Origin of the sequence: Sphingobium sp. (assembly GCF_049304695.1) — a bacterium.
GTDB lineage: Bacteria > Pseudomonadota > Alphaproteobacteria > Sphingomonadales > Sphingomonadaceae > Sphingobium.
Window position 1 is genome coordinate 111,640 of the sequence record NZ_JBAQOK010000032.1, and the last position, 42,404, is coordinate 154,043.

Annotated in this window: 32 protein-coding genes and 3 pseudogenes (1 of these 35 running past the window's edge); 11 read left to right on the top strand and 24 right to left on the bottom strand. The window is 62.6% G+C overall.

The window, feature by feature from the left end; genetic code table 11:
- Together fumC and WA070_RS04915 are read left to right on the top strand one after the other, a co-directional pair.
- Positions 1-859, top strand: the 3' portion of a protein-coding gene (fumC, locus tag WA070_RS04910; RefSeq protein WP_422633031.1) for a class II fumarate hydratase. Its footprint begins 527 nt before the window's first position; the window shows 859 of its 1,386 coding nt (coding positions 528-1,386); the start codon falls outside the window, past its left edge; its stop codon occupies positions 857-859.
- A gap of 49 nt (positions 860-908) precedes the next feature.
- On the top strand, positions 909-1,292 hold the full coding sequence (locus tag WA070_RS04915; RefSeq protein WP_422633032.1) for a hypothetical protein: 384 nt from the start codon (positions 909-911) through the stop codon (positions 1,290-1,292).
- On the opposite strand, the pseudogene WA070_RS04920 reads toward WA070_RS04915, so the two are convergent.
- Positions 1,289-1,858 (bottom strand): annotated as a pseudogene (locus WA070_RS04920) (DUF2585 domain-containing protein). The gene WA070_RS04915 and the pseudogene WA070_RS04920 overlap by 4 nt on opposite strands.
- A 69-nt stretch (positions 1,859-1,927) precedes the next feature.
- Between WA070_RS04920 and gmk the strand changes: the two are divergent.
- A complete protein-coding gene (gmk, locus tag WA070_RS04925; protein WP_422633033.1) occupies positions 1,928-2,593 on the top strand; it encodes a guanylate kinase in 666 nt (221 codons plus the stop codon).
- A gap of 12 nt (positions 2,594-2,605) precedes the next feature.
- On the opposite strand, the gene WA070_RS04930 is transcribed toward gmk, so the two are convergent.
- The 3 genes from WA070_RS04930 to WA070_RS04940 all read right to left on the bottom strand — a co-directional run bounded on the left by WA070_RS04930 (position 2,606) and on the right by WA070_RS04940 (position 8,003).
- The gene (locus tag WA070_RS04930) at positions 2,606-3,589 is read right to left on the bottom strand and encodes a class I SAM-dependent methyltransferase (protein ID WP_422633069.1); all 984 of its coding nucleotides are present in this window, start codon (positions 3,587-3,589) and stop codon (positions 2,606-2,608) included.
- Positions 3,590-3,659: 70 nt separating this feature from the next.
- Entirely contained in the window at positions 3,660-4,526 is an 867-nt protein-coding gene (gene lgt, locus WA070_RS04935) for a prolipoprotein diacylglyceryl transferase (protein ID WP_422633034.1), read from the bottom strand.
- Between the two features lie 144 nt (positions 4,527-4,670).
- Entirely contained in the window at positions 4,671-8,003 is a 3,333-nt protein-coding gene (locus tag WA070_RS04940; RefSeq protein WP_422633035.1) for an autotransporter domain-containing protein, read from the bottom strand.
- Positions 8,004-8,284: 281 nt separating this feature from the next.
- On the opposite strand from WA070_RS04940, the gene WA070_RS04945 reads away from it, so the two are divergent.
- The 4 genes and pseudogenes from WA070_RS04945 to WA070_RS04960 all read left to right on the top strand — a co-directional run bounded on the left by WA070_RS04945 (position 8,285) and on the right by WA070_RS04960 (position 12,428).
- Entirely contained in the window at positions 8,285-9,406 is a 1,122-nt protein-coding gene (locus WA070_RS04945; RefSeq protein WP_422633070.1) for a Ppx/GppA phosphatase family protein, read from the top strand.
- Positions 9,403-10,107: an RlmE family RNA methyltransferase gene (locus WA070_RS04950; protein ID WP_422633036.1), complete on the top strand. Its 705-nt coding sequence runs from the start codon at positions 9,403-9,405 to the stop codon at positions 10,105-10,107. The genes WA070_RS04945 and WA070_RS04950 overlap by 4 nt, the downstream gene beginning before the upstream one ends.
- A gap of 45 nt (positions 10,108-10,152) precedes the next feature.
- A pseudogene (locus WA070_RS04955) lies at positions 10,153-10,791 on the top strand (magnesium chelatase domain-containing protein); the annotation flags it as partial.
- A 35-nt stretch (positions 10,792-10,826) separates the two neighbouring features.
- Positions 10,827-12,428 carry a recombinase family protein gene (locus WA070_RS04960; RefSeq protein WP_422633037.1) on the top strand — a complete coding sequence of 534 codons (1,602 nt, stop codon included), beginning with the start codon at positions 10,827-10,829 and terminating at the stop codon, positions 12,426-12,428.
- A 76-nt stretch (positions 12,429-12,504) separates the two neighbouring features.
- Here WA070_RS04960 and WA070_RS04965 read toward each other — a convergent pair whose 3' ends face one another.
- From WA070_RS04965 to WA070_RS05010, 10 genes are all read right to left on the bottom strand, one after another.
- Positions 12,505-13,050, bottom strand: coding sequence for a thermonuclease family protein (locus tag WA070_RS04965; RefSeq protein ID WP_422633038.1), 546 nt, complete (start codon positions 13,048-13,050; stop codon positions 12,505-12,507).
- Positions 13,051-13,345: 295 nt separating this feature from the next.
- The gene (locus tag WA070_RS04970; protein WP_422633039.1) at positions 13,346-14,260 is read right to left on the bottom strand and encodes a hypothetical protein; all 915 of its coding nucleotides are present in this window, start codon (positions 14,258-14,260) and stop codon (positions 13,346-13,348) included.
- Complete coding sequence (locus tag WA070_RS04975) at positions 14,257-15,540, bottom strand: hypothetical protein (RefSeq protein ID WP_422633040.1); 1,284 nt, start codon at positions 15,538-15,540, stop codon at positions 14,257-14,259. Before WA070_RS04975 ends, WA070_RS04970 begins: the two co-directional genes overlap by 4 nt.
- On the bottom strand, positions 15,541-16,275 hold the full coding sequence (locus WA070_RS04980; protein ID WP_422633041.1) for a hypothetical protein: 735 nt from the start codon (positions 16,273-16,275) through the stop codon (positions 15,541-15,543).
- A 109-nt stretch (positions 16,276-16,384) separates the two neighbouring features.
- The gene (locus WA070_RS04985) at positions 16,385-17,725 is read right to left on the bottom strand and encodes a hypothetical protein (RefSeq protein ID WP_422633042.1); all 1,341 of its coding nucleotides are present in this window, start codon (positions 17,723-17,725) and stop codon (positions 16,385-16,387) included.
- A 229-nt stretch (positions 17,726-17,954) separates the two neighbouring features.
- A complete protein-coding gene (locus WA070_RS04990) occupies positions 17,955-20,726 on the bottom strand; it encodes a UvrD-helicase domain-containing protein (RefSeq protein WP_422633043.1) in 2,772 nt (923 codons plus the stop codon).
- Positions 20,727-21,609: 883 nt separating this feature from the next.
- On the bottom strand, positions 21,610-22,125 hold the full coding sequence (locus WA070_RS04995; protein ID WP_422633044.1) for a hypothetical protein: 516 nt from the start codon (positions 22,123-22,125) through the stop codon (positions 21,610-21,612).
- An 8-nt stretch (positions 22,126-22,133) separates the two neighbouring features.
- Positions 22,134-22,511: a hypothetical protein gene (locus WA070_RS05000; RefSeq protein ID WP_422633045.1), complete on the bottom strand. Its 378-nt coding sequence runs from the start codon at positions 22,509-22,511 to the stop codon at positions 22,134-22,136.
- Positions 22,512-22,964: 453 nt separating this feature from the next.
- Positions 22,965-23,759, bottom strand: a complete 795-nt coding sequence (locus WA070_RS05005) for a hypothetical protein (RefSeq protein ID WP_422633046.1) — start codon at positions 23,757-23,759, stop codon at positions 22,965-22,967.
- A gap of 173 nt (positions 23,760-23,932) precedes the next feature.
- A complete protein-coding gene (locus tag WA070_RS05010) occupies positions 23,933-24,091 on the bottom strand; it encodes a hypothetical protein (RefSeq protein WP_422633047.1) in 159 nt (52 codons plus the stop codon).
- Positions 24,092-24,402: 311 nt separating this feature from the next.
- Between WA070_RS05010 and WA070_RS05015 the strand changes: the two genes are divergently transcribed.
- Positions 24,403-25,278 carry a hypothetical protein gene (locus WA070_RS05015; protein ID WP_422633048.1) on the top strand — a complete coding sequence of 292 codons (876 nt, stop codon included), beginning with the start codon at positions 24,403-24,405 and terminating at the stop codon, positions 25,276-25,278.
- Between the two features lie 3 nt (positions 25,279-25,281).
- On the opposite strand, the gene WA070_RS05020 is transcribed toward WA070_RS05015, so the two are convergent.
- Positions 25,282-25,893, bottom strand: coding sequence for a hypothetical protein (locus WA070_RS05020; RefSeq protein WP_422633049.1), 612 nt, complete (start codon positions 25,891-25,893; stop codon positions 25,282-25,284).
- A gap of 164 nt (positions 25,894-26,057) precedes the next feature.
- Here WA070_RS05020 and WA070_RS05025 point away from each other — a divergent pair, with 164 nt between their 5' ends.
- Positions 26,058-30,404, top strand: coding sequence for a hypothetical protein (locus tag WA070_RS05025; protein WP_422633050.1), 4,347 nt, complete (start codon positions 26,058-26,060; stop codon positions 30,402-30,404).
- Between the two features lie 1,186 nt (positions 30,405-31,590).
- Here WA070_RS05025 and WA070_RS05030 read toward each other — a convergent pair.
- From WA070_RS05030 to WA070_RS05065, 8 genes are all read right to left on the bottom strand, one after another.
- Positions 31,591-33,354, bottom strand: coding sequence for a hypothetical protein (locus WA070_RS05030; RefSeq protein ID WP_422633051.1), 1,764 nt, complete (start codon positions 33,352-33,354; stop codon positions 31,591-31,593).
- A 264-nt stretch (positions 33,355-33,618) separates the two neighbouring features.
- A complete protein-coding gene (locus WA070_RS05035; RefSeq protein ID WP_422633052.1) occupies positions 33,619-35,334 on the bottom strand; it encodes a hypothetical protein in 1,716 nt (571 codons plus the stop codon).
- Between the two features lie 3 nt (positions 35,335-35,337).
- Positions 35,338-35,697, bottom strand: a complete 360-nt coding sequence (locus WA070_RS05040; protein WP_422633053.1) for a CHC2 zinc finger domain-containing protein — start codon at positions 35,695-35,697, stop codon at positions 35,338-35,340.
- A gap of 49 nt (positions 35,698-35,746) precedes the next feature.
- Positions 35,747-36,364, bottom strand: a complete 618-nt coding sequence (locus WA070_RS05045; protein ID WP_422633054.1) for a hypothetical protein — start codon at positions 36,362-36,364, stop codon at positions 35,747-35,749.
- Between the two features lie 20 nt (positions 36,365-36,384).
- Entirely contained in the window at positions 36,385-37,170 is a 786-nt protein-coding gene (locus WA070_RS05050; RefSeq protein WP_422633055.1) for a hypothetical protein, read from the bottom strand.
- Between the two features lies 1 nt (position 37,171).
- The gene (locus WA070_RS05055) at positions 37,172-38,017 is read right to left on the bottom strand and encodes a hypothetical protein (protein WP_422633056.1); all 846 of its coding nucleotides are present in this window, start codon (positions 38,015-38,017) and stop codon (positions 37,172-37,174) included.
- A gap of 245 nt (positions 38,018-38,262) precedes the next feature.
- On the bottom strand, positions 38,263-39,168 hold the full coding sequence (locus tag WA070_RS05060) for a 3'-5' exonuclease (protein ID WP_422633071.1): 906 nt from the start codon (positions 39,166-39,168) through the stop codon (positions 38,263-38,265).
- Between the two features lie 5 nt (positions 39,169-39,173).
- Positions 39,174-39,785, bottom strand: a complete 612-nt coding sequence (locus WA070_RS05065; RefSeq protein ID WP_422633057.1) for a hypothetical protein — start codon at positions 39,783-39,785, stop codon at positions 39,174-39,176.
- A 192-nt stretch (positions 39,786-39,977) separates the two neighbouring features.
- Here WA070_RS05065 and WA070_RS05070 point away from each other — a divergent pair, with 192 nt between their 5' ends.
- A complete protein-coding gene (locus tag WA070_RS05070; RefSeq protein WP_422633072.1) occupies positions 39,978-40,265 on the top strand; it encodes an ArsR/SmtB family transcription factor in 288 nt (95 codons plus the stop codon).
- A gap of 6 nt (positions 40,266-40,271) precedes the next feature.
- Here the strand turns inward: WA070_RS05070 and WA070_RS05075 are convergent, their stop codons facing one another.
- A complete protein-coding gene (locus WA070_RS05075) occupies positions 40,272-40,796 on the bottom strand; it encodes a hypothetical protein (protein WP_422633058.1) in 525 nt (174 codons plus the stop codon).
- A gap of 26 nt (positions 40,797-40,822) precedes the next feature.
- On the opposite strand from WA070_RS05075, the pseudogene ligD reads away from it, so the two are divergent.
- Positions 40,823-41,800, top strand: a pseudogene (gene ligD / locus WA070_RS05080) (non-homologous end-joining DNA ligase); the annotation flags it as partial.
- Positions 41,801-42,404: the final 604 nt, after the last annotated feature.

Below are 42,404 nucleotides of genomic sequence, written 5' to 3' on the forward strand. Positions count from 1 at the left end.
AGCATGGACGCATATCGTCAAGATCGGCCGCACCCATTTGCAGGATGCGACGCCGCTGACGCTGGGGCAGGAATTTTCCGGCTATGCGCATCAGGTCTATCGCAGCCGCAAACGGATCGAACCAGCGGCGATGCACGGCATGATGGCGCTGGCGCAGGGTGGCACGGCGGTGGGCACTGGCCTGAATGCGCCCGCAGGTTTTGATGTCGCCGTTGCGGCGGAGATTGCGGCGATTACCGGCCTGTCTTTCCGCACCGCCGACAACAAGTTCGAGGCGCTGGCCTCCAACGATCCGCTGGTTCACCTGTCATCGACGCTGGCGACGCTGGCCGTCGCGCTGACCAAAATCGCCAACGACATCCGCCTGCTGGGCAGCGGGCCGCGTTCGGGGCTTGGCGAACTGGATCTGCCCGCCAACGAACCGGGCAGCTCGATCATGCCGGGGAAGGTCAACCCGACCCAATGCGAGATGCTGACCATGGTCGCCGCGCAGGTCATCGGCAATCATCAGGCGGTGAGCGTCGGCGGGATGCAGGGGCATCTGGAACTGAACGTGTTCAAACCGATGATCGGCGCGGCGGTTCTGCGGTCGATTCATCTGCTGGCCGTCGGCATGGACAGTTTCGCGCAGCGCTGCGTGGAGGGACTGGAGGCGAACGAAGCGCGCATCGCAGAACTGGTCGATCGGTCGCTGATGCTGGTGACGGCGCTCGCGCCCGAAATTGGCTATGACAATGCCGCCGCCATCGCCAAACATGCGCATAAAAAGGGGCTGACGCTGAAGCAGGCGGGCCTTGAACTGGGCCTGGTGGACGAAGCGACATTCGACCGGCTGGTTCGACCGGAAAATATGGTGTGATCGACTTCATCGTGGCGGAACCGCAGGTCGTTCGATACATTAACCCACTATGAAGAAGAACCCGCTCTCCCCCGACAAACCGCTCGTCACTATCCGTCCGCCGAAAAAGGCCGGACTATTGCGCAAAGCCGCACGGATCGGCGCAACTGTAGTGGCTGCCCGCGTCGCTGCTGGCACGGGGAAGAAGGGCATCGTCGGCCTGATCGCCGGGGCTGGGGCCAAGCGCGTGATCATGCGTTACCCAGCTGGCGCGCTGTTCGTGACGGGTGCCTATATGGCAGGCAAATTGTTCGAGGCGAAGCGCGAGGTCGATCGCAAGCGCACCGTCAAGCTGCTGACCGACAAGAGCCATGAGCCTGTTCCGGTCGATCGCGAAACCCCAGCCGATCTCAAAACCCCCGCTGATCTCGGAGCCAGAGTGACGAAACCTTAAAGCGGGGCCTGCCATTGCCTGATCGCGTCGATTGGCCATGTCAGCATCAGGATGTTTAGCGTCAGATTGTCGCGGATGACTGCAAGCGCTATCAACTCGAACGCGATGCCAATCCCGATCGTCAGTCGAGTAGGCATGCGGGCTGCGAACAGAAAGCCGATCGTCATCATACCGATGTCGCTCATCGAATTAAGGATAGTGTCGCCGGAATAGCCCAGAGCGATGGTGGAAGTGCGATAGCGGTCGATGATGAGAGGTGAGTTTTCGAGGAGTTCCCAAGCCGACTCGATACCCACCGCGACCGCCAGCCGAACGCCCTGCGGGCGACGACGCAACAGCCACTGCGTTCCGGCATAGAACAGAAAGCCATGGATGATGTGGCTCAGGCTATATCAGTCCGCAATATGCTGGCTGTTCCCGCTATCGAGCGCACCATGCCATAGTTCGACGCGTCCGCATGTGCAGATCGGCGGCCGGTGCATCAGGAACAACAGGATGCAGGTAGCCAATGCGATCGACGCGGCGACCAGAAACCCTCTCCGGTTCGTTCGTGCCCTGCCTATCATCTATGTCGCTTCCCCGGCGTGATCCGCCTGCCCTCTTGCAAAAATCCGCGCTTGGCGTCACTAGCGGCCATGACCGACACTATTCCGATCGAAACGCCTGACTTCAAGCGCCGTGGCGTGTTGTTCGTCCTGTCCTCCCCATCGGGCGCGGGCAAGTCCACGATCGCACGCAAATTGCTGGCCGCTGAACCCGACCTGTCCATGTCGGTATCCGCCACCACACGCCCGATGCGGCCTGGGGAGGTTGACGGCAAGGATTATCATTTCGTCGATCTGGAAGAATTCCGCCATATGACGGCGGAGCATGAATTCCTGGAATGGGCGCATGTGTTCGGTCAGCGTTATGGCACGCCGCGCGCGCCGGTCGAGGCGATGCTGAAATCGGGCAAGGACGTATTGTTCGACATCGATTGGCAGGGCGCGCAGCAGTTGCATCAGATCGCCGGGGGCGATGTCGTGCGTATCTTCATCCTGCCGCCATCCATGGACGAACTGGAACGCCGGTTGCGCGGGCGCGGCACCGACAGCACTGAAGTGATCGACGGTCGCATGGCCCGCGCCGCGGGGGAGATCGCGCACTGGGACGGCTATGATTATGTGCTGTGCAATGTCGACGCCGACGATTGCTTCCAGCGCGTGCAGACGATCCTGCATGCAGAGCGCATGAAGCGCAGCCGTCAGACCGGTCTGATTGGCTTCATCCGCAAGCTGGGTCGCTATCATCAGGAAGACTGACAGCGCGGCGGGTTACATCCCGAAGCCTGCCGGATCCGCCCAATCGGGATGGGTCCAGACCATCGCTCGAAACAGCGTGCCCATCGCATCTTCATTGCATAGGCGGGCGCGCGCCTGTTCGACCTCCGCCGCGCGCGCCGGGGCGGTTTGCATCAACTGCGTGGCGCGGGCGTCGATGCCCAGATCGCGCAGGAATGCCCCCTGGCCGACCGTGCCGAACACCCGAAGCCCCGCTTGCCGCGCCATATTGCCGATGACAGTGAAATCGACATGGGTGGTGAGGTCCACCTCTCCGGGGTCGGTGAACGGATCGGCGAACTGATGGCTTTTGACCGCCTGAAGCGTGTCGCCCAGTAGCGGCCCTTCATAGCCATAATCGATGATGATCGCCGCGCCGCCCTGCTTCATGATCCGCTGCGCCAGTGCATAGGCGATTTCCGCGCCCGCCATCGGCGTTTCGATGATCGCGCCATCCTGCGCCTGCGCGGCGATGGGCGGCAGACCCGATTCGATGCGGCGATAGCCGGGCACTGGCAGGAATTGCCCCTCTGCCTCCCGCCGCACGACTACGCGCTCTCGCCATTCGTCCGCCACGCGGATATATTGTCGGACGGGTAGGGCGTCGAAAAATTCATTGGCGACGATCAGCAGCGGACGATCAGTGGGCAGGCTGTCGATCCTGTCATGATGCGTGACATGGGGCAGCAGCGCAGACTGCCGTTCGCGCAGGACAGGGCTGGTTTCGACGAAATGCACATGCGGGGCCAGCGTCGCTCTTTCCATGGACCGCAGCGCGTCGGCGGCCAAAGTGCCGCGTCCGGGGCCAAGCTCGACATAGAGCGGCCGGGGGCGGCGACCCGAGCGCATCCATATGTCGGCCAGACACAGACCGATCAGTTCGCCGAACATCTGGCTGATTTCGGGGGCGGTGGTGAAATCGCCATCGGCACCCAGCGGGTCGCGCGTCGCATAATAATGCTGGTTGGCCTCGGCCATGTAATGCGCGATCGAAATCGGCCCGCCCGAAGCGATCTGCCGGGTCAGACGTTCACTCAGGCTGGACGTGTCAGCCGACACTCGCGCTGCCTGCGACCGGCTCCACACGCAGACGGCGTCCCTTGGCAGTGACGATCAGATACAGGCCGCCCAGGATCATCGGCAGGCACAACCACTGGCCCATGTGCAGCCCGGTGCGCTCAGCAAACTCGATTAATTGGGAATCGGCTTCGCGCACATATTCGATGCCGAAACGGAAGATGCCGTAGCCCAGCAGGAACAGCCCGACCAACATGCCCGGCTGGTATCGCGCGCGGGTGCGCCAGAAGGCGAAGGCGAGCAGGGCGAAGAGCAGCACGCCTTCCAGCGCGGCCTCGTACAACTGGCTGGGGTGGCGGGCGAAGGGGCCACCGGTCGGGAAGACGATGCCCCAGGGTACGTCGGTTTCCTTGCCCCACAACTCGCCGTTCACGAAATTGGCGAGGCGACCGAAGAACAGGCCGAAGGGTACGCAGCAAGCGACATAATCATGGATGCGCAACCAACTGAGCTTTTCCTTGCGCGCCATATACAGGATGCCAAGGGACACACCGACGGCGCCGCCATGGAAGGACATGCCGCCATTCCACAGCTTGAAGATGTCGAGCGGGTTGCGCAGGATTTCGGGCTGGTAGAAGATTACATAGGCCAGTCGCCCGCCCAGAATGATGCCGAGCGTAGCGTAAAAGATCATGTCGTCGGCGTGGCGGCGAGCCATGGGCGATCCGGGCTGCGCGATCAGCTTGAGCAGATACCAGTAGCCGATCAATATACCCGCCAGATAGGCGAGGCTGTACCATTTCAGCGTGAAGAAGCCGAGATCGAGGGCGACAGGGCTAAGCCCCAAATCTTCAAATCGGATCGCGCCGGATGCGGCGGCGGCAAGGTCCAGGATCAAATCGGCGTTCCCTTGGCATGAAGCCTGTTACTCAAGGCAGTCGCCATAGAGCAAGAAAAGGGGAAGATGAAGAGGCGCAGTGGCGGGCATGAAAAAGGGCCGCTGGTAAGAGCGGCCCTTTCCAAGATTTCGTAAGGCGAAGTGTCAGAAGGCGATCTTCACCGATGCGCGGTAGCTTTGATATTTGATGTCCTTGCGCCAGGCGGTCGTGTCAGCCGACAGGCTGATGTCCGCAATGCCGGTGCTGACGGTCAGGCCGCCGCCCACTTCCCCCCAGTTGCGATCCGACCCACCCAGCGCAAACGGCGCGAGGCTGCCCGTGCCGCCGACCAGATTGGCTTGGAAGAAAGCCGGCTGGTCGTTAAATTCATGTACGAAGTTGGCGGTGACATAGGGTTTGACGCCGCCCATATTCGCCTTTGCCGTCGCGCCCAGACGTCCCTGCGCGCTGCGGATTGCGTGGCGATGGATGACCAGCGCGGCGGGGCCACCATATTCCGCGACATTGCCCGAACTGACATAGGCGCCCCGGATGGATGCGCGCGGCACGATGCTGAACGTCTCGCTGCCCAATGTCTTGCCCAGACCCAGTTCGCCCGACAGTGCCAGTTGCTGGTCGCCGCCATAAAGGGTGGTCGGGGTAGCGCCGATGGCGAAGCCGCGCCGCGTGCGTGTGGCCAGCGTCCCCGCGCTGCCCACGGCATCAAGCCGCAAGCCGCCAAGATCGAACGCGCCATAGACCGTGCCCTGATACAGACGCCCGCGGCTCCAGTCGCCTGCGCCTGTATTGCCCTTCAACTCGCTGAACGACCCGGACAGGCCGATCACGCCGTTGTCGCCGAACGCCTTTTCGATGCCGGCGGCTATATACCAGCCATCGAACTTGTCACGACCAAGCGGCAGGGCGGTGCGCATCGGCGCGCTTTTGCCATCGACATAGCCACCCGCCAGAAAGGCGCTGACGTCTTCGGGCAGCACGCCTTCGCGTGTCGTCGTGCCGGTGTCGCCCTGATCCATGCCCAGATCGACATTGTCGAGGCTGGAGGCGGCCAGTTGCAGCGGCTGGCCTGTCATGGTCAGCGTGCCGCCCATCGATCCGCCGTTCAGCTTGGTCAGGCGATCGCGGTAGAAGCGCGCCATATTGTCGTTGAGCGCCTCGCCCATCGACGTGCGAAGCGTTTCCGTGCGTGGGGCGGCCGCTTCGAACGTCGCCTGGATCGCGGGGACCGTCATCATGTCGGTCTGGCCGTACAGCCCGGCAAAGTTGGCGTAGAGGCTGCGATTCTGGTCGAGCAACTGCGCGTAGGATGTCTGCACCTGCGACCCGAGATTGACGACGTTGGCATACAGGCCCGCGTCAATCCGCACGGTTACGGCATTGGCGCCATAGCTGAATACGGGGCGCAGAATCGGCGAAATCTGGGCCGGCGTCGCGAATGTGCCGCTCAATCCGCCTTCAGCCGTCAGGAAGGTATAGCTGTTGCCGAAACGCAGCGCCGTGCCGTTGGTCGTACCGAACAATACCCGGCCGCCCAGCGATGCCAGGCCGGTGCCCGCGCCATTGCGCTTGACCGCCAACAGGTCCGACTGGCCATTCGCGCTCAGATCGATCTGGAGCGTATTGCCCGAAGAAAGCACGGCGTTGCCTTCGATGCTTAGCGTGCCGATCGTGCCGACGCCGCCGGGCGCGACCGTGCCCAATATGCTGGTGAAGAAGGGAGTGCGTATCGTGCCTGCACCCGACAACAGGCCCGAAAGCATGAAATAGTCGCCCGGCGTCGTGATACGGCCGTTGACGTTGACTACGCCTGCCAGATGCGAAATGTCCATCAGGCTGGTCAGCGACCCCGTCGATGTCACGTCGAGCGTCGCGCCCCCTCCGCTGATGGTGAAGCGATCGACCTGCGCGCTGGTGTCCAGTGTCGTTTTGCCGGACGCGCTGAGTGTTACGTCATAATAGCGTCCGATCACGCCGCGTGCTGCGACGGGATTAATATTGTTGGGCACGAAGCTGGTCGCACCGGGCAGCCCGTTGGCAAGCGTGGCGGCTGGCAGTGCCTGGGCCGTGACGGTCGCCTGCGGATCATGCTCCGCACTGCCCAGCAAATCGACCGAGGCCGGGGTCGCGCTATGCTCGGCCATTTCGACCTTGCCCCTGCTGTCGGAAATCGTGGTCGATGCGGTAGCGGCTACCGCGTTGCCGGTCGCAGGCTGACCGTTGACGGTCAGGGCGCCGGTGCGGACATCATAGCATGTGTCGTCCGACCCATCGGTGGGTTGGTAGCATATCTGGCCGAATTTGGTTGCGCCATCTGCGCCGAATGCACCCGCGCCTGCACTGATGGGTATGCCGTTCACCAGTGCGCCATTGCTGTCGATGATGCGGTAATTGGGGTCCAGTGCAGTAACCCAATGGCTGGGGTCGCTCCATTTGCCATCGCCGGACCTGGCGGTGGCGTAGCGATAGGGGTTGTTCTGGGCAATCCAGTCCCAGAACAGATAGAGCGGCTGGTAGAAGGATGAGCCGCCATAGGAGCTTTGCGGCTGGTCCGTGAAATAACGGCTGCCGCCCGACAGGACGCCCAGTATGGTCTTTTCGGCGAAGGTGCGATCGAGGATCAGCGGCCCGCCGGAATCACCCGGCGCAGTGCCCCCTTCGCCGGGAAGGGCGTTATCCTTAAAAATGTTAAAGTCGTAAGGATTGGTCCGAGTCGGATCGTCGAAATCGGTCTGGTAGAGATTTTGCGTATAGCCCCCCGGCGCCCCGAACAGGAATGCGTCGATATCGTCAAGCGACCCCAGCATCCCCAGGAAGTTCTCTGCGGCGCGGCGACGAAAATCGATGCCGATGCTCTGGCCGGTCGTCCCGCTGCCGGTGCGGCCATAGCCAGTGACCGTGACATGATAGCCGGTACCGGTCTGCGTGCTGATCGACGTGGGGGCGGGCAGTGCTGAAAACAGCATCGTCCATGTCGGTACATCGGCGGCCGGGGTATCGAGCGTCGCCATGGCGACATCGCCATAGAGGAAGCTGAGCGCGGGCGGATCCAGCGATTCTGGATTATAGCTGATATTGTTGACGTTGAAGACGTTCATCGCGGTGTTGGTGCGAAATCCGTTGTTCAGCCAGTTGACGAGGCCCGGTCGCGCATTGCTTTCGAACGCAAAGGCGACGGGCGTGCCGCCATTGACGGTGCTGTAGGTGGACGGCGCCTTGTCGTTCACGCAATGCGCCGCAAAGATGACGGTGCGCGGATTGATGAGCGTTCCGGTGCATACGAAGCCGTCGGCGCGATACATCAGGCCGACGCCGTTGACGTTGCTGCTGTCGAGAATTTGCGTGGGCGTCTGGCCATCATTGGGCACGACGGCCTGCGCCTGCGGAGCGACACCCAGAGATAGAATGGCCGATGATGCGAGCAAGGTAGCGCGGCTGGCGTGCGCAAGCAGGCGCGCGCCATTCTTTCGAATGTGCATGATGATAACTCCCCAAGAACCCTGACCGGAAAGCTAATCGAGTAAATTTGGAAAGACAATCTATACGAACGTAAAGCTGGTTACTTGTCACATAATGGACACAGCAGGCATTGGCGCCGATCCGTTATCTGTCTGTCGCACCGCTTCGACCTTTTGCGATCCGGCTGCGCATCGGCATGGCACATAGGGCGTCCGCCTTGCGTAACGAAGCGTATCTGCCTAAGCATGGTGGCAAGTTCCGGCCCCGCATCGGGGTTGGCGATATGAAGCGAGTTTCGGCCATGGTGCAGCACAGCCGCCCATCGCCGCAGAGTTCCGGCCCGACCGGCCATTATACGGGCAAGCGCGCCCGTTGCGGTCCGGGGGAAGGGAGCAAGGCTGCGGCCATTCCGCCCCCGTTGAAACAACGGGGCTTCCTGCCTCAGGCCGCGCGTGCGCGGCGGTCCTATGCGGCAATTGATCTTGGCACCAACAATTGCCGTCTTTTGATTGCCAAGCCTTCTGCCGATGGCTTCATCGTGATCGACGCCTTTTCCCGCATCGTCCGGCTGGGCGAAGGGTTGGCGGCGACCGGCCGGATCAGCGATGCCGCCATTGATCGCGCGATCGCAGCTCTGTCCGTCTGCGCCGACAAGCTGCGGCGGCGGCATGTGACGCTGGCGCGATCGGTCGCGACCGAAGCCTGTCGTCGGGCAAGCAATGGCGAGGAGTTCATCCAGCGCGTGTATCGCGAAACCGGCATCGCGCTCGACATCATCAGTGCGGAGGAAGAGGCGCGGCTTGCCGTGCTGGGATGCCATGCGCTGCTGGAACCGGGGAATGGACCGGCGCTGATTTTCGACATCGGCGGGGGATCGACCGAACTGGTGCTGGTGGATTCCAATGGAACGACCGGCGCGCCGCGGATCGTGGATTGGGTCAGCGCGCCGTGGGGCGTCGTATCGTTGACCGAAAGCGAAGCGTTCGACCATGGCGATGCGGACGACCGGCTGGCGGCCTATGAACGGATGCGGGCGCGGGTGCGCGATGCGTTTGCGCCGCTCGCCCGCCGCTTGCCGCAGGATGCGGAAAACATCCGCTTGCTGGGAACGTCCGGCACGGTCACGACGCTGGCCAGCCTGCACCTCAATCTGCCACGCTATGATCGTCAGGCGATAGATGGCCTGATCGTGCCGTGCGATGCGATGCGGGCGATTTCGGAACGGCTTTCGACCATGGCGATCGTCGATCGGCAGAAGCTGCCCTGCATCGGCACCGAGCGGGCCGATCTGGTCGTGGCGGGCTGTGCGATATTGGAATCCATCCTCGACATCTGGCCCGCTGTGCGGCTCGGCGTGGCGGATCGGGGCATTCGTGAAGGCATATTGCGCGGGCTGATGGACCGCGACGGGAGCATGATGTGAGAGGCGCGGGCGCAGGCAAGGTGCGGGTCAAGACCGCCAAGGGGCGCACGGCGCAGTCGGTTCGTTGGCTCGAACGACATCTGAACGACCCTTATGTGCGCAAGGCGAAGGCCGAAGGATGGCGCAGCCGGGCTGCGTTCAAGCTGATCGAGTTGGATGAGAAGTTCCATTTCGTGAAGGGATCGCGCTCCGTGGTCGATCTGGGCGTGGCACCGGGCGGCTGGGCGCAGGTGGTGCGCAAGCTGGCGCCCAAGGCGGCGGTGGTGGGCATCGACCTGCTGCCGACCGATGATATCGCGGGCGTGACGCTGTTCGAAATGGACTTCATGGATGACAAGGCGCCGCAGCTTTTGCGGGATGCTTTGGGCGACGCGCCGGATCTGGTGATTTCCGACATGGCGGCCAACACGGTCGGCCATGCCCAGACCGACCATCTGCGCACCATGGGGCTGGTCGAGGCGGCGGCGTGGTTTGCGGTCGAAAATCTGCGCAAAGGTGGCACTTTCGTCGCCAAGGTGTTCGCGGGCGGGACGGACGGCGAACTGCTGGTCCTGCTCAAGAAGAATTTCACGTCGATCAAACATGCGAAGCCACCCGCCAGCCGCAAGGGCAGCGTCGAATGGTATGTTGTGGCGCAGGGTTTCAAGGGGCGGCCGGACGAACCGGCCAGAGACCGGGCGGGCGATCTTCTGGAAGAATAATCCGGTCTACCGAACGGCGGGATAACGGGAATAAGGCGGGGGCTTTTGGTCGCAACGGTATCGACGGTGGCTTATCTGGGGCTGGAGGCGCGCGGCGTCGAGGTGCAATGCCAGCTTGTTCCCGGTCTCCCCAACTTCATCGTCGTGGGCCTGCCGGACAAGGCGGTTGCGGAAAGTCGCGAGCGGGTGCGCAATGCCATCGCCGCGATCGGGCTGTCGCTGCCGCCCAAGCGCATCACGGTGAACCTGTCCCCGGCGGACCTGCCCAAGGAAGGGTCGCATTTCGATCTGCCGATCGCGCTCGCGCTGCTGGGTGCGATGGGTGTGATCGATGCCGAAACGCTGGCTGGCTATGTCGTCGTTGGCGAAATGGGGCTGGACGGGCGGACCGCGCCGTCGCCGGGCGTGCTGCTGGCGGCGATCCATGCGGGCGAGCGGGAGATGGGTCTGGTCTGTCCCGCCGCGCAAGGGGCCGAAGCGGCCTGGGCCGGGCAGGTGGAAGTCGTCGCCGCGCCCGACCTGCTGAGCCTGCTCAATCACTTCAAGGGAACGGCGGCGCTGTCGCCGCCATTGCCCGGCGCGGTCGAAGCGCCGGTGCGGGGCGCTGACCTGCGGCAGGTCAAGGGGCAGGAGAGCGCCAAGCGCGCGATCGAGATCGCGGCGGCGGGCGGGCACAACCTGCTAAGGTATTAGCAACCTACACCCGGTAGGATAACACTGTGGACGCGATCATTTACATCCGTTGGTCAAGCGCTGAACAAGGCAAGGGAAGCAGCCTTGAGCGTCAGCGTGAGGATTGTCTCGCCCATGCTGCGCGTAAGGGATGGCGCGTGGTCAATCAACTCATCGACGATGGGCTCTCTGCGTTCAAGGGCAGACATGCCACCGTCGGAAAGTTGGGCGGCTTCGTGGCAGAGGTTGAGGCGGGCGCTTACCCGGACGGGATAATCCTGTTGACGGAAAAGCTCGATCGCCTGTCCCGCGAGCAAGCAAAGAGGGTCTTCGCGTGGATGCTGCGGATGACCGAGCTCGGCGTCGTTGTGGCGACCGTCGACGGCGACCGCTGCTACGACCGTGACAACATGGACATGGCCGCGATCATCGAGGTGGTCGTGAAGGCGCAGCTCGCCAACGAGGAGTCCGAGAAGAAGGCATCGCGTCTTGCAGCGGCCTGGGCAGCGAAGCGACGCCGTCTTGAGCGCGGTGAGCAGGTCATCCTGACTAGGCGCGCGCCGGCTTGGCTGAGCGTGGAAGGAAGTCCGCCCAGGTTCGTCGTCAGAGAGGACAGGGCGGCCATCGTGCGCCGCATCTTCGAGGAGACGGTTTCAGGGGCAGGGAAGAATCTGATAGCCCGCAGACTCAACCTAGATGGTGTAGCGCCGTTCGGACGTGCGGAAGGCTGGCATCCATCCTATGTTCAGAAGATTCTGGCCAGCCCCGCGGTGCTGGGCGAGTTCCAGCCAGGGCGCAAGCCGAGAGGCGAGCCTCGTCAGAATGCAGGCGACGTGATCCCCAACTACTATCCGCAGATCGTCGATGCCGATCTGCATGCGGCCGCTCAGCGTGCCACATCCGCTCGGCACCGTCGCGTCGCAGGGCGGGGACGCCGACTGGTGAACCTCTTCTCGGGTCTCGCCGTCTGTAAATCCTGCTCGTCGAAGATGACCTTCAGGGCGAAGGGTCTCAAGCAGCGCGCGAATGGGGAATGGGTCAACGAAGACTATCTCATCTGCGACAGCTACCAGCGCGGCCGCGGATGCACCAACGGGCACCATTTCAACTACCCGCTCTGGGAGGACGGCATTCTGAATGCGATCCTGCTGGACGCGATGGAGGACCGGCATTTCTCGTCTTCGGACGCCCTTCGCCCACTTGAAATCGAGCTGGCCGAACGGCTCCGCCAACGTGCGGCTGCCAAGGATCAGTCTGAAACCGCCCTCGATCTCTACATCAGGACGGGTCGGCAAGAGGTGAACGATCGCTGGATGGCTCTGGTAGCCGAAGTGGACGGACATGACGCGGCCGTGATGGAGCTACAGCGTCGCATACTGGTCGCCCGGGGCTCCGTTTCCCCAGAAGAGCATCGGAATCGCATCTTTGATCTCAGGACCACGCTGGAGGACGGGGACGAGGACGTTCGGTTCGAAACCCGCTCACTCGTGATGGAGGCAGTCCACGAGCTGGTGACGGCGATGTCATTTTATAACAACCCGGCATGGATTGAGATCCTTACGAATGACGGCGTGACCATCCATGTATGCTGGGAGGAGTGGACTGACACCGTCAAGGGGATGACCTGGTCCAAGTGGATGCCAAAATAGGATTTAGTGGGTTTTCTGATGTCCCGCTCAAGTTTATTTGTCGCTTGCATCGAGCTCGAAAAAAAATCGCCTTCAACTAGCACCACGGCTGCCGTCGCCCCTCCCACGGGCGCGCCAAGCCCTCGGACACCAACTGCATGCCGAGAGATTTACCGTTCCTCGCCAAAATGCGGAGCTTTCTACCGTATCGATCACGGTCTCTATCAGCCATCAACTGTTCGAAGGGGCCGCTATTTATCAGTTCAGCAAGCCGGATAGTGGCCCTTTCGCCCAAGTCCGCTTCCGACGGACACCGGGGCGGATGCGTCTCGGGCGCATCGATGTCGGCGATGCGGACCTTTTCGCCGTCGATCCATGCGGTGTCGCCATCCACGACACAGTTGGTTCCGCCACCTGTATGGCAGAAAGTGAATCTCGCGCTTGTTTTCGCCGTGGATGTCGTGCCGAGGTCAAGCTGCGTATCGGTCGATGCGAAAGCTTGGCTGGAAGCGGCGAACGCCTCCGCTGTTGATGCATCGGCAGGCGAGCTGAATTTGCCTCTCCCGGCGTCGGTGGAGAGATAGGTGAAGACGAATACCCCGACGAACATCAGCGACACGCACACCAATGCCAGACGCTCCATAGGGCCTATCTGCCCCTTTCGTTTCTTGGAAGGGTCATCGCGCCTGCGCCGTTCGCGCCTATCCGTTCGGCGGCTCATTCGACTTTGCTGCCGAACATTCGCGCGAACCATGGGCGGGAGGCTGGCTCATATTTCACAAGCTGCCTTCTGTCGGGCATAGGTGGTGGCGGGGTCTGCGAAGCGAATGGCGTTTGTCTCTGTCGTTCCCGCAGCACGGCCGCAACATGGTGATCGACAGAGCGGCGCACGAGCCGGTGGAGTTCTCCGAGATTTGCATCGAGCTGATCCATGGGATTCACTTGCGGATCGTAGGCGACGCCTGCTGCGTCGACTTGCGGAGGCGAATCTCGATGCGACGACGGCGCTGGTCATCACCCTTTGCCGTTCCATTTGCTACCTTGTCGACGGGCACGATCATCTGTGCACCGGACATTGGCAGGATGGCGACGTTCCGCAGCCGGGGGTCAGCTCGCAGCAGGTGAACCACCGCGACCGCCCGGGCCATGGCAAGACCCGCGTTATCCGTTGAGCGCAGGGCGGCAATGGGTGTCCGTCCCACTGATGCAGGTATCAGCGCGGCGTCCAGATTGCTCGAACCCGACATCGGCACCTCGTCAGTGTGCCCGATCACCTCTACGACGTCGACGTCATAGTCGGACACGCTTCGGGCCAGCATCGGGATCACCTCGGACTTGAGGTTGCGTTCGAACTCCGGACGGAGCGTCGCTTTGCCGCTATCGAAGAAGTAGCCGCCGGCCTCGCTCAAGCTGAAGAATGGCGGCCACTGCCCCTTCCTCCCCTTTGACGAGGCGGCGACGACCTCCTTCACGAAGCGCTCGGGGTCCTTCACGCCGCTTGCGGCCGCTGCCTCTCTGACCTGACGTCCAACCTCGGCGTCCTCAAGCAGATGCTTGCTGTCGACAGCGCCAGCCTCGACATGCTTTCGTGCGTCGATGGCCCGCTTCAATTCCTTGAAGTAATCGCTAGAATCCTTCGCATCGGGATATGCGCGTTGCAGCTCCTCGATGAGCTGGGAGGCGCCACCACTATCGAGAGCCTGAATTCGTGCATCTCTGTTCTGCAACGCCGCGGCAAGCGCCATGAGCAAGACAAAAAGGAGAAGGATCATGATCTCGGCCATCGTGAGGCCGAGGACGAGGCCCCGTCGATAGGATTTGTCCTGACGGAGGTCGAGCTGCTGGTCGCTCACGTATTGGCCGCCTGCACCCGATCGACAAGGGTGCCGGTCATATCGACGAGCGCGCCATGGACCTTGGTAACATTGTCACGGGACCGGTGCAGTTCGCGCTCGAGCGCGGCATTGTGCTGCTCAAGCGTTTCCAGACTGGCTTCTGCCCTACGCGAGAGGTCATCGGTGAAGGTCTGTTGTGTCCTGGATATCGCTTGGAACTGCTCTTCCATAGCTGATGCAGCCCGGGCGAAGGAGTCCGCGGTCTTCGTCGCCATGTCGCCAGGAACTGACTTTACCTCAGCCAGTCGGGCCGTAAGTGATTCTTCGAACCTAGTAGTGGAAGCATCGAACTCAGCGATATGCTTCGCCACCTCCTCGACGACCTCCTGCAACGTCCGGCCGGTTTCGCCAAGCGCCCCTTGCGTTTCCGCAAGCTGCTCAGCCCGGCCGGCAAGTTCGCCGAGATTCTGCTGCGTTTTCTCCGCTGCGGTTTCCAACGACTTCAAAGATTGGGCGATGGCGGAGGTGGAATCCTGGATGTCTTCCATGGCATCGACATGCTCCTCGATCCCGGTGATCACCTTCTCCGTCGCCGCGGTGAAACGCCGGGCGCTGGCGAGCGTAGCATTGGCCTGTTCCGCCGTCGTGTTGGTGGCGTTCGTCGCCATCGTGCTTATAGCGGTCCCAGCGGCCGCGGATGCATCGGCGATCGACTTCGTCGCCTGCTCCTGAACATCTATGAGCGAAGCAACTATGTGCTCGCGCAGTTCGACCAGCGCCTGCCGCGTTTCCCGGCCGTAGTCGTTCATGCTGACGGTCATGGCCTGGAGTTCCGCCTTCAGCCGACTGGCAGCATCAGCGAGCTCGACGCGGGCGGTGTCTTCCGTCTCAACTAGATCAACCCTGCTCTGGCTGAAGAACACGCGCAGCACGAGGCCCATGATCGTCGTGGCCAGCGCGATACCAAAGCCCTGAACGATGGTCGTCGCCGTATTGGACGGGTCGAAGAAGAAGATGGCGTATGCCAGGCTGGTGAGGGTGTAGATCAGCCCCAGATAATAGCAATTGTCGCCTGCCTGATCACCGCGGAGCCGACCCGTGCCGGATGTCCGGACCACAAAGGCGTATCCCAGCATCGTCGCCGCAGCACCTGCCGCCACGATGACGGGGGAGATACCCATATACTTCACGACGAGGATGGCTGCTGCACCACCGAAGGCGAACAGAAGAAAGCCCCAACGGTCTATCCAGCCGCGTTCATCCAGAAGATCCCGCTGATGGGTCTCGATCTCGCTCATTCACCCGCTCACATTGTAAATGCGGCGCACGGTCCCACCCTCGGCGCCAATGATATTGTCCCATAGGTCGGCAAGAGACCGGGGTTGGGTTGAGGCGGCGTCGCTGCGTTCGAGCATCCACAGTTCGACGTCGACGCCGCGAAGGTCGGTCCGAAGGCGTCGGAATGTCGCCCCGTCAACGAATTCCCGAGCGTCCGGCAATCCACGATAGAAACTGACGTCGCCGGTGTTCTGTAGAAGGTCCGAGGCAACGACGAGCCGCTTAGGAATCGCCTCCTGACCCGGCTTCTGCAACTGAGTGAGCGCAACCGACTGGATGGATTCGAGGATCGGCGACTGGTCTGCATTGCTGGCTGTCGCGATCTGCTCGAACGCCTCCGTCAGCGGCTTGTCAAAGTTCTCTTCCCAATCCCTCTGTGTGGCGTCTGGATCACCGGTGGCGGCGCTGACGTCGTTGGCCGTTCCGGGATTGCAGCGGATGATCACAGGGTTGAGCAGGCTGTCCTTCGTCGCATCGACCTTCGCCACCATGAGCTGCCCGTATTGCGGGATCGAGTTCTTCAGCTTGGTGAGCTGATTCGAGAAGTCCTGTCGCTGGGGCGTGTTCATTGGATCCGTGACATCAACAAGAAGCACCGTCACGCTGGTCACCTTGCTCGGGCAACGAGTCTCGTCATCGAGATCCTGTTTGGAGGACGCCACGACGAAATAGACTGTCCCAAACGCGATCACCACTATCGCGACCAGCAAAATCTTGAACAGGGCGCTCCTGCTGTCCGCATCCCTCCGGGCGGATGCGGCCGACTTCGTGCGTCCGCGTCTGGAACGACGGTCCCGTGGCAACCTAGTCATCGGCGATGCGCTTCTTCAGTTCGTCGAGGGGTTCGAAGCTCGCAATGGCCTCGTCGAAGGCAGTGGAGATCTCATCGACGGCTGCCTCGAGATTCTCCTCGGCGGCCTCGATCGCGGAGCGCGGTATGCCGTCACCTCCAGGCAGAGGCAGCGGAGTTCTCGAAAGACGCCATGATGTCTCGAAGCGATCTGGTGCGGGTGTGGACCGTGCAGCGCGGTTGGCATTGCGGTATTCCTGCAGCAGGGCGTTCGCGACCGCTTCCAGCTGCGTCCCGTATTCATCGTAGCGGCGTCGAAAGGCTTCGCGCGCGGTAAGTATCTGCTGTCGTTCGGCATGCTGCCGTGCAAGCTCCTCGCGCACGTCGGTCGCCTGCTCGATGGCATCGTCACGGATATCGGTCAGCTCGTGTTTCGCATCCTCGAACTCGGCCACATAGTCGTCGCAGCGCTTTGCATGCCTCGTGGCAGTCGCCCCATATCCCGGATAGGGGTCATCCATCTTGTATCCTGCCATGGCGGCCGTGATGGCGAAGACGATGCCTGCCACAACTAGGCCGTAGGAATACAGGCTGTCCAGGCCACTCCCCAGCATTCCGAGCGCGGCCGTCTCCGGATGCGGAATACCTAAGGATTTGGCATCCCGGTAATGGGCGGCCATCAAATTCCAGACGAGGGTGAAGATGATCCACAGCGTGATGCCGATCCCGGCCAGCGTGCGAGCGGTTGCACCCTTGAGGTTTTTTCGCGGCCAGAGCAGCCGTCCTGCGACGCCGGCGACAAAGACGTTGATCGCGCCGACGATTGCCGCAGCGAGAACGCCGCCCAGATATCCCATGCTGTCGTTGAGGCGGAGGAGCATGGAGTTGGCGATCGTCTCGATCAGCCAGCAGACCGCCATCGTCCCATAGGTGCTGATCGGTGCGGCAGCCTCATGGGCGGGACGCTTCAGTCCGTTCTCGTTCTTGAAGTCGCGGAGTTCGCCATAGCTACCGCTGATGGCATCGCGGCTGTTGGTCAACCGACCACGCCTGACGAGGACCTCAGCCTTGAAGTCACCCACTGCGAGCTTCGCCTGGGTCCGGATAGAGCCGAGGTTCGCGATGAGAGATAGGCCATTCAGGCGCGAATCGTATGTCCGCACGCTGTTTGCCGCATCGATCTGCGCCCTGCCGAAATGCTCCTGTACGAATGCCGCGACCTCGGTCTCGACGACGTCCAGCGTCTCCGACGATGATTGCGGGAGTTCGAGCGTTCCCTGCTCGGCGCCTCGCTCCTTGAGTTTCAGCGCCGCCGACACCTCCGCCCGGTCGATCTGGATGAACGGATCGTCCATCGGAGCGCGCATCGGCTCGCTCCGGTCGAAGAATTGCGATAGTTTAGACCATGCCCCCATAAGTCGCATTTAGACGCGGTATAGAGCTGAATCCAAGTCACATTCTGGCGTGGGCAAGAAAATGCCCCGCAGCGTTTCTCCGGTGCCACTTACCACAATTAGCCTGTCGGAGGCTCGGATGCATTGGTGAAAAGTCGTATAGGGGACGAGACGATGCTATGGATGACCCTCATGCTTTTCTCGCCATGTGCTCGGGCGTGTGCTGTGAAGGGACAGGGGTAACTGACCGGACATGGTTGCAGTGGGGATGACGTGTGCAGCGGATCCTCACGGCACCATCCTCGAAGGTATGCTCCGTCAAGCGTCCCGTGATGCACTGAGGGCATTGCCAAAGCCGAACCCCGTCGACGGTCTCGAAGCGAAGGTCGTCGCCTGCGATGCCGCATAGTTCGGATATGTAGCGGGACGGCTGCCCATCATCGTAGAGAAGAAACGCACCACGGCTTGCACGGGTCAGAGCAACGTAGAATAGCCGACGCTCTTCGGCATACTCGAATGTCTCGGGTCTAGGGATGACGAGATTGAGAAGTTCGTCGTCCTCAATCCGGCTGGGGACGCCATAGTCGCCCTCGCTGATGCCGAGGAGGATCGTGTAGTCCGCCTCAAGCCCCTTCGAGCGATGAAACGACAGGGCTGACACGTCGATGTTCCGGTATGCGGGAGGCTCGCCATCAAATGGATCCAGCAGGTTATAGCGCCACAGCACCAGAACCTTCAGCCGATCGCCATCGTGCTTGCGCCATTGATCGGCTATGCCTTCCAGGAAGGTGTCTAGGCGACCAAGCAGCCTTTGGCAGGCATCAGCGAACTTCGACTTGGTTTTGCCCACCTTCACCGGGATCGCACGGATCGAACGCGGAATCGCCGGACGCGACGACCTTACCGTCTTTGACATCTGCGCGGGGTTCTTCTGGATGAAGGCGGCGGCAGTGTCGGCAAGTAGCTGGTTGCAGCGGTACGTGCGTTGCAGTCGGCCTTCCCAAGATGCCCCGAAATGCGTCTTGAAGTCGGTGAACAGCGTGATGTCCGATCCGGTGAATCGATAGATGGACTGCCAGTCGTCTCCGACAGCGAAGAGCTTGGTGAAAGCGCGCTGATGCTTGAGCGCCTTGATCAGCCGGGCCCGCGGATCGGATATGTCCTGGAACTCGTCCACGAGGATCAGCGAATAGGGGGACTTGTATCGGCCGGTCTCGACCAGTCTGACTGCGTCCCCGATCATCGAGTCGAAGTCGATGCGTCGCTGCTCCTCGAGCTTGCGGGTGTATTCTTCCGTTATGGCCATCACCACCCTCGCGAACCGCTCGGCGCGCTGTGGGTGATGGAGGGACTTCCCCTTCTTGAGCAGAATGTCGAGGGTCAGGTTGCTCGCACGGATGTGCTTGATGCAGACGGCGATGATCTTGCGATAGTGGTTCAGAACCACCGGTTGGACAGCCTTCAGCACCTCCTCCAGCGGCCGCTCGACTAGCGTCATTCCGCGCTTCTCGAGCTCGCCCTTCAATCGGACGAGCAAAGATCCATCGCTCGCCTGTGCCGAGGTCGTCTCGAACAGATCCGCACCCAGTCGCGTATAGGCGGCGCGCTTCAGCCCAGTATGCTTCACATAGTCAGGGAAGGGTGAAGTTCCATCGGCATTGATGGCGAAGTGTTCGTGGATCGTATCCGTGGCTGGGTAGTAGAAGTCCGGATCGATCCATCTGTCGCTTCCGTCCTCGTCCTGTGTCTTAGTCCGGCGCTCATATTCGAAATCGACGGTGTTCAGCCAAAGCCAGTTGGCTATGGTCTGCTCCTCCAGTGACTTGACGTATTCGCCCGAATAGGTGCCGATCTCCTTTGGCCTTCGCCCCTTGTTGTCGGCCATGTAGGCCCGATAGGATGCTTCATCCTTGAACTCCGCTGGCGGAATATGCGCCTTGGGGTAGAGGATGAGTATCTCAACCCATAGGCGCCGGAATTCCTCATCGGCCCTGATCAGCTTTTCGATGATGTCGTTCAGGAAGCGAGCTTCGCCAGATGCGCTCTCCACCCAGTTCACCATCTGCGGGGGCCGTCCCTCGACTTCCTTGATGATGCCGAGGCCAAGCGCATGGAAGGTCGTGACACGGCATTTCAGATCTCCGGCGGGCACTTCAAGCTGGCGGGCGATGCGCTCCTTCAGCTCGTCTGCGGCATGCTTGCCGAAGGCGAGCACGAGAATTTCCTCCGGCTCGTGCAACTTCTTCTTCAGGACATAGGCCACCTTGCCGACCATGGTAGCGGACTTCCCTGAGCCGGCCGATGCGACTAGCAGGTTGCTGTCCTCAAGCCGGATGCAGGCTTCCCGCTGTTCCTCGGATAGCGGGAAACCACCCAGATCGTTGAAGAAGCTCTCGAAGGCCTGCATTTCATGGGCAACGAAGTCTTCGTTGTAGCGCTGTCGCTGGCTCGGATCGGTCAGGATGCTGAACGAGGCGGGCAGGCTGGACCGCATCTCAGCAGGCATGTGACCGTAGTTGAAGAGCGGATGGGTCAAGGCCGCGGAGGCGCTTCCTGGGACTGACGCGATCGCTCGGCTGATGTCGGACTGAGCCAGATACTGCTGTCTCGCCCTGACGATGCCAGTGATGGCATCGTCGACGACCTGCAACTGCTCCAGGTTTTTGCCGATCAGGTCTGACAGATGGTGATTCACGAACACGCGCAGGTCGTTATGAAGGCCGCGCGCGGATTCCCCGGATAGGCCCGTCAGGGTGTCGAGGCGGCTTCTCGTGCGTATCTCGACAGAATGCCAGAGCAGGGCCTTGCTGACCGAGACGTCGGTGATATCCATGCAGGACAGATCGTCCTCGCCGAGCCGCAGCCGGTGGCGACGCGATCGGTCCAGCACTAGCTTCCAGTTTCTGCCCAGAAGCAGGCGTGCCCAGAGGCTCGGGCGATATGTCTGGGAACGGCTGAACATCTTGGTCGATCAGGCTCGCGGGAAGATCGCGTTCACAGGGGCCGTCCACGGACTAAACCCCAATGAAGAATCGTCCGTCGTCCTACACTCCATACCGCTTGTTGCCGCCACTAGTGATGCAATAGCGCCCGCCCCGCGGACCTATGCAGACGGTTCCACCGCTGCAGGGGCAGCCGGACGATCCGCCATAGCTTCCACTTCCACCGCTCCGCCTCTTGGTGGAGGACTTCTTCCGCGACTTCTTGGCGCCTGAGGTGAAGGGGTATGGCCTTGGGGCTGGGAAGCCAGAAGATCTTGCCGAATTCGTCCCGCGCGTGGAGTGTGGGTGGGATCGAACCGGACCGACATAATCAGACGCAAGGAACCGGGAACTGACCCAGCAGGAAGGCCTCTCCAGCTTCGACCAGCCGCCTCCAGCTTCGACCAGCCGCCTCCAGCTTCTGAAACCAATACGGATTTGCCCTTGGACAGCTTGGCCACCACGCGCTCTCCGACATCCGGGCGCGATCGGCAGTTGACACCTTCAGCAGTCACATATGACGCCCACGCGGGACACGAAAAGGCAAATGCCGCCAGCAGAATAGCGGTGCAAACAAATCGATAGATTTCAGTCATGATCCCCCCGTGAGCCACGACGATATTTCGTGGTGAGCCTATGCGCAACCGGTGGTCTTTCCCTTTAGTCAACATGGCCCGGTGCCGACTTTTCTACCAAGGCACCGCTATGCCAACACGGCTCCAGATTTGACCGACTTCCTACAAATTCTACAGAAGCCATCTCATCCAAGTGACGATAAATGTCGCGGATCCGCGTGAGATTTGCGGGGTAAAGCACCATGCCAAACGTGACACGGGGCCTTCATCGTGCCGCTTTTGGGTCGACTCAAGGCGCGACCTTCAGCTGAATGCCCTTTGCCTCCTTCCGGCGCTGGTCGGTGCGACGTCGCCGGAGCTCCTCATTGGATGTGCTGGGCCAATATCTTTCGCTGAGTCGCTTGAACACGGCTCCATCGTAGGCGCGCGATGCCCTTTCCCAGCTTGCTTTCGGCGGTTGCGGAAGGTGGGAGGATATCTCGACTGATCTGGTCGGCCCTATCCTCGCCTTCCGCTCCCCGCAGGTCGTGCACCGCATCCGCGGCGCCGCCTCCGTGAACAGATCGCTCCAGCCGCGCTGCTTGAACACCCACCATAGCGATTTCGGCTCGAAGATCTGGAAGTTGCTGCAGCCTTGGCAGTCGACGCGCAGGCAGGTGTGCGTCTGCGCGTATGCGATGATGCAATCACCTTGGCAGGTCGGCCAGTGGTCGCTTAAGGGGACCAAGCTGCGCTGCCTCGCCTTCTCCTCTGCGAAGGGGGTGGGGACGGGAGGATGCCGCTTCGTGATGCGCTCGTGCTTCATAGGCGGCCTCAGGCGGCTTGCGAGAGTGCGGCGGCACCCGGAGTATCGGAGCGGGCGAAGAGGGATTCCCAATCTCCACCGTCGAAGTAGATCAGATGCTCGTCATCCCCGTCGATCTCGTAGACCAGGCACATCACGCCTTCGTCCTCGTGGTAGACCTCGATGAACTCGTAGCCGATGACGTTGGATTGCAGGTTCGGCTGGCGCATTCGGCCTCGGCAGGAGGCGTCATGGATGTCCCAGAGGTTCGCGACGACCGCGCACCATCCGGCGCCGTCGACGCTCCATGAGCCGAATTCCGCCCCATGCACGACATCGCTCGACCGCTCGGCGTCCATCGCCAGGATCGCGTCGCGAATCGCTCTTGCCCTCTCAATCTCCAGCACTGCCACCTCCCGCGTGTCGGGACCGTGTGGCGCGGCAGTCGATACCGTTCGGTTTCCCATTGGGGTTAACGAACCGTGTAACCAACCGGGCGACGGCGTGTTCGACTGCGTCCCGCCTTTCACGCGCGCGTGCGCGGAGCGTATGTAGAACCCACCTATCGACTCTTCGGGATTCAGATTCCTGAAGATTGGATGAGAGAGGAAAAAAGGAGTCTGAAGCGTCGCGTTAACAGAATTTTCACGGCTTTCGTCTGTAAGCTCCGCCGGGGCGTTTGAGTGCATGTCTTTTCCTCTCTATCTAATCTTACACTTTAATAACTTCTGTTGAGACGCGCGTGCGCGCGCCCAGGAAAGGTGAAACCCGCTGTGCGCACCCGACTCGAAGGCCATTGGGCGGACACACGGACGGGGGAAAGCACCTCCCCCCCGACCGCTGCCTGCCGGGTGCCGTTTTCAGCCCATCTCGAACATGAGTTTCAGCGTCCTGACATCTAGGACCGAAGGCATGACACCGACTGGGCCGACGACCGGCATTTGGCCCGGCCTCGTCGCGCACCTCGCGGTCAGCGCCGCGCGCGCCAGTTCGTAGCCCTCATCTCCGTAGGTGCCTGTCATCTCCCGGATGAGTATCCGACCCTTGCTCGTGACCTTCGCAAGCGCTCCCACGTTCGGAAAGAGCAGCACCGAAGGCGAATTTTTGTCGCGCTTCCAGAGCCGACCACCGGCGATGGTCGCTGCCTGGGTCACCCCGTCTGTGACGACCGCGCGGACGTCCATCAGGCCTGCGGCAGGGTCCGCTACATCGACGCTCGCGAAGAATAGGCTCCAGTTCTTCGAAAGCGAAAATTCGCAGAGGGCATCGACGTCGGTGACCTGAGGTCCGCCCAAAAACAGCACGTTCGGATTTCGGCCTGCGTGGCCGGGCGTGGTCCCCATCTCGAGCTGCATGGCGCAGACGACGTGGTTGATCCCGTCGCTGTCGAAGGTAGCATGGTCGGTGCGGATGTCCGATGTGGTCGAGGTCATGTCATCTTCCTGTCTGATGCGCCTGCCGGCGCGGGTTTCCGTGTTCGGAGACCTTTTGAAGGCTTTTTTCCCCTCATCTTCCGGTCTCAACCGATCTGCATCTGAGATGCTGATGCGCGGGCGGATGGACAGCGGGCTGTTCCGTCCCATGCGGGCCGCAGCCGTGGCGGCTGGCGGCGCGCGATCCCGAATGGCGCCGTGCCAGGCGCTCATTTCATCCATTTTCCATCACTCCATTGGTTCACCGAGGGGCGGCGGAAGCCGGCCTTTCAGGCGCATGCCAGGAGGCATACAGGCTGCCCCAACGACATGGGGCGCGGAGGCGAGAAGGCCGCCAGCGCCGGGCCCTGCGGCCCAGGGAAATGCTGAGGCAGACCCTGAGGACGACACCGCAGCTAATGGCGCACCGCCATCTCGAAGACGCGGATCATGGTGTGGATGCGACGCTCAGAGCGTGGTTCGGCACCGGGAAGCCGACCCGTCTCCCGGATGTCTGAAACCCAGCCAGAGCTTCCTGCCGCAACGGGGATGCCCCAGTCGCGCGCGCTATCCATGTCGAACGTCCCAGCCGACAACCGGCGGACCGTCTCCAGGTCATGCGGCGTCCTGGATGTTAGTCAGGCATTAGTTAGGCCGGACTATCCTCGGCTGGACGCAACACCGATTCGGACACCGCACATCCCCGATCTTCAGCCACAAGCCCAACCATGGGCGATCTATTCCAGCAGCCCGAACGGCTGGCCTCGCTCCCCCGGCCGGATGTTCGTCGCCGCAGCGGCGGCCGCACTGGAGGAGACACTCTTCGACATCTCCACGTGGGACATCGACCCGGAAACGCCAAGCACCATCGGCGCCGATCTGGTCGATGTCGAACCATAGGGGCGACGTCTTGACCGGAGGCAGAATCGCCGATCTGGAGCGCCTCATCGCGCAGATGCTCGATGAGGTCGGCGTCGACGGACCCGACGTCGGTTTGAGGCTTGAACGCATCGATGGCGGGCTTGCCGTGTCCACCGGCGGCAAGACCATCGTCTTCACGACCGCCAGTCAGGACTGGGAGCTCCGATGGGACAGCCTCGCGAGGCGACTCGTCCGCAAGGCCGTGGACGCGCGCCTACGGACCATTTCACGCGAACGCGGTGAGAACCGCCCAGGGCCGTGGTCCATCTTCGCGCCGGGCTTCGCCATCGACTGGCTCGCGTGGAACGCCGGCGGCATCAGGACCGCGGCATGGGATACGGACGTCGAAACGATCCTCGAAGCGGCAGACGACGACTGCGACGTCTCGATCCGTGCGAGGAGGACGCGGAGGCACAAGGGGCTACGCGGCAGCATTCGGGAGCGGCGCCTCGTCGCCATCCGGATCGATCTCGGCGACGCCGAATACACTAGCGGGTCCGGCGATCGCGGCTTCCCGGACGACCACGGCACCATCCACGCGCGGGAGATCCTTTCGTATACGGCCACCCTGAGCGACGACGCCAGACCGCTCGGTGCCTACATCGGACATCCGGCGATCACCGACCGCGATTACGGTCTGACCGGCGTCTCCATCGCCGAAGATGGCACCACGTTCAAGCTCGAGGAGAAGTGGATTCCGTTCGAGGGGGCCTCTCCGCCGATCCGGTCCAGGCACGGCTCAGGAACCGCTGCCTGGGAACTGCCCGCGAAGACTGTAGAGCGACTGACCGGCATCATGTTCGAGGGCGCCTGTCGCTTCGGGAGCAAGAGGGACCGGTGAGACCTACCGCCCGTCGTCTTCGCTATCGCGTAGCGCGATGAACGAATCTACGAGGTCCTGCGGCACCACGGCGTGCACGACGAGCGCGTTCACCAGGGTTGGCATGAACGCCGGCGCGTTGACGACCACCGCGATAGCGGCAGCACCCAATGCTTCCCCGAGCCTGACCTCTGGGGTGGAAGTGTCGACGTGGGGCAGTTCCCCCACCTCCCTCTCTCTGCGGGTGCCCTGCTTGCCCGCCTCGCGTAGGCGGGCTCCGCCGACCACGGCTATCGGTCCGTCGCTCCGCGCGCCGGTCCCGGAGTAGCCCGGTGGCATCAGCGGTCGACACGCTTCGAAGGCGGCGGGTGCAAAATCGGCCCATCCTTCCCGCACGAGGCGCGCGGCCGTGGAAGGGGCGATCCCCGCGTCCGTGAGGAGCAGGACAAGGGTCATTTCCGAAAGCTCCGTGAGCCCGTAGCGGAGACGCTGATGTGCCTTGTCACGACCCGCCCGCGGCACACCCATATCGGTTATCGCACGCACGCGGGACTTCAGCGTCGTGTCCGCCTTCACACCGAGCACGGAACCCATGATCTCGAGCGCAGTGCTCAACGGGACGAAGATCTGCGGCATGGACGCTCCTTGATGCCTAATTCGGCAACTGCATGACTCAGGCAGCAGAAATGGGCAACAAGAAATGAAGTTGCTAATTTAAGCAACTTCATTGAAAGCGGACGCGGTAATCACCATCTGGCCAGGAGTTGCTAAAACAGGCAACTTATTTGCGGGGCTGGGTTATGAAGTTCGAAGACCACTCTTCTGGCAAGGCCGTGGAAGCCATTGCGCCCGATGTCACGGCCCTGACGCCAGCAGTGCGGCGGGATTTGGCCAAGGTGAAAGCGCTTTCGGAAGAGCTGTTCCGATCAAACGAAGGTCTTGTGAAGGATCGCCGTGGAGGCGTCGCGATCGCATGGGCAGCGGGCCGGATGAGAATGAACGTCAATTCGGCCTGGGCCTCGCCGGTGAAGGAGGAGATCCGCGCGCTTGCCAAAAAGCACCCTTTCGAGAACGAGACCATCGTCGAGTCCCACGTCGCGGCGATCCGATCGCTGTCCGACAGGCTCGCCCGAGAGAATATTCCCCTAAAGCGCGGACACAACGGCGCCCCGTCCCGGAGTTGGGCGTGTCGCCTGGCCGGGCTGCGCGAAAACACATGGACGAGGCATCCGGCGGTCGAGGCGGCCATCATCGCACTTGCCGAAGTGCATCCGTTCGAAGATCGTCCCGCCAGCCATCTGTTCGAGGGCTTCGAGGAGCCGGTATCGGGAAGTCCGGACGTCGATCCCGAAGACACAAGGATATGGCTGGAGACGCTGAATGGCGACACGGCGAATCTGTCCACCGGCAGCGTTGACCAGACGCTCGCCGGTCTCGTCGGAATGAGTCGGCGACTCTCGATCGCTTCAAAGCCCGTTCCGGCGAGGAATGGTCAGCCCATGGTCGGTCAAATTGCACGCGACCTGTGTGTGGACGTCCGGACGTTCTCTCATCCAGCGGTCGTCGAGATGATCGAGAGGCTCGTGCGTCGCCACGGTACCTCGTCCCCCGCCGCCAGCGCACCGAGGGACGACTATTCACGCGCTCGGCTCGCAGTGTTCGACCTCGCTCTGTCTCACCGCGCGCGTCTGGAGACGTTCGAGCGGCACAGTAACGGCGCGCCTCTGGTTCCGGTGATCCTGATGCAGGCGGGGTTGAGCGCCGAGCTCGCCTACCACACCGCCTTTCGCGAGCATATCGTCGAGACCGACGCGTGGCTAGCCGCCGAGATCGGCGTCGACGTCGCCGCAGGGACGGCCATGAACGACGCCGTCGCGGCAGTCGTATTGGACGAGTATCGCATGGACGTCAGGACCGGCGCCGCGACGCCTCCCCGACCGGGCTTCGACGCACCTACGCGGAAGCGTCTTGAGCGCGCGCTCGGTTTCGTGACCGGCAGTCTCTGCGGCAGCCCGCTCCTCATCGAGCTGGAGGACATAGCACGCTGCTTCTGGGCAAGTGTCGATCATGAGGGGCAGTTCTGCGCGAGAGAGCGCCGCGCGGCCTTCATCGCCGAGTCAATCGCCGCTCTCAGCTCCGAGGGCCGTCGGCTCCGTGTGAATCTGGCAGGGGGAATCTCGAACCGCGCGCTCGAGCAATCGCTGCGCCGTAGGGTCGGGGATATCTCGAAGCATCCGCTCGTCGCTGGCGCGATCTCCGATCTCGCCGCTACCGTCGGCACCGAGGCGAAGCAGTCGACCGGGACGCAGAAGGTCGATGGCGACCGGGCGGTCGATGCCTACTGCAAGGAGATCGTCGACCGCGGATACGGCCACCCGCGCGAATTCCACCTGAGCGACTGCCTTGCGAAAGAGGCCACCGCGGTGGAGATCGGAATTCCGGTCGCCCACCTGACCCAGCGCTACATCAGGCTAATATCGGCCGCGTCGCGGTCCGTGTCCAAACGAGGTCCCGTCCGGCCATCGCAGCCGAAGCCGCCGCTGAACGAGATCGACATCAAGCGGGCCGACTTCCTGCGTAGAAGGCTCCTGGCCGAGTTCCCGAACGGCCTGCCGGAGAACCCGCTCAGTGCCGGCGATCTGGATTTGCACCTAATCTCAGAGACCGTTGGCATATCGGTGCAGGTGCTGCGACTCCATCATGCGCTGAGGGCGGTTCTCGACGATCTGCGAGAGGAGCTCCGCGTGATTCCCTATACCGGGCTCGAGAGCGGTATCACCTTCCGCCAGCTCCGGACCTTCGGGCGTCGCCGGCGTAGCAAGCAGGCGGTGCGGGACCAGCAGCCGTCGCGCGCCGCGACACGAACCGCGATCGCTCTCGACGACCTCAGGGACGCGCTCGGTCGCGCACCGCACGACGAAGTGGGAAATAGCCTGTTCTCCGACCGGATACCGAGCCCAGTGCCGGCGGAGATCAAGCGCTGGCGCAGCTTTCATTGCGAGATGATCCTTGAACGCAACCCCGGCATCTCCCTGGCGCGCGGGCTGCGAATGCTCTGTCGCGCCCTGGGCATTTCCGACAAGGAGCTTCACGAGAAGGTCAACGAAAAGGCCAAGTGTGATCGAAAGAAGGCGCAGGATGTTGATCAGACGGAGGATTGTCCGCCGATCGTGACAACGTGGGTGCGGGGGGACAGCATTCCCAACTGGACCGATGAGCCCATCCTCGAGATGCTCAACCGATTCTTCGATCTGGACGACGGACGGCTCGCATCACTCCTCAACCCCGACTTCCGTCCCCTCGGGCGTCCCTGCGGCAGTCGGAGGATAGACCACCATATCATGGTCCACCTCCCCTACGACTTCTACTTGATCTCCGATCCCGACGAACGTCTTCGGATAGAAGCTGAAGTAGCGACGGCCTGGGCTGTCCAGAACACCGCCTACTCCCGGCGTATCCGTGTGCTCTCGAACAACGAATACAAGCTGCCCTTCGATCTATGGCCGCGCCATCTGAAGGCGGAATTCAGGAAGTTCATGAAGGGGAAGAAGAACGTCGGGAGCGGTGCCGACCGAGTGCCTCACGATCTCTACGCTCCCATTCCCGAAGAGGGTGAGGGCTCCGGCCTGGTCGGTCGAGGCGTTGGACGGTTCCGGGATCTGTTCGAATCCTTCTTCGGTTTCGCGACCCTGGCGCCGACGCTGTCGAAGCCCACGCAGCTTGTGCACAAGGTTCCGGATCCGCATCTCGCGGAAGCCCGGACGAAGGTCTCCGAGGCTGTGGGATACGTCAGTCAGGGCGGTCTGGGTGTTCCGCGGAGTCTACTCTCCATTGGAATGCTCGGCTTTCCCGCCATCGTCGGAGAATACGACCAGTTCCGCAAGAACCGGTCTGGCGCCTTCAACAGCGAGACCGTCGAGTTCCACAAGGTGTGCCAGGAGATCACCCGACCGAAGCGAGCGGTCGCACCCAAATACCGGATCGAACCGGCGGGCATGCTCAGGACACACGCAGCTATCCGGACCGCAACGGTAAGGTTCGCGAACTGGTGGACAACGCATCAGACGCCCGAGATGCGCTCGCGCATCCGCATTGGTGCCGAGGGTCTGGAAGAGGCGACGCTGGATGCCCTCTGCGACTCCGCCATCGTCCAGCATGATGTCGCCTACGGGCGCCTGCTGACCCTCAGGATGGGAAGGTTTCAGGGCAAGCCGCTCCAGACCCGCAATCCGTTCGAGGCCATCCAGGTGGTCGTCAACTCGACCACGCCCGTGGCGGTCTACCGCGCCGCGATCCAGCGCATGATCAAGAACCGACCAATGGATGCCAGAAACAGGAACCTGCATGACAGGGACTGCCTCATGATGCTCCTGTTGTTCCAAACACATTTTCGCATCAAGAACATCGCCCAGCTCACCTATAAGGCCGACGGCACCGGGCAGCTGTTCGAGCGGAAGGGGCGCTGGATCATCCGCATCCACCGCGACCGGTTCAAGAACCGAGGAGGCGGCCACTTCAAGGACGGCGACTTCTACGAGCTCGAGCTTCGGGACGAGGACGGGCTCTACAAGCTCATCAGGCGGTATCTGGACGTGGCGCGACCCAATCTGGCCATGACGGACTTCGCTCCCAAACGACCGTCGAGGAACTGGACAAGCGAAGCAGAGTGGGTCGCCGACATCGACGAGAACGACGATCTCCACGGGCAAATCAATCCGGAGGAGGACGAGGAGGGCGACAGCTACGAGGATGACGACAGGGACGGCGAATCGCCCGAATCACGCGTCTTCGTAACGCGCGGGGGCCATGAGTTCCTGCCGAGTAGTCTCGCCGGCCGATTCAAGTATGTGACGGCCCGCTATCTCTCGGAGAGCCCCTTCCGCAGGCGTGGCCTCATGCGCCTGATGTCCCACGGCCCCCACTCCCTCCGGCACATCGCCGCCACGGACGTGCTCGCCCAGGGCGGCACCTGGGAGGAAGCGGCCGAGACGCTTCTGGACAGCGTGACGACCATTCGGAAGACGTATGTGAACTTCACGCCGTCGGCCATCGGCAGGCGCAACGCCAAGAAGGGCGCAGCCGGTCGGGACGTGGCACCCGTCTTCATGGACAAGTCTGGTTTCCACGACCTTCCGCTGACCTCCTAATCCACTCGCGCGCAATTATAGGGGCGGTCGCAGCGGACCACCGCGCCCAGCTTCTCGTCAGTCATCACCGACCAGCGCTTCGACGTTGGCGACCAGGATCCGGTGCACGCCCTGTTCATGCGGTGCGGGCAGCTGGAGACCCATCACGCGATGCGATCTTGCCCGCGCAGGCCGCGTCGGCGCTCGGGGCTACGGCGCACAGGCGTGCAGCAGGCGCGCACCGAGCTTGGGAAGCTGGCTCCGGTCCTCACCCCGAGAATGGGCAGCGTCGTAGCGCTCAGCTCCCGAAAGAAGGCGAGGACGAGCGCCGGGTCGCCACGGAGCGACTGGAGATGAAATCGACGATCTCGACGTCGCCGACCGTCATCGCGTCTGCGAGGTGTGCTCAAGGTTGATGACACTCCCCAATCCCCCCGGGCCGTTGAACGCGTTCACCACGTCGTCCGGCGAGCACATGTTCCTGCCGGAGCGGGCGAGCGATCAGGCGATTGCGTCGACCCAGAAATGTCTTGATCGGGCCTGGTGTTCGGAAGGTCGCCGTAGTCCGTGTCGCGGCCCGTTCTTGAACTAGCCTCGCCGACGGATGCGACAACGGAAACCCGGGAAGGGGTCACTCCGGAGGCGCCAGCCGATCACCCGCCCTATTGAAAAAGCACGATTTTCGCAGGCGTTTAAACGATGTTTCGCAACAATTTTCTGAATTGCACGCATTCCGAATTCATCTTATTGATTTTCAAAGAGTTTTTCATCGAAGATGATCTCTTTGCCAGATGGAAAGCTCGTCTATTGGGATATTAGCATCGCTTCAAGAATCTGATAAAAAATTCAATAAATTCAAGATGAAGACTTTATATCGTTGGCAATGGAGGTGTCTGATTTCGGCAGGTGCCATTGCCACTGGCCGCGCAGGACATGCCATGGCGGTGCTCAAGGGCCCGTAGAACATCATGAAAAGCAGAGGTGCGGCGCACCAGTGCGATGCCGCCAATCTCGGCAGACTGAACGACCGCGCCCCGAACGTGCGGGGCGGTGAACCAGCCTAATCGCGTCGAGAAACCCACGGATGTTGGGGGACGATTTTCTGCGGCTGGGAGGCAGATCGCCACTGATCGGTCGCAACGATGCGGCTGATGTCACCAATCGGTCGAGCGGTGTCAGCATGGTCGCCGGCACCCCCGACCTGGGCTTAGGCGGACGGGCCGGACCTCGCCGCGATCGCAGCGATCATCGGGGCGCTGCCGATACTCTCGGCGACCGCGCGCAGCGGCGCCCAGATTTCGTCATTACGGTTGCGAACTCCTCTGATCTCGGACGCGTAGGCGGCGGCAACCTCGTCCAGCCGGCTCATCGCGAAGGCGTGGACCGCATCCCGCCAGGCCGGCAGGTTGGTCTCCGCCACATCGCCGTCCACATCGACGTTGTGGCAAGGGACAGTCGCGATGCGGATCGCGCGCGAGCCCAGGATAGGGTCGAGTCCGAGTGTGTTCGAGATAACGCGAGGACCGTAGAAGTCGATCGCCTGCGTCCGGCCTCCCGGAACCGCGACGACCTTCACGGCAGTGGACTGCTTGTAACCCTGCTTGAGCGCCTGCCCAATCTCGCCTCCGCCGGTGGCCAAGGCCTCGGCATCGTCAAGCGCGACGAGCCCGCCGGTCTCCCTGACAAGCCGGACGAGGGCCGATGCCGAGCCTTGACTCATCGTCTGGCCGTTAAACGACATCGCGACCAGTGCCGCCGTCAGTTCGGACTTGCCACTCCCGCGTTCACCGTGGACGTGGACAATCGGAAGCGCATCGAAGATCCTGAACAGATAACTGGACATCACGAATGCGACCAGCACCCAATAGTCGTCCTCGCACGGCAGGATAGCAACGGTCCTAAGATAGGCCACAGCCTCGACGACAAGGGTTTGGGCGTCGACGTAGCACGGATCTTCGCCGGCTTGCCGGGCGGCCACGAACCTGCGGATACCTTCCAGCGACCACGAGCAGTAGTGCCCCGGATCCTGAATCTCGCTGATGCGGGTGCCGTCGGTCAGCGCGTGGACCCGCCGATGCGCGGGCGTCCCGGCCGGAGCCGGAAGCGTGGTTGCCTCCAGCAGCGCCCCGTCCGAACGGAGAACTACGGTCTGATACCGGTGTAACACGCGATCCGACCTGCCGCCGCCCGACGCCATTCGACGCTCAACCGTGAATGCATAGAAGATGCGCCCCTCGCTCATTCCGCCGTGGACGGAGATCGGCTTCACGGCGAAGTCGCCCGCGTCCAGCGAGAGGTCCGATAGCAGGTGGTCTGCTACCGCACCTTGCGGGCGAGCTCCATTAAGCAGCTCGACCAGACGGGCGGCGGCCGCCACATCCCCCGGCCACTCGTCGTCGACAAGCGCTGCCTCGGTCCGTTCGACGGGACGCTGCGCGGCACGGGCTATTGCGGCCCCGCATCCCATCGCGATGTCACCCATAACGACGACGCGCGCGTAGGGCGCCCAGTGCAGGCGGTCGATCCAGGCGGACGGTAGCCGACCGGGCTGGCTCGAGCACTCCGCAACGACGTCCATGCCCGCGGTCTCAGCTGCCCGCTGCACCTGCCACACGGCGATTGCGTTAGCGCAGACGAGGAGGACGTCGCCCCGGGTGCTGGACGAGACAACTTCGGGAAGTCCCGGTCCCCAACCCAGAGGGTGCTCCGGATTGACGGTCACCTCAGGGAGATTGAGATAGGCGTAGCGACGACGGACGCCCTCGCTGGCCAGGGGAAAAGCCAGGACGCTCTCCACATTCGTGCCTTCGGACCGAACGTACGGCTCCTTCATCCCCAGTCCAACCGACTGCACCAGATGCGCGTCGATGCCGATCGAATCGAGATAGGCCATGGCGCGGCCATGGCGCTGGAGATTGTTCACAAGGCGCCGGAAATTGCTCCCGACCTGACTACGCGAGGTGGAGGTCATTTCGCAGACTCCCGATGAGCGAAGACGAATTCGCAGCGTGGCCGCCAGCTCCGGATGGTGGTGTCACGCCACTGCAAGGCTGGAAACCGGAGGCGTCGGAGGACGAGATCGGTGTGCTGCGAAAAAGCGAAATCCAAAGGCTGAACATAACTCATGGAAGCGCTCCTCTGTGCAGGAATAGGTGCCGGTGCGCACCGGTCGAGTAGGTAGCCACGTGCGCCACCGTCCATGCGTGAGATTCCCCGAACGCCGCGAAGGAGACGACTAGCCGTCCAATTCCGCATGAAAGCGGCCCCCATGGAACAGGAGGTGCTGCCGCGCTCCATTCCAGTATGTGACGACGTGGCCGACCGCCCAGGCTGTCAGCGGGCCCTTGGCGTAGGCCATCTCCGTCTGGCAGACGCCGGCGCTGCACAGCTGATCGCGCGTGGTCGGCCGGTGCGTGTGCCCAATGGTTGCACGGATGCCGAGGCGTTCGAGCGCCTGCATGCCACCGATCCGCCCATCCGGTCCCTTATGGCCGTGAATGCCGGACTCCACGCCGGCAACCTTCAGGCTCTCGCCATCCGCGAGGAAGCGGACGCCGGCGAGGTCGTCCGGAGATAGATCCCTCAGCACATGTTCGAAGAAGCCGTCGGTCTCCTCCCCGCGCTCCAGCCGCCTATGCAGAGCAAGCGAGTATTCTAGGAAGAAGACCGCGTTCGTCGGGTCGTCCCGGAAGTCCGCCTCGCGAAGCCAGCGCACCAGCATCTCGTCATGGTTGCTGTGCACGACCACGCTCTCGCTCCACGGCCGACACGTTCCCGAGAGGAAGTCCGCAACCTGGAAGAACTCCTCGCGCACGCTTCCCTGACCGACGCTGTGCTGCGCGAACCGCTTGAGTTGGTCGCGCGATTGGAACGGGCTGCGGGCCGCGAAATCGCAGATGTCGTGGAATATCTGGCGGGCGGGACGCAGCCGGTCCACGAGGCCGACACCTCCCAGCCTGCCCCACGTGGCGTCCACGACTGCCTGATCTATCCAGGCACGGTGCACGTCGCCGAAGTTCAACGCCTCGACCGGGCAGCCGTGCCGGATTTTTCCATGCACCACCCGCGTGGACAGATCTTGGAAGCTCCCATCTCCGTCCGCTGCCGCCAAGATGTGCCGACAGTGGGCGATCCCGTCGGCTCCGACCTCCACGATCACGGCACCGACATCACCCGCACCGCTTTCCGAAGATCGACGTCTCACGGTGATCGCGCCGCTGGTCATCTGCACACGGAGGCCGTCGGCGCGGATGCGGGCGAGCGTCTCCAGCTGGATTGCCGGATGCCGGAAGATGGTCCAGACCGCGCTGGCGCGACCCTGTGTGCTGGAGAGCGGACGAGTGCCTCCGGCCTGCAGACGGACGTCCGCAGCGATGTCCACCTCGAGACCGATGTCCACGCCAAATCTGAGGGTGTGCGCCTCGATCTCCGGATGCTCCCTTTCCCCCCTGACGGGCTCGTGTCCACCGATTCGCATGACCATGATCTCCGCGCCGAGATGGTCGCCATAGGCGAGAAGGTTGCGCCAGAATCCTGTGTGGACCCGCTTCCCCGCCTCGACGGCAGTCACGATGAAGTGCAGCGCCCTGCCGGTCGATATGTCGATCGAGCGCCTCTCCCTCGGCTGGACCGGGGGCGCCGGCTTCGGCTTCGAGGGGACTGTGGGGTCGACCTGGCGATGCTTCGCCGGCCGACCACCAGCCTCCGACTTCGTTATCCCGAACCGGCCGGAGACGTCCCCTCGAAGCATCTTCTTCAGACTGGGGGGCCTAATCCCCTGGTCACGCAGGACGTTGCGCTGATACTGGACGAGCGTCTCGCGCACGGTGATGGACGAAACGTCCATCATCCGAGCCACCACCGACATCGAGCGGTGCTTCATGAAGAGCGCGTGCACGACCGCCTGCCTCTCGGTGACGAAGGTGGTGCGACTGTCCCTGGAAGAAGACATGGCTCACACCCTCCCGCTGACGACCGGCAGACTCTCGTCGCATGTCGGCGACCTGGCGTTCAGAGACGATCCGGAGCGCATCGCCGCAATGCACGCCAGCGCCTCGCTCTCGGAGACGCCGTCGCGATGCATGATCCAGTCCACGGCATCTCCGGCGATACCGCAGTCGAAGCAGACATAGCCGCCGACGGGATCGCTGACGTGAAGCGAAACCGAGCCGTCGTCGTGAAACGGACAGGAACCGTGCCACTCGTCGCCCGCCGCGACCAGATCGACGTCGCTGGCGATGAGGGCGCTGATCGAAATCCGTGCGGCAAGAGCGCTCCGGGTGGAACCTTCGGTCTTCATGTTCTCGCGGAACATTCCGTATCTCCTACTGATCAGATGTTCGGTTGGAACGGAAGGAAAACGGCTAAAAGGGAACGTCCCAAGGCCGGTTCCAAGGCACGAACCACTCCATCGGCGGCGCCGCGAAGTCGATCAGCGAACGGGGCCTCTCCCTGGCCGCCCTCACCCTGATGATGGGGTAGCTCTTCCCGATCAGGATCGGGTGCCGGAGGATCGCATCGACGGAAATGCCTGTGATGGCATCGCTCTCGGCGGGGTCGAGTAGGTGAGGGACGGACAGGACGCCGCCGTCGTCCTCGGTCCTGATTACGATCTGTCCGATCCTGAGCGACATGTGGGCCGATCGCCGGGTCATCCGGAGGACGAGCTGGTCCATGACCTGCACCGTCTCGCCCGTATGCTCGTCGACAATCACAAATTCCGACGGTCCAGGCGGCCTGCCTCCACCCGACAATCCACGAACGAGGCTCTGGACACGCCCTCGCAGCGGCCAGGCGGGTCCGGGCCGAAGCCGCCAGTTCGCCCTGTCCAACTCCTCCGCCTTGGTGGCATCGAGGAGAAGGGGCGATGCGAGGCAGACGTTTCGGGCAAGGCAGTCGCGGAAGATGCGCAGGCGCTGCTGCTCGTCCTGCTCCTTCAGCCGCGACAGCTCGTCCAGCATCTCCTTGTCCGCCTCGCTCATCGGACGGCGCCGCGACGGCGTCATGCCGCACCCGACGGCGAGACGCCGACCTGGGCGAGGAACCGCTGCGTGAGGGCATCCGCCCCCCTCGAGTATGTGAACTTGCCCCAGTCCTCCCAGCGCTCGACGCGCTCGGCCAGCCACGCGAAGAAGTCGTCGCGCATCGTCTCGTCAGTGAACGCCTGGGACCATACCACGCGCCGGATCGGCATGCGGCCCTCGAGCGACATGCCCGTGAGCGTGATCATGAACGACGCCCTGATCCGGCGGCGCTCGAAGACCCAAGGCAGATGCACAGCCTCCGCCTCGAACGCCTTCAGCTCCCGCTCGCGCGCGGCTTCCGCCACCCCGCGACCAGCGGTGCGGACCGCCTCGACCACCTCGCGCATCGGCAGATCGACCCACGCCCCATTGCGGGTGGCCTGGAGCATCAGCATCACGGCCCGGCCCTCGTCGGTCAGAGGTGCCTCGAAGCTGAACGAACCTCCCCCAGGCTTCTGAGCGAGCCCGATCGAGACCAGCCAGCACATGTAGAACCGCCACGCCATCATATCGCCGTCGAACAGGTCGTGTCTGCCCTCCCGCTCGCCGACGAGTCGGCAGGCCATGGATGTAAGGACGCGGAGGAGCAGTTCGGACTGTTCATCCAGCACGACCTGCGTCTCTGGAAAGCCGAGATGCCCCTGCCAATAAGCCTCCCGCACGCTCCTCCACCTGCGGCCTTTGTCGTCGACTAGGAAGCCACGTTCAGACCGCAGCCACCAGCCCCACGGCATCTCTCTGGCCGTGCCCTGGCGCGACACCATGTCAGTTCACCTCCTTCGGGTCGAGGCCGCGGGGCGGCAGGGGGGCGCCCTGACGGGGCGGCACGGGGAGGCCATCGGCGATCGCTCTCAACTGCGCGGCGAGGTTCTGCACTTCCGTGCAGACATAGGCGTCGTCCCGGTAGACCGGTCCGGTCTCAGCCGCGAGGAAGCGTCGATCGTGTCTGGAACCCCGGCCGGTGAGAGCATCGTAGAGGTGGTCGCACGAGAAGCCGAACCACCAAGCGTGCTCCTGCACGCGGTAATCGCTGCCATGCACGAGCGGAGCATGGCCCACGACGACGTGGCAGATGCGACGGGACTCTCGGATGATGCGCCGATCTGGCGAAGGGCCGTCGTCGCAGATCCTCGAATAGGTGAGACCGCCGTGGACGTCGACGCCCAGGTCGTCGGGCAGCGCATCATGGTCGAAGCCAAAGAGCGGGTGATCCGAGGGCACGCCGACATAGCCGGAGAGGAAGCCAGCGTCCCTGTCGCGCAGCATGATGCACTCGTATCCGGTGGCAGGGTCCCTCCAGGCGATCTTGTCCGCCTCGTCCAAGGCAGGTCCTTCCGGACGATCCCGCCTGAGGTCGGCGTCGTAGTAGACCTCCGACGCGCGGATGGTGATCCCTCGCATGGGATAGAGCTGGCCGACGACGAGTGTGATGGCACCGTCGCGCTGGATGACAGGCTCCGCCGCGTCGACTCCGGATAGAGCGACGATGGCCTGGGCGTGCGCCGCGACCGGCACGAGCGCGGTGCCCGCCGCGACAGCCTTTCGACTGGTCGTGGTGTGCTTCCTGCCGGCCGGGGTGCGGATAGCGGGGACGTGAGTCTTCTTCACCATGATGGCTGCTCCTTCTCGCTGCAGTGAAAAGCGGTTGGCGTGAAAAGCCGCAGGACCGGTCCAGGCCCGACGGGTTGGCGTGGTGCCTGGCTGGCACGCGCCGAGGGGCGCACAGATGCGCTGGCATCCGGGACGGGCTGGGCGCTCCGGAATGTTCAGGCCCGAACTATCAGGATTCAGCGAGTTTCAGTGCCTGCCTGTTGGAGGGATGTCAGACGGGCTGCGCGACAAAGGAAACCCTGCGGTCAGGCGGGGGGTGTGTTTTTCCGCTGGGTGGCAGGGTTCCACCGATGGACGTTAGTGATGCGGACCCATTCCGGACCGAGAGCCATCGCACCAGCTGACGGGGCGTAGACGTTGGCGGCAAGCCAGATCTCCTCGCCGGCCCGGTCGTCGACCTCCTTCCACCAGACCTTGAGATCCATGTCCCAGCGGTAGCTCCGCTGCTTGAGATGGTCCTTGGTCTCGAAGGCGGCGCCCTTCGCGCGGACGATCCAAGTCTCCTTCGACGACCGCTCAACAAGCGCGGCCATTGCCGTCCGTCCCGGCGTGACCTCATGGGCGAGTAGGGCGATGGTGCTGTCGACGTCGGCTGAGGCCCGGTGGGCACCGTTGTAGTAGCCGATCTGGGCGAGCAGATAGCCGAGGCTCCGGCCATCGAAGCCGAAGCCGCGCCAGTCGATCTCGTTACACGAGCAGCCCCAGGCCACGCCGGCCGCGTCCGGTATCTCGTCCTCCACACGCGGGCGGTCGAAGCTGGCGTTGTGCGCCACGACCAGCGTAGACCGGCGCAGAATCCGCGCCGCCAGTTCCTTGTCGATCGACTGCCCCTTGACCATGTCGTCGTTCAATCCGGTGATTTGCATGATCTCCTCCGTCAACGGGCGGCCCGGATCCTGCAGCCAGCAGAAGGGGCGGCCGATGCTGGTAATCCGCCCCGCGTCGTCATATCTGAACTGGCGCATGGCGAGCTCGATGATGACGTCACGGGTCCTGTCGAGTCCCGTCGTTTCCACGTCGACGACTACCGCGATGTTGGGAGCGCCGGGATCGCCGACACCTGTCGGCCCCTCCCTGACATCGAGGCGGTAGATGCGCCGGGACTCCTTCCCGGCCATGGGGGGACGGCCCGCTGCCGGGACGGCGAGCATGTCCTTCAAGGCCGCGCCGCGCGGAGTTCCATGCCTGACTGCCACATGGCATTGTCGATCGGGTTGATCCGGGTCGTCGAACGGACGGCGAGGTCCGTGCCGCCTCGGGTCAACCCGATCGAGACCTGGCGAGCGGGGAAATGAGCCGGGGCGCGATAGTGCGGAACCGAAAGGCTCACACCGTCACCACTAATCACGCCCATGCGTCCACGATGCCCCGACGAACAGGACTGCGCGAACGCCTCCTCGATGTAATCGGTCTCGAGTTCGTCGTCATCATCATCTTCGATTAGCGGATCGATTTGCTCCGGCAAAGCGTCCAGGCCCTTTGAGAGGCCATGAAGGATCGCAGCCCGCAGGAACGACTGCCGCTCCAGGCAAGCGTCGAGTGCCGCAGACCCGTCGAACAGACGGCGCGATGCCATCATCCATGCCACGGGATCATATTCGATACCCTCACGCTGGAACCGGGCCGCGACCTCGGCCGCCACGAACGCGATACGCGAAAGGCCGCGTCGGGTGGTCACGACCACCGGGTCGCTCGGTTCGTCGTAACCGGCAGGGTCCTCGACCACGCTGGGCATCATCTTCGGTCCGCACACATCAAGATCGTCCATGAAACGTCTCCAATTCCGCCGACTAGCTTCTCTCTTCGGTGGCGTCCGCAGCGGTTCCGGGCACCTGCAAACTCATATAAGACAAATGATTCAACATTTCAACGATCATTGAACATTTATTTTTTATAGACGGATCGGATGAGATTGCATCTAGGCAAAACGCTAATGTTCAATTATCTATGACTTATGGAAATGAACGATCTCCCCATACTATCCGCCCTCGGCCAGCCGACGCGCTGGCGGGCTTTTGAACTTCTCATGCGTCAAGGGGATGATGGCATGCTCCAGGGCGAGATTGCCAAGGGGCTGGGCATCGAGCGGAACCTCCTATCCGTCCACTTGAAGATTCTGCGCGAGGCGGGTCTCGTCACCGCCGAGAAGGCTGGACGTGAAGTGACATACCGCGTGCGCCCCGCTGCCGCACGTCACGCCGCCAAGTCGATCATCGACCTGATAGACGCTGCCAAAGCCCCTGCATGAGGTTTGTCAGCCCATCCCCTCGGTGATCTGGATCACTCCGCCCATCGCCAGTGGGCGGCGGTGTGGGCAGCAGTCCCCAAGCGTAACGAGCGTTGCAAGGGCGAGAGCCGGAACCAGGTGGCGCACCACAGGGTTTGATCCATCTATCCCCGGTCGCACCCGCACCTGCGCCAGATGAGAAATCGGCACGCGCTGCGCCAGTCCATCCAGCACCTCGGCCTCGTCGACCGCGTGGCAGCCGTGGAACATCCTCACCGCAAACTCGCCGCTGTCGTCGACTTCCAGCGTGGCCGTGAACAGACGGCGCTCGGTGCTTCGGGAAGCAGCCTCCCGAAACCCCTCGTAGAGGGGACATCGCAATCGGGCCCGCCTCCGGGCATTGCCTTCGTCCTCCCACAAGAAACGATATGAACCGACATGGTCTTCATCATCACATCCTCCGTTCCGATCGAGGTGATAGATGGGCGCAGCCAGCAATAGTTCAATATTCGTTGAAATATTATTTCTGAGCTTTTCGGACCTCGGAACCAAGCTACCCGTTGCACGCTCTTCCCGCAGACGGCCGCGTCCGCCATGGCAGGTTCCTCGGCCTGCGCTCCGACAAGCCGGCGAAGGCGGTGAGACCGGAGAAGGCTGCGTCGCTCCCGGAACCGGAGACCCAGATAAAGATCAGCAACCGGGATCGCGTTCTCTTTCCCGACAGCGGGCAGACCAAGGGCGACCTTGCCGACTACTATGCCCGTGTCGCTCCCCTCATGCTGCCATTCGCCGCTAATCGACCGATCAGCCTCGTCCGCTGTCCGCAGGGGAGGGCGAAGAAATGTTTTTTCCAGAAGCATGATAGCGGCGCCTTGGGTGACCATGTCCGCCAGCTCCCGATCCGGGAGAAGGGCGGAGGATCGGAAGACTACATCTACGTCGAGGACGCCGACGGCCTGCTCACCTGCGTGCAGATGGGGACCATCGAATTCCATGGCTGGGCGTCCCGCGCCGATGCCGTCGAGAAGCCCGACCGCATGATCTTCGACCTCGACCCAGACGAGGGCATGGATTTCACGAAGGTCCGGAAAGCCGCCCATGACATCCGCGATCACCTCAGCGACATCGGCCTCGTCTCCTTCGCCATGCTCTCGGGCGGCAAGGGCGTACATGTCGTCGTGCCGCTGACTCCCGGTCATAGCTGGGAGACGCACAAGGATTTCGCCTCCCGCTTCGCCCAGGCTTTGAGCGCCGCCGAACCCGACCGCTTCGTTGCGACCATGAGCAAGGCTAGGCGCAAGGACCGCATCTTCATCGACTGGCTGCGCAACCAGCGCGGCAGCACCGCCATCCTGCCCTATTCCGTCCGCGTCCGGCCAGGTGCTCCGGTGGCGGTTCCCATCGACTGGGACGAACTTTCAAAGATGAAGGATGCCCACCCCTACAGCATGGACGACGACGCCACCCTGATGGCCAGGGGTTCACCGGTTTCGGCTTGGCCGTCGGGGCCATGGTCTTCAGTCGGACTGGGAATCCCCAGGTCATCGACTGCATGACCCTGGCACCGGCCTCCTGGCGGACCACGACCCCGGGCGTTCCCGGATAGATTTCATCGCCCGCATTCGAGGCGACTGGGTTGTCGACGCCAAAATGGGCGGCGACCTCTGCCGCGCTCAGGCGCTGAGTGTAGAGGTTGCACATGCTTCCCGTCTACATGGCTTGGCCAATCGCCGTCCAGCATTCCGTCCTAAAAAGGCATCGCGCATCCTGAGGATGCATGCACCGCGAATGTAAATAATATCCCAAATGACGCGACCTATTGTATTGACATCTGACCCATTTCACACCCAGTTTCCATGATGAGGGTGGAGAATTAGGTCCGGCGACGATTGTCGTCAGGGGGCGTCCTGCCAGACTTAGAGGCTGACTCATAAAGAAGCGTTTTGATTACAGTCGCGTGCGATTCTGCGGGTGATTTGGTTGACGGATGCGATGAAAAGCCAGGTGGTGGCGCTTTCGATGGTTCGCTCAAAGGGCTCTGTTGCAAAGATTGGCGGCAGTCAGAGGTAGGCTGTCGCTCTGCGCCGATCAGGCGGCTGCTGCGAAATGGTGGTTGAGCATGCCCATGGCCTCCGTCAGCGCCGAGGGCCCAATGCCAAA

Coding starts and splice junctions, on each gene's coding strand:
- WA070_RS05065 (WP_422633057.1), bottom strand. CDS start 39,785: ATGGACGATCTTGATGTGTGCGGACCGAAGATGATGCCCAGCGTGGTC.
- WA070_RS04975 (WP_422633040.1), bottom strand. CDS start 15,540: ATGAGCGAGATCGAGACCCATCAGCGGGATCTTCTGGATGAACGCGGC.
- WA070_RS04985 (WP_422633042.1), bottom strand. CDS start 17,725: ATGGACGATCCGTTCATCCAGATCGACCGGGCGGAGGTGTCGGCGGCG.
- WA070_RS04995 (WP_422633044.1), bottom strand. CDS start 22,125: ATGAAGCACGAGCGCATCACGAAGCGGCATCCTCCCGTCCCCACCCCC.
- WA070_RS04940 (WP_422633035.1), bottom strand. CDS start 8,003: ATGCACATTCGAAAGAATGGCGCGCGCCTGCTTGCGCACGCCAGCCGC.
- WA070_RS04945 (WP_422633070.1), top strand. CDS start 8,285: ATGGTGCAGCACAGCCGCCCATCGCCGCAGAGTTCCGGCCCGACCGGC.
- WA070_RS05030 (WP_422633051.1), bottom strand. CDS start 33,354: ATGACCTCCACCTCGCGTAGTCAGGTCGGGAGCAATTTCCGGCGCCTT.
- WA070_RS05055 (WP_422633056.1), bottom strand. CDS start 38,017: ATGGTGAAGAAGACTCACGTCCCCGCTATCCGCACCCCGGCCGGCAGG.
- gmk (WP_422633033.1), top strand. CDS start 1,928: ATGACCGACACTATTCCGATCGAAACGCCTGACTTCAAGCGCCGTGGC.
- WA070_RS05020 (WP_422633049.1), bottom strand. CDS start 25,893: ATGCCGCAGATCTTCGTCCCGTTGAGCACTGCGCTCGAGATCATGGGT.
- WA070_RS05015 (WP_422633048.1), top strand. CDS start 24,403: ATGTCGAACCATAGGGGCGACGTCTTGACCGGAGGCAGAATCGCCGAT.
- WA070_RS05010 (WP_422633047.1), bottom strand. CDS start 24,091: ATGGATAGCGCGCGCGACTGGGGCATCCCCGTTGCGGCAGGAAGCTCT.
- WA070_RS05025 (WP_422633050.1), top strand. CDS start 26,058: ATGAAGTTCGAAGACCACTCTTCTGGCAAGGCCGTGGAAGCCATTGCG.
- WA070_RS04990 (WP_422633043.1), bottom strand. CDS start 20,726: ATGTTCAGCCGTTCCCAGACATATCGCCCGAGCCTCTGGGCACGCCTG.
- WA070_RS05035 (WP_422633052.1), bottom strand. CDS start 35,334: ATGTCTTCTTCCAGGGACAGTCGCACCACCTTCGTCACCGAGAGGCAG.
- WA070_RS04915 (WP_422633032.1), top strand. CDS start 909: ATGAAGAAGAACCCGCTCTCCCCCGACAAACCGCTCGTCACTATCCGT.
- WA070_RS05060 (WP_422633071.1), bottom strand. CDS start 39,168: ATGCTCGCCGTCCCGGCAGCGGGCCGTCCCCCCATGGCCGGGAAGGAG.
- WA070_RS04930 (WP_422633069.1), bottom strand. CDS start 3,589: ATGGCCGAGGCCAACCAGCATTATTATGCGACGCGCGACCCGCTGGGT.
- WA070_RS04965 (WP_422633038.1), bottom strand. CDS start 13,050: ATGGAGCGTCTGGCATTGGTGTGCGTGTCGCTGATGTTCGTCGGGGTA.
- WA070_RS05045 (WP_422633054.1), bottom strand. CDS start 36,364: ATGAGCGAGGCGGACAAGGAGATGCTGGACGAGCTGTCGCGGCTGAAG.
- WA070_RS05070 (WP_422633072.1), top strand. CDS start 39,978: ATGAACGATCTCCCCATACTATCCGCCCTCGGCCAGCCGACGCGCTGG.
- WA070_RS05040 (WP_422633053.1), bottom strand. CDS start 35,697: ATGTTCCGCGAGAACATGAAGACCGAAGGTTCCACCCGGAGCGCTCTT.
- WA070_RS05050 (WP_422633055.1), bottom strand. CDS start 37,170: ATGGTGTCGCGCCAGGGCACGGCCAGAGAGATGCCGTGGGGCTGGTGG.
- WA070_RS05005 (WP_422633046.1), bottom strand. CDS start 23,759: ATGGATGAAATGAGCGCCTGGCACGGCGCCATTCGGGATCGCGCGCCG.